The sequence below is a fragment of the Candidatus Neomarinimicrobiota bacterium genome (genome assembly GCA_018647265.1).
GTDB lineage: Bacteria > Fidelibacterota > Marinisomatia > Marinisomatales > TCS55 > TCS55.
Window position 1 is genome coordinate 1 of sequence record JABGTK010000099.1, and the last position, 47,823, is coordinate 47,823.

Here is a 47,823-nt window from a genome sequence, read left to right on the forward strand (position 1 = left end):
GTTTCGAATAAATGGATATAAGAATCTGCTCCTTCAATTGCACCTACAGATTGAGCCAATTTCACCGTTTTTACTTTTGTTTTTGATGCAATAAATTTAGGTACACGATCGCTGAAATAAGATTCGGAAGCAATCACTTCTATTTTGTCCGATTTAATGCGTTGGATAATGCGATTCAATTTTGCTGGGGAAGGAGTAATCCCCGGTTTAGGTTCTAAGAATTCAACCGTTTCCAAACCAAATCGATTCGAAAAATATGGCCAGGAATTATGGTAAAAAATTAGTTTTTTCCCTGACAGATTTGTATAACGATTCTGCCAATCTAAAATGGCCTTGTCCAATTGATGATTAAACGCATTCAGGTTTTGTTGAAATATATCAGAATTTCTTGGTTCTGCTTTGGTCAGTTTTTCAGCGATTAATTGTGCAATGAGTATTCCATTTCTCGGATCAAGCCAATAATGGGGATTCCCAAAACGATGGATATCTCCCATACTGGCGTCCACGGTTCCTGCGGGAATTTCCATTTTTTCAATTTCAACAGAACAATCCACTACCTCGATTTTTTGATTGCGGGAACCATCAATAACTTGCTTAGCCCACAAATCCAACTCCATACCCACCATAAAATACAAGTCAGCCTTTCGAACTTTGATCATGTAGGAAGGGAGCACCTCTATATAATGGGGGTCTTGGTTCCCACGAGCAATACTGATAACAGTCACATGATCCCCGCCAATAGATTTCACAATATCAGCCAAATCCGTGGTTGAAGTGACGACCCGAACTTTTCCGAAACAAATGGACAGTATGCTCAATATTAAGAATAATTTTCTCATGACTTAATACCGATGCGGTTTGTGGGGGCCTAAAGACCAGATAAGTTGGGCCGTCGTTTTTAAATGTTTTTTGTCATAGCCTTCATGATCATTTGCCACTTGACCGATCCTGATTCTGAGGACAGCTGATTCTTCAACGGGACTAAAACCTATAAAAATTGATGGATCCATGTTGTGGATATCCGCCAGATCAAATTGCCAGAAATCGCCCATAACACCCACATTCCAGGCCTTATTAAATTGGAAGTTTACCAAAAGATATCCTGCTGTTAAGACCTCCTTGGGATGAACCGTTTTTTCTTCATGTTTATCACCCAACTCAAATTGAATCACCTCACCTTGGAGAGTCAACGAACGGTACTTATTGGGGCGCCATTTATATTTGAAATCCGCACCACCAAAACTTTTTTCATGATCTACGTAATAACTGGTACCAAATTCAAAATGATTCACTTCATTCAGGTCAATAAAGTGGGACCATCGTGCAGAAGACCCTTTAAGCTGTTTCTCTCCGTCGTCGTGTTCCTCATCAATATGTCCATCGTTACTATCACCACCTTCATGATCATAGTCAATGTGATCTGATACATTTTTTCCATGGTCGTGGTCACTGATATCAGAATTAAAATACCCAATGGATAGATTGCTATACCAAGGTAGTGGCATTAGCCAATTGACTTCCAATCCGGTGGCGGTATAGAATTCTTCACCCAGTACCATGGATATTCCTTTGGGTGCTTCAATAAATGGAAATAAATGGGCATGATCTTTATTGATCTTGCCAAGGTCCGGCCTGAACTTCCCGGCACGGAGGCCTAATCCAAATGGAAGTCCTCGTTCAACTGTAATCACCGCTTCTTCTAATTCTATGGGAGAATCATCATTATGTTTGTGTAAATATACATCGGCACGAGCAAAGGGGTTAACATAACCTTGGACAGCAATTTCAATCCCAGAACTAGATAAGTTTGGATCTTTTTGGAGCTGATCCATTACCAAATCTCCAACTATACTGAATTGGGGGTTGGCTGTCGTCTGGCTAAATAAAATTCCTGAAAATATGAGTACCCCAATTAATTTTTGTAACATTGGATACTTCCTCTATGTTGTGTTTTATGGGAATCCCCGACGAACCGAGGATATGTCATTAAGTGCTAAAACTAAACGACAGGGGGACCGCGATCCCAATGGACAAAATTCTGGGATGCAGTTGAGAGGAAATATTGAGGTGTCCAATGAATTGTTTCGAATTCAATTGGGATTTGGTCTACGGTAGAAATAATACCATCATTGTTGGTGAGGCGTTTGCCAATAAACCATTCACAGGCTTCCCCGACAGAATGGTGAGATTTTTCTTCACAGTCAATAGCACAAAGACTGGCCTCTGAAGGAAGCAGATCATGGCCATGTCCCATATGCGAAGTTGATATTTGGGTGAATAGGCCCATCCACACCAAAAGGATTAATGTAATGAATTGGTTTATTGATTTCATCAGTGGCGGAAAATAGGCCAAATATTTTGAAAAGAAAAGCCCCTCCCAGAAAACTGGAAGGGGCTGGAGGAGGTATTATATTCTATTGAATACTACGCTTGGTAGGCTGGCGTTTTATCCATTACTATTGGAGATTCGGCAGAGTGAAATTGTTGTTCTTCAGTTGAACCTTCCATAGCTACTGTCGATGCATTCCCTGCTGTAACTGTATTTTGAACGGCATCAAAATACCCCGTTCCCACAAAAGCCTGGTGCTTGGCAGCCCGGAATCCGTTTTCTTCATTTTCGAATTCACGATTCTGCATGTTTGAATAAGCGTACATACCATCGGCGGCATAAGCACGGCTCAATTCGAACATACTCAGGTTTAGTGCATGCCACCCGGCCAAGGTGATGAACTGGTATTTGTAACCCATTTTGAATAGTTCTTCCCGAAAGGATTTAAGTTCTGCATCACCCAAATTTGCTTTCCAATTGAAAGAAGGGGAACAGTTGTAGCACAAAAGTTTCCCGGGATATTTCTCATGGATGGCTTCGGCGAACCGACGTGCTTCATCCAAATTCGGTTTGGCCGTTTCGCACCACAGGAGATCTGCATAAGGTGCGTAAGACAGACCCCGATCGATTGCTTGATCTAACCCATTATTTACGTAGTAAAATCCTTCGTTGGATCGATCTCCAGTAACAAATTGTTGATCGCGAATATCAACATCCGTAGTGATAAGGTTGGCTGCGTTGGCGTCAGTCCGGGCTATAATGACTGAAGGAACATCCATTACATCCGCCGCTAATCTAGCCGCCACCAGTTTATTGATTGCTTCCTGAGTAGAGACCAATACCTTACCACCCATGTGGCCACATTTTTTGGCTGATGATAATTGATCTTCCCAATGAACCGCTGCAGCGCCTGCTTTGATCATGGATTTCATGAGTTCATAAGCATTGAGGTTTCCGCCAAATCCAGCTTCTGCATCTGCAATCAAAGGAACAACCCAATCGGTACTATCATCACCTTTCATCCAATGGATTTCATCCGTACGAAGGAGTGAATTGTTAATCCGTTCCACCAACTTGGGAACAGAATCGACGGGATATAGACTTTGATCCGGGTACATGGCGCCAGCTGAATTGGCGTCTCCCGCTACTTGCCAACCAGAACAGTATACCGCTTTCAACCCGGCTTGGACTTCCTGAATAGCTTGGTTGCCTGTAAGGGCGCCCAGAGCTGAAACAACTTCATCTCCCTTGAGTGCTTCCCAAAATTTTTCGGCACCTTTTTTGCCAAGTGTATATTCTATCTGGACAGACCCACGAAGGTTTACCACTTCATCAGCGGTATAGGGACGGGCGATGCCTTCCCAGCGGTCGTTTTCTTTCCAGTCTTTTTCTAATTGATTTACTTGTTCTTGTCTATTCATTATAACCTCACTTGTATATCTTGTTCAAAAATTTCTGATGTACTCATTGAGCGATTGATGGTCGGTCTATCCTGAGCTTTCATTTGATTTAGCTTAGGAGTGGAAACCATTCTTCTGTCAGTAATATCCTGTTCGAAGATGTGTGTTCTTTGTTGATCTTTCATTGTTATTCTCCTGTTTAGATGTATTGGTAAGCTTTGAGTGTTAAGAATTCGTCAAAGTCTTCCGTTTTGATCATATTGGTGAAAAGGTCTGTGGCAATATTGAAACGGCCGGAAAAATAATTATCCAATCCAATTTCTGTTTTGATCTGTTCCAATTCTTCCATAATCAATTTTTCAATTTTTTTAACTGTAATGCATTCACCTTCTTCAGTAACAGCTTCAAGATGGACGCATTGCCAGAGTTGCGAGCGACAAATTTCTGCTGTTGCTGCATCTTCCATCAAGTTATACAGGGGTACACAACCGTTTCCCCTGAGCCATGCTTCGATGTACTGAATCCCCACACGAATATTATGCCTCACGCTGTCTTCAGTGATATGGCCAGCGGGAACTTTAAGTAAATCTTCTGCGGTGATTTTTACATCTTTACGTGGACGCGCTTCAACCTGGTTGGCCAAAGTCATTTCTGAGAATGCTTCCATGGCGATAGGGGCTAATCCGGGATGGGCAACCCAAGTACCATCATGACCGGCTTTCATTTCCCGTTCCTTATCCAAGCGCACTTTATCCATAGCTTCATTATTCTCATCTTCATTACCATTTATAGGAATTTGTGCTGCCATTCCGCCCATCGCATGAGCACCACGCTTGTGACATGTTTGAATTAACAAATTCACATAACTTTTTAAAAAATGCCGTCCCATGGTTACTTCACCCCGATCTGGTAAAATAAAATCTGCATTATTTTTGAATTTTTTAATGAAGCTGAAAATATAGTCCCAGCGTCCGCAATTCAAACCGGCGGAATGGTCTTTTAATTCAAACAGTATTTCATCCATCTCAAAAGCCGCCAAAATCGTTTCAATCAACACTGTCGCCTTGATTGTTCCATTTGGAACACCTAATGTTTCCTGGGCATAAACAAATACATCATTCCACAGGCGAGCTTCTAAATGGCTTTCCAATTTTGGTAAATAGAAATAGGGACCGGTATCGCGTTTATTCAATTCTTTTGCGTTATGAAAAAAGTATAGTCCGAAATCAAACAATGATGCGGATATGGGCTTGCCATTCAATTCCACATTCTTTTCTTCCAAATGCCATCCACGGGGACGCACCATTAATGTGGCTGTTTTATCATTTAATTTATAATACTTACCGTTTTTAGGATTAATGAACGTAATCTTTCTGCGGATGGCATCTCGCAAGTTCACCTGTCCTTCGACCATATTATCCCACGTAGGAGAAGAAGAATCTTCAAAATCGGCCATGAATACTTTCACCGGGGAATTCAGCGCATTAATAATCATTTTTCGATCGACCGGCCCAGTAATCTCTACACGGCGGTCTTGGAGATCTGCAGGTACATGCGCAACTGTCCAATCTCCATTTCGTACCGATTCAGTTTCTGGCAAGAAATCTGGCATGACACCTTTATCAATATCAGATTGCCTTTGAACGCGGGCCGTTAATAATTCTCTACGACGATTCCCAAAACATTTTTCCAGTTCAGTAATGAACAATCGTGCTTCTTTAGTCAATACTCTGGCACAAGCAGCGGTCCACTGCCCTTTAATAACCAATCCCTCACTGGGGTTGTCCTTATTCATACCAGAATCCATTTGAACTGGGGATTTTGGTTGTATTTCTGTTGTTTGTGGGTATTGCATGTTTTTCTCTTAATTTTTTTGAATTATCCCATAGTGGTTCCTAATTCGCGATGGAAAAGTACCCATGCATATTTTACTTTTATTGTAAAATTTTACAATATAATTTGACAGTGTAAATTTTACAGGAAAAACCATGAAGCCTAAATCTCCAACTGCAACCAATGCCCATTTTTTAGGGTCAAAATTGAGAATCCTTCGAAAGCAATCGGGTATGACATTAGAGGATCTTGCCGCCCGAAGTGTCCAGATTGATGCTATCAATGCGCCCTCCGTTTCCTACATCAGTTTGATCGAAAGAGGCCAACGGGCGCCAGCACCAAAAGTATTAGAAATATTGGCCTCGATTTTTCAACGAGAATCAACTTGGCTTTTGGATGATGCCCAGCAACCCTCCACACTACTGCAGGATGAAGGCCAAAGATCTGCAGACCGTTTACAATTAGAACCTCAAGTTTTATTTTCTAATAATCTTATGGAAATATCTATCCCTGAATTACTGAATCAAGCCAGTATCACAGGGCGGCAATTCGCCCATATTCTTATTCGCTCATACCAAGAGCACAACCGTAACCAGTTTCCAGACTTGGAACGGGCTGCAGATTCAGTCAGTCAAAAACGATTTCCACTCCGTTCCCGTCAAATACTGGAGATTTATAAACAACAGGGATTAAAAGTAAAATGGTTTAAGAAAGAATCATTTCAAACCATTAGTGATGAAGAGCGGGAAGTAAAAACATTTTTCAGATCCTTTTATGACTCACCAAATACAGTTTTCCTCAACGAAGATTTAAAGCATAATGAGGCTCGGTTAAAATATGACTTGGCTTATCATTTGGGCCATAAGGTACTCCATGGTGGAGATGGTCTTATTTCTTCTCAATCCACCGGTGGTGAATTGGGTGGATCTCCTCCGCCTTCAAAAGATCGACTCACTACAATGAATCAGCAGGATATCCTTACAGCTTGGCGGGATTTCGAATGTAGTTTCTTTGCTGGCGCTTTTTTATGTCCCCGTCAACCATTTCGTCAATACCTCAGCCGTAAGGCTTATGATATATTTTCAGGGAAACAGATTGAACTGACACCTGCTGTGGTTATGCGGAGAATGACTGTTGTTTCTCCCTACCGTCATTGGCATTATTTTGATATTTATCCGCCCAATAAACTACGAGCAGTGTACCGCGGGAATGGGATTCCCTTACCTTCAGGGACTATGACAGATTCACCTGATTTTTGCCGGCAATGGGCACTGTTTCAAATGGCAGATGATTTGGAATCCAAAAAAACACTCACCCAGATTTCTCTAATGCGGGAAGAAGATCGTGATCCAAGGCTTTACGCCTGTATTGCCACCCAAACCAAGGATGGGGCAGGAAATCCCCATATCATTTCTGTGGGCATTGACTTATTTCCCCTATTAGAAACATACGGTACACGACCAAATGATATTATTGAAGCAATGGAGGTTGCCCCTAGAAATAAAAAGAATGAAATACTCATGCCCCAGAAAATAAAAGAAGTCATCAGTTCCGCCGCCAGGATTATTAATATCAGTTGGGTGGAAAAGGGATTGAATTTTCCTGTGAGTATTATTTGTCCACGGCAATCCCAATGCCCCCGCCGAACTAAATGTACTGCTATGCCATCAACACCCAGGCGAATATCTTGGGTGGAGGAAATAAAAGATATAATTTTGAAAGAATCAGACTAATACTTTTTTTGAAACGGGGATTTATATTCCTTCAACTACCCGATGATTGTAATTGGGACCTAAAAAAGTTAATTAGGCTTGGTGATAATCATCCCTAGCCATTCTGCAATCATAGCGGGCTTTTCTATTCCCTCTACTTCTATCGTGCAATTAAAGGTAGCCACATAACGATTTTCACCGCGCTTTTTACAATGCATTAAAATGACGTGATTTCGGATTCGTGACCCAATTGGAACAGGTCCCATCCAACGAACTTTATTTAATCCATAATTGACGCCCGAATGTGTATTCTCAGGCCACAAATCCATTTGATTATTAAAATATGTAAGTAGAGAAAGTGTCCAAAATCCATGGGCGATGGTTGTATCATAAACGCCTTCTGCTTCAACCCGATCCGGATCGGTATGAATCCAATAGCTGTCATGGGTAACGATGCCAAACTGGTCAATATTCTTCTGAGTGACCGGAAGCCAGTCTGAGTAGCCAAGATCTTTATTTTTGGCATTTTTAAAATCAGCAATAGTATATTTTGATTTTACTAAATCCATAAAATTCTCCTAAAATAAATAAAAATAAACTAAGACTTAAGAGTCCCTCCGTTCGTCACCTGACCTCCGTTCATCTTTATTACGGCGATCCTTTAAGAGTCTACGATCATTTTGAACAGGAATATTTCCATCCCGCCTTTCTCCACCGTTACGTCGTTCGTCTAGTCTTCTTTCTGATCCGCGATTGCTCATAAAATCCTTTTAATAAAAGAGATAAATCTTATTGGGTACCTCCAAACCTACATCAATATATCCCATTATTCAAAATCCAATTGAATTCCCGATTTTCCCGTTTCCGGCTGATAATAATAATTAATTGTAAATGGAATTGGAAACTTAATATCAAAGAATCCAGCAGATTCAAATGTGATACCACCACCTACTGCCATCATTGAATTTTGTCCGTTACCGGATGTCTTATCTACAAAAACCCCAACTTGGATTCTTTTTAAATAGGAGATACCGAAAGGAAGTACCCAATCGGGATAAAACAAGGGCATTTTGTATTTGACCTTCACACGCCATATTGATTCAAATAATTGCCAGTTATATCCATATGGAAATGAAACCTTAGATGGCAGGATATTAACACCTTTATTTGTTTCATATTGAAATATGGATGAAACAAAATGGTGTTTTCCAATTCCTTTCATACCATGCTGAAACCTCAAAGAAACTTGGTTCCCCTTCCATAATCCTCCCAATGGTGTATTGCCATAATAGCCATAGATCTGCCACCCCGGATTACCTAAATCCCTGACTGATTTTTCATCGATAGAAATATAACCTGATTCAAAATAAACAGGCATTATGCCTCCATCCCTATCGTCACGTTTTTCTCGATTCTTTACTCGAATATTAGGTGGAATGTGAGTAAAGTTATAATGAAAATAAGTGTTCGATCTGCTCGTATATCTTGACCCTATTTTTGCATATGCATAATGAGTTCGAATTCCCTTTTTTTTATTTTTAAGAGGCAATGTTGCACCAAAATCAAAAACGAACTCATCCCATTTTTCATTAATACTAAATTTTAATGTATCATTTCTATTTTCTATTTTTTGGGAGAATGGTCCATAGCCAATATTTCGTTCTCCAATACTCAGTTCAAAATCGAGAATAGGATAAAATCCTTTGTAAATACCCCTAATTCTTTTCTGAATTGTATTCTCATTCTTATTGTAAGAAATTTCTCCACCAATCGCCAGCGTCCCTAAAATATTATCGGATTGAATACCCAAAGTTGGATTTAATTCATCATCAAAAATGTAACGGCTGTGAAAATTGAAAAGCGTTTGAAGACCATTGTAGCTGGAAACTTTATAAGAATAAGATGGTATACTTGTATCAAAAATTGATTCACTTTGGTATTCCGTAAAATGACCAACTCTAATTGAATTTCGATTTGAATCAAGAATATCCCATTTCACCGTATCTAAATCCATTGTAGAAATACCATCACCCATTATAGAATATTCATTAAATAGCAATTTTCCCAGCGGGGTTACCCTTGGGTTATATGCGCCAAATTTTGAAGATGTAATACGATATTCTTCCTTAGTTTTTAAATCGATGGCAACAATTTGATCGATACCATTCACTTGAGACTCATATAGTATATAATTATTATAAAAAATCGGCCGATACAAATGCTGCCAAGCACTTGAATTGACCAGATCAAACTGTCTATTTTTTAATCGATAAATGTACAAGGCTCGCCCTTCAAATTTCTGTGCCGTGAAAACGACCTTCGCCCCATCCTTGGACCATGCCGGGGTCATAATCAATCCCGAATTAGGCGCTTCAACTTGATCCATAACCGAACCCGTTTTCGCATCTAAAATGACTAAAAGAGAATGACGATCTTCCGAAAAAGAAACGACTGCAATTTTTTCACCATTCGGTGAAATATTTGGCTGATAAAACCGTTTATTGTGAGTAATCCTTTTCTCATTGTCGGTTTTAATGTCATAGACTCGAATGTTGGCCCAACTTCGTTTCGTCCATCGTACATCTGGATCATAGGCAGACCAAACCATTTGATTCCCGTTTGAATGGAAACCAAATAATTCTGAAGAACCTTGAATTTTTTTTAATGCCACTTCTTCACCCGCAATAATTTGAACGATCGTATTCACATCACCTAAACTAGATTTTAGCGAAATAATTTTTCCCTCTTTTCCTGCAGCAGGATATCGATAATGGGTGACAATTTTCCTATCGGGTGTCAAATCATTGGACTCCTCTTTCTTTAATCCCATCCATTGCATTTTCCATGCCATTTCCAAATCGTAAAATGTGTCATGATATATTTGTGGCAGAGTTGATCCAGTGCTTGTCTTCATGGCACGAGATAATGGGAAAAAGGGGTTTAAGGTAAATGGCCACATTAATGATTTTTTAAGTATGGTCGGCCAGGCCTCAGCCCCATACTCCTTTTTAACATGAGTTGTAAGGTAGTACCCCAATTCATATTGATTTGGATATTCATTTTTTAACGATCCATATAATGTTTTTCGATAAGATATCTGGTTCCCAGACAAAATATGTCCTCTCGCTATTCGAGAAAAATAAGCTGAACGCCCCCGTCCCGAATGGGTTAAGGCTGTTTCTATGCCGACCGCATCGCCCTCCCAATACCAAGATGGTATGAGCAATCCAGTATAAAGTGATTGGGTTGCTTCTCCAAAAACACCTCCAACCAATCGACTCATTCCAATATTCATATAATTTATCTGAATAATATGACGACCTTCATGGATAGCCAAATCACGATACCATTCAGTGCTTCCCATTTCCCGTAACATCAAGGGGACATGATTCCATTCAGACACCCATGGCGCTTGCCCCACAAACCCGTTGGGAATTGCGCTTCTATTATTGAGAAGGACTGGGATTTTTAGGTGCCTCCCTGGCAAGGATTTGTTGATTTGCTGATGAACATGCTCTAATGTGTTGGCAACACGATTCCCTTCAGTAGCCAATTCATTGGGGAAAATAATTTGATAATGATCGGTTTGAATTTGTTTCCATTCTATTCCCGGTGGATCTTGGGCAAGACAGAGTGACATTTGTATGGAGACAAATAAAATGATTGAAAAAGGTTTGAAATATTGCATGAAATTTGACGAGTAATTTATTACGTTATTGTAAAGGTGTATAATAAAAAACCTCGTCCCGATAAATCGAGACGAGGTCGACTAATAATCAAAGCACATCAAGGAGTCATATTAACAGTGCTTCAGTCCAAATAGAACGCCTCCTTAAAAACCTCCATAGCTCAGAATTCAGGCTCCAATAGGATATTCAAGATTACTGACTAAATTAAATGAAGTCAATATTTAATTCATGTTTTCTGTACTTAATTAATTTATTATTAAATTCATACTAGGCATTATCCAGTGCCTGATCCAAGTCAGCGATTATATCATCTACATGCTCAATGCCTACTGATATTCGGACTAATCCATCTGTAAGTCCACGTGCTTCGCGATCTGCTTTAGGCACTTCAGCATGGGTCATGGTGGCCGGATGGGTTATCATTGTTTCAACTGAACCTAAACTTTCGGCCAATTGAGCAAGTTTAACAGAATTCATCACCGTTTTTCCAGCGAGGATACCGCCCGTCAATTCAAAGGATATCATACCGCTGAATCCGGACATTTGTTTTTTAGCTATCTCATAGGATGGATGAGACGCCAAACCAGGATATGTAACACTAGCAACTTTATGATGCGCTTCCAAATATTCGGCCACAACCTGAGCATTTTCGGCATGTTTTTTCATCCGCAGATCAAGTGTTTTTACACCCATAGTTGTAAGCCAACAATCAAATGGGCCCGGGACAGCACCGATTGTTTTTTGGACAAACTTGAGTTCATCAAATAAATCTTCTCGATCGGTAATAACAATACCGCCAATCAGTTGATTATGACCACTTAAATACTTGGTTGTGCTGTGCATAACTAAATCAGCACCAAATTCCAAGGGACGTAAAAACACCGGAGTGGCAAAGGTTGAATCCACGCCAAATAAAATATCATGCTTCTTGGCGATTTTACCCACCGCTTCAAGGTCCGTTACCTTAAGTAATGGATTTGTCGGCGTTTCTATCCAAATCAGTTTTGTATTGGGTTGAATTGCATTTTCAACATTGGCCGCATCCGATGAATCCACATAAGAGAAATGGAGGTTATAATTGACCAAAATTTGATTGAAGTGACGGGAGACTCCTCCATAAACATCGTCCGAACAAACAACGTGATCACCCGATTTCAACAGCTTCAAACAACTGTCAACTGTTGCCATACCACTAGCAAAAGCAATGCCATATTTACCCCCTTCAATTACCGCCAATTGTTCTTCCATCACTTGCCGGGTTGGATTGGATGATCGGGTATAATCGAATCCTTTATCCTTGCCAACCTCTTCCAGCACATATGTAGCAGTCTGGTACAATGGGGGCAAAATCGCTCCTGTAGTTGGGTCCGGTGTCATGCCCGCTTGGACAACTTTGGTTTCGAATTTCATAATAACTCCTTTCAAAAATGGAACCCTAAGATTCCATTAAAAATTCCTTCAAATCTGAATATTGATTTCTAATTGTAATTGCTTGCTTTTCTTTATTTAATACACTTTGTAACGGATCTGGTAAATCAATTTTCTCTTTAATTATAGGTTCAACCACCTCCGCAAATTTCCCAGGATGGGCGGTGGACAAAACAATTCCTTTTTGCATTGAGCCTGTTTCTACCCGATATTTTTTTAAACCAAGAACACCTACTGCCGTATGGGGATCGGTAAGATAATTAGCCTCTTCTTTCAATTTCTCAATTGTCCTTTTCGTTTCATCGTCAGAAAAACTCCAACTTATTATATCTGATTTAATTTGATCCACTTCGTTATTGTATAATTTTTTTATACGCACGAGGTTACTGGGAACGCTCACATCCATCGCATTAGAAAGTGTTTGTTTCGCCCGCTCGGTAGTTACTTCGCAACCTCTTAAATATTTTGGAAATACATCATTGGCATTGGTTGCCGCAATGAATTTCTCAATGGGTAATCCCATTCTTTTAGCCAAAAGGCCACCGGTCAGATTTCCGAAATTTCCGCATGGTACACTAAAAACTTTTGGTTCCTCAGCCTGTTTCCAAGCCCATGCATAATAAACTGATTGAGGTAGCAACCGGCCAATATTAATAGAATTGGCAGAACTAAAAAAACGGCTTTCAGTTAATTCATTATCTAGAAATGCCTGCTTCACCATCTTTTGGCAATCGTCAAAACTTCCGTTTACTTCTAGTGCTGTGATATTTCGCCCCATGGTTGTTAATTGCTTTTCCTGGATTACACTGACCCGATTAGATGGATAAAGGATGACTACTTTAATGCCTTCCAGTCCTAAGAATCCATTGGCTACGGCGCTTCCCGTATCTCCAGAAGTTGCCACAAGGATTGTTAATTCTCTATTTTCATTTTCTAAAAGCATCGCCATTGTTCGGGCCATGAATCGGGCTGCAAAATCCTTGAAGGCCAAGGTGGGGCCATGGAACAATTCCATGATATAATCTGATTCATTTACCTGCGCAATAGGGATAGGAAAATCAAAAGCTAATTCAGCAATTTCATCTATTTGTTGATTTGACAGGTCACCTGAAACAAATGGTTTGATCATTTCTGCTGCTAATTCTGGGTAAGTTAAGTCAGTTTTAAAAAAGTCTTTTCCTAAAAGGGGAATATTTTCGGGCATGAACAAACCGCCGTCTGGTGCTAACCCTTGAAACAACGCATCTTTAAACCCAACAAATGATGAGTCACCGCCTGTACTGTAATAACGCAATTATTAGTCCAGTATTTTGGGTGGTTCGGTATGAATTGGAGAACTGAAAGCGCGGCTTTTTAATCCTACTTTCTTAAATGCTTTCACCATCGCCTTTCCAATTGATTCAGCTTTTTCTTTCGAATCAGAAAGCGCAAACAACGATGGTCCCGAGCCTGAAATACCACTGCCGATAGCACCCGCATCCATGGCAGCATTACGCACCCCATGATAGCCGGGAATGAGTTCCGCTCGAATGGGTTCTGCAAATAGATCAACCATGGATCGTCCAAGTAAATCAAAATCATTTTTATGAAGCCCTAGCGTAAACCCCGCCAGGTTACCTGCTTGTTCCACGGCAGAATTCAGAGGTACCTGTTTAGGCAACATCCGGCGTGCATCTCTTGTATTCACAACAAAATCTGGTAAAACAGCTGTACTAAATAATGATTTAGGAACGGGTAAATTTAAAATATCCAAAGGTTCATAACTGCGGATTAGAATGATGCCACCAAAAAGTGATGGTGCAATATTGTCTGCATGAAATCCGCCTGAGGCAACCGCCTCACCGGCCATGCCGTGAACCAGTAAATCATTTAACTCTAGTGGCTTCCCCAAAAGCTCATTGGCACCAACAACTGCTGCTGCTGCACTGGCGGCGCTGGACCCAATCCCGCTACCTGGCGGAATACCCTTATTTAATATTACTTTAAACCCTTGATCGCTATCGACCGTATTTAGCAGGGACAGGATTGCCTTCCCTGCCGTATTATGTTCAGCAATTGTCGGAATTAAATCCGATTTTGGGCCGAATAAACTGATTTCAATTCCAGGCCTATTTTGAAGTGAAATTGTCAAGGTATCCCCTGGATTGGCAATCGCATACCCAATACAATCAAACCCGCAAGACACATTGGCTACCGATGCGGTTGCCCGAATTTTTACAGAATCATTTAGCATTGATGTATTCCTTTTCGACCAACAATTCAGCCATTAAAATGGCGCCACCGGCAGCGCCGCGAATAGTGTTATGAGAAAGAGCCACGTAGCGGATATCAAAAAATTTGTCTTCGACTAAACGGCCAACAGAAACAGCCATCCCTTTATCAACATCCCTATCTAGTTTTGGCTGTGGCCGATCTTTTTCTTCTAAATAAATAATGGGCTTTTCCGGCGCCATTGGAAATGCGTCTTTTTGAGGCAAAGCCCTAAAGTTTTTCCAAATCGATTTTATCTTTTCTAAAGATGGCACTTCTTCTTTGAATCCCGCATGAACAACAGCCGTATGTCCATCAATAACCGAAACACGGGTACAAACAGCACTGATATCTATTTGATTAGAATTAACAATTCCATTTCCTGAAACACTTCCAAGAATTTTCAATGGTTCATTTTCCGTTTTTTCTTCTTCACCGCCAATAAATGGAATAACATTATCTTTCATTTCTTCCGATTGAATCCCTGCCTGTCCCGCACCGGAAACAGCCTGGAGTGAGGTCACCTGAACTTTATTCACTGGGAATCCGGCATTTTTTAAAGCAGCCAAAGTCACCAAATAAGATTGAATGGAACAATTGGGTTTCACGGCTACAAAACCCGATTTTGGCAATCCTCTATTTGCCTGCTGAATTGGAATCACATTTGCATGTTCAGGATTGATCTCCGGGATGATCATGGGTACATCTTCTGTACCGCGATTGGCAGAACTGGTACTTACAATTGGATATCCCGCTTTGGCATAAGAAAATTCTAATTCCCGTGTATCTTTATTGTCGGGCAAATCCATCGCAGAAAAAATACAGTTTACTTCTTCCGGAATTATATCAATATCTTGGGAATCCCGGACGATTAAATTTTTTATTCCAGCTGGAATTTCACTGGGCATAAACCAATTTTCACCCACAGCATCGGCATATGTTTTCCCGGCAGATCGAGGTGAAGCTGCCACATCCACTATCTGGAACCAACGATGTCCATGCAAAAGTCGTAGAAAATTTTGCCCCACCATTCCTGTGGCACCCAAAACACTAACTTTAATTTTTTGACTCATTTTAGTTATTCACCAAACACTGTTGAATGTTACCCAAAACGCCTGCAGCAGTTACAGCTGCGCCAGCGCCGGCACCTTTAATAACAAGGGGCTGAATCGAGTATCGCTGGGTTTTGAAAGCTATAATATTATCACTTCCCTGCAATTCATAAAAAGGATGTTCTCGCCCGATTCTTTGGAGTGAAACCGAAGCATTTCCATCTTCATATTTTCCGATGAATCTCAATCTTTTGTCTTGGGCGTCAGCTTCTTTAACCTTAGCTCTCATTTCATCATCAAATTCCCCTAAATGCTTTAAAAAGCCATCAATCGTATCAATCGATTCGCTACCATTTGGCAATAAGCTCTCCACTATAATATCTTCCAATTCCAACTCAGCGCCGGTCTCTCTCGCCAAGATCAATAATTTTCGAGCCACATCCAACCCATTCAAATCCTGTCTAGGATCCGGCTCTGTAAAGCCTTTAGACTTGGCATTGATTACCAATTCAGAAAAGTTCATTTTGGATGTTAAAGTATTGAACAAATAACTTAAGGTGCCCGAAAAAACACCTTCAATACTGATAATTTCATCACCGGTTGAAAGTAAGTTTTGCAAAGTGGAAATGACTGGCAACCCTGCCCCCACATTGGCTTCATAAAAAAATGAAACCCCATTCTTTGAAGCTTTTTCACGGAGTGATTGATAAAATTCATAATCCAATGTGTTGGCAATTTTATTAGCGGTTACGATAGAAAATCCACGATCAAGAATCGCAGTATATTTTTGGGAAACGGCATTGCTTGCGGTACAATCCACAAATACTTTATTCACCTTTTGTTCGTCGGCATTATCAAGAAATTCAACCAAATTAAATGCGTCACCCGATTCTTTAAGTTTATTTCCAATATTGATTGGATCAAAACAACTTTCACTCAATAACATTTTTTTGCTTGTGGCAACACCCTTTAAGCAAATTTGATCTTGGCTTGAACTTCGTAAAATTGAAAGTAATTCATTCCCAACCGTTCCTATCCCAACAAGATATAAATCTATGGCACTTTTATAATCGTCAAAAAATTCCCTGTGAAGTGCTTGAATTGCTCGGCCAACCTCCCTGTCTTCTACGATAAATGAAATATTTCTTTCAGATGATCCCTGAGCAATGGCGATGATATTCACTTCCTGGTTTCCCAAAGTACCAAACACCGTTCCCGAAATTCCTGGTGTATGACGCATACCTTCCCCAACCACAGCAACCATGGATAATTTTTCTTCAATCCGTATCGGATCGATATAATGGTTTTTCATTTCAACAGCAAATTCCTCCTCAAGTGCTTTGATTGCTTTGCGGACCATTATCGGATTGAGAGCAAAACAAGTGGCATGTTCACTAAAAGCCTGAGAGACCAAAAGAACACTCACTTTTTTCTTGGCCAAGGCTGAAAATATTCGACTGTTGATTCCAGGGATACTTACCATTCCGGCCCCTTGAAAACGCAACAAACTAATGTCTGAGATTGAAGAAATACCTACCGCTTTTTCGCCATTGACTCTTCGAGTATGTTTAATCAATGATCCCGGGTAATCTGGGTTAAAGGTATTCTTAATTACAATTGGAATCTGCTTGAATTTTGCCGGAATCATCGTTGGCGGGAAGATCACACGGGCACCTGCATGGGCCAATTCCATTGCTTCCTCATAGGTTAAATTTGGAATGGATTTCGCATCATTGACGATAGAAGGGTCAGCCGATAATATGCCATCTACATCAGTCCATATCTCTATAGAGGATGCATTTAAAGCAGCACCAAAGATTGAAGCTGAATAATCTGATCCACTACGGCCAAGGGTGGTGGTTTCTCCCGATTCGGTGGCACCCAAAAAACCAGTAATAAATTGCAGTTTATCCCGATCTTTAAAATAGGATCGAATCCGATTGTAAGATCTTTGATAATGTACATAGGCATGACCATAATGATCATCAGTCAAAACAACATTCCGTGCATCCAACTGCTCCGAAGGGATTCCATTTTGAGAAAAATATTCTGCCAAAATTTCTGTGGAACATAATTCACCAAAGGAAAGAAATTTATCTAAGGATTGTGATGATAATTGTTTTTCATTAGATATTAAAGAAATATCTTTTTGTAATTCATTAAAATATAATTCAACTCGATTTTGAATGGCTTTGTCATCATTAGGAAAAAGTGATTCTATAATTTGAGAATGATGATCTTTTATTTCCCGTAAAATTGTTTCAATATTTTTGCCTTTTGCAGCCAATTCAGCCAAAGCTAATAGTTTATCGGTTACCCCTCCATGAGCAGACACTACAACAACAAGGTGCTCATTTTCATCGAGTTTGTGACGGATGATTTCCTCAACATTGCGAATACGTTCAGCATTTGAAATTGAGGATCCACCAAATTTCAGGACACGCAACAACATCGCTCACAATCGTGAACGCAACATCGGTTCATTTTAATACTTATATTTGTTCTCATTGAATTATTTCTATCTATTTAGTTCAATAGAGTGGAATTGAAGAATCTATAACTTGAGACCATACTGTTATTCCACCTGTAAGATTTTTTACATTTTTAAAATTATTTTCGACTAACAATTCACATATATTGGCCGATCTAACGCCTGTTTTACACAGAACAACTATTTCACTGCTTTGATCAATTTCACCTAAACGTTCCCGTACTTGACTCATAGGGATATGAATGGTTCCGTCAATTTTTGCCACCAAGACTTCATAACTTTCTCGAATATCTAAAATACAAGGTGCATTTCCTAATTTAATCTTTTGATACAGTTCAGTTACTGTTAATTCTCCCCATTTATGTTCTGGCTCGGGCTGATTTATACCGCAAAACTGTTCATAATCAATTAACTCAGTAACGGTTGGATGATCACCACATACGGAACATTCGGGATTTCGTTTGAGAGATACCTCTTGAAAATTTAGATCCAACGCGTCATAAAGTAAAAAGCGGCCACTGAGTGTTGTCCCTATTCCAGTAATTATTTTTATCGCTTCATTGGCCTGGATACAACCAATGATTCCCGGCAATACACCCAATACGCCCCCTTCTTCGCATGAGGGTACAGTCCCCGGCGATGGTGGTTCAGGATACAAACAACGGTAACAAGGCGCCTCTTCAAAATTAAATACGGACGCTTGCCCCTCAAACCGGAAAATACTTCCGTAAACATTGGGCTTTCCTAAAATGACACAAGCATCATTGACCAAATATCGGGTTTGAAAATTGTCAGTACCGTCAATAACCAAATCATAATCACCAATAATTTTAAGGGCATTTTCAGTAGTGAGGCGCGTTTCATGAATGTCAATATTTATATGAGGATTCAGTTCCAAAAGTCTTTTTCCTGCCGATTTAGCTTTAGATTCACCCAATACTTCTACACCAAAAAGTACCTGCCGCTGGAGGTTGCTCTCATCAACCACATCAAAGTCCACAAGTCCCAGCGTGCCAACGCCAGCTGCCGCAAGGTAAAGCAAGACCGGACTGCCCAATCCGCCAGCACCAACCACCAAAGCTTTCGCTGCTTTTAGTTTCTGTTGGCCTTCAATTCCAAATTCAGGTAAAGAAAAATGACGTGCATAGCGTCTAAGTTCACTCTGCTCCAACTCAGGGAGGTTCTTTAGTCCACCAGAATTTTTCATCTTACATTTATTCTTTCAACCATTATTTTTTCTTTAATAAAAGGACTGCGATTAATGTGTAATTGCAATGAATCACTTCTAAAGTCCTATTGAAAATACCGGTCTCTAAAACCGTTTAAAAGAGTTACTGTAACAACTTCCTAAAGAGTTTCAATTCCCATATCTACCCCAGCATTGTATTTTCTCATTATTAATTTATACTCCCAAAACACCTTTACTAACCGGTGAATAAGATCCATTATAATGGTTTTTAATACGAATATTCATTTCCGGTAACTGTCTCAATGCTTGTCCAAGATCATTAATTAAATCATTCTCATCTTCTAAACCGATGGATAAACGGATTAATGCATCATTGATTCCGGCCTTCTGTCTGGCTTTATCCGTCATTGACGCATGACTATGAAAGGCAGGTAATTCAATTAAGGTTGTCACGCCCCCAAGTGATTCTGCCAATGTACATACTTCAGTGCTTTCAGCCACTGTTTTAGCTCCTTCTTTTCCACCATCGACTTCAAAAGTAATTACGGCTCCAAATCCCTTTTGCTGGCGCTTGGCCAATTCATGATCCGGATGACTGGGTAAACCCGGGTAGATCACCCGCTTCACTTTTAAATGATCTTGCAACCATTCAGCTACAGTTTGGGTTGTTTTTTGTTGGTGACTATAACGCACCTTTAACGTTTTAATCCCTCTCAGGATGAGCCATGAATCAAAGGCAGGAGAACCAATACCTAATGCATTGGTGAGAAAATGTATTCGGTCTCCAAGTTTTTTATTTTTAGTAATAACGGCACCACCCAAAACATCAGAATGGCCATTCACATATTTTGATAAAGAGTGAACCACAATATGGGCACCAAGATCTAATGGCTTTTGGAGGATTGGTGAACAAAAGGTATTATCCACAACCAATAATGCATTGGACGAATTAGCAATTTCAGCCAAAGCATTTATATCAACCAGCCTCAATAGTGGATTTGAGGGAGACTCTGCCCAAATACATTTTGTATTCGGTCGAATTGCCTTTTGAACACCATCCAAATTTTTTAGGTCAGTGAAAGATACTTCAATACCAAAGTGACGAATGACATCATTGAATAGACGGAATACACCGCCGTAACAATCCTCAGAAATAATCACATGATCGCCCTGTTTAAATAAATGGGCCACAGCTGTAGCGGCTGCCATTCCACTCCCATGAGTAGAACAAAACAGTCCATTCTCCAATTGAGCCAGTTGTTCTTCTAATACAGTTCGAGTTGGATTCGCTGTACGGCTATAATCATAGCCACCATCGTCTTCAACCGAATTCCATTTGAACGATGTACTCAAATGTAATGGCGCATTTAGACTGCCATGTAATGGGTCTGCATTTTGACTGCCGTGGACAATTCGCGTGGATTCATTCCAGAAAGATGGGGGGTGGCCCTTATGGTTATTATTAGTTTTTACCATAGGGTTCTCCTTTCTATTCCGTTAGTGGAATAGGGGTATTGGTAGCATTTTCCCGGGGAATACGATACCGTAAGTACGCAAAAACGCACTGGTTCGTATGTAATTAATAGGATGATATTCAGTGGAAAGCTTGACTTTTCAGCGTCACAGCTCTCATCTATCCCCACTTTTTATGGGGCAGGAATTAGCACCTTAATTAGCATTGCGCCAATTAGGTTGCTAAGGTTTCACAGGGCCTGATCCCTCCACCTTTCTGGATAAAATCCGGTGCTGAACTGTCAAATAGCAGTAATTACTTAAATGAATCTTAAAATAATATTTCAATCCAAGTCAACAATAGATTAATTTATTATTGAGATTAGGGTATAATTCTAAGAATTCACATAGCAATTGACTAAAAATCTTCGGTGCTTTTTCTACCATTTCTGGAGGATCAACAAAGGCAATTCGCATTTGGGTATCACCTTCCCCGGGATTATTATAAAATCCACCCATGGGTGAAACCAATATGGTATAAAATTGATTTTCTATTTTCACTTTACCTTCTTTAGCACAGAATTGTACAAACTCAGAAGCATTAAAATTATCATTCACCAAATTTCTAACGTCCACAACTGTATAGATTGCCGCATCTGGCCGGGAAACAATAATCCCCGGAATCTCTTCTTTAATTGATTCAACAAAATGGAAAATGACACCGCTATAATAATCCCGTTGTTTTTGAAACCATTTCTGAATACCGGTATGGGGTTCGTGCGCCAATGCGCCAAAAATATGTTGACCGATTACGTTGGCACATAGGTTAGCCATATTCTCAAAAACGGACTTTTCAAAAAATTGCCTATTATCTGTAATCATAGCACCAATCCTCAAACCACAAGCATTCCAGACTTTGGAGGTTGATTCCAAACTGATTCTTCGTCCTGCAATTCCCGGCACTTCTGTCTCCTTCAATGTCCAAATACTAGCGTGGGGTTTTCCGTCATAATTAAGTTCCCGGTAAGCTTCATCACTCACCAACCACAAATTATGTTCCACACATAGATTGGCAACTTTGATCAAATCTGACCGACGCATGTGCTGCCCCGTGGGATTATCAAAAGGAATAACCAAAATTCCGGATGGGTCTTCCTTTTCTACAAGAGTTTCTAATTCTTTCAGATTCGGCAATGCAAATCGGCCATCCTGATCGAGATTTCGTGTCACATTCACAATCCGTCGGCCCATACTTTTAGCAAAGGCCATATAATTTGTATAAGTAGCATCAAAGACCAGCAATGGCTTATCACCCGATCCGGGAGAACCGCAAATGCCCGCTATCATCAATTTCATCCCTTGGGATGCGCCTTCGGTTACTTGGCAGAATAATCCATTTGTATCAATTCCTGATGCACCCAATACATTCAAAAATGCTTGGCGCGTTTCGTCTGTTCCACGGGTGCGTGTATAAGGGACAATTCCCTCAACAAAGGGACTACTTAAAGCGCCCAAACTTTGCATCCGTTGAATCATAGCCGGATGCATGGGAAGAGTCACATTCCCGATGGCCATATTGATAACCGTTACTACATCATGATCAAGGCGTGCATCAAACAAATTAGCAGCTTCCCTAATGGAAGATGGTTTTAAAGATTTATAATATGTTGATAGTTCGGGATATTTTTTCAATTGTAATCCAATAATATAATTAAAATATTTCTACGATAAATAATTAATAAGCTCAAGATCTGTAACAGGATTCGGTTTAGGATTAGACTTAATTTTTGAAGTTATCCGTTCAACTACATCACTTGTACATTTAATTTTTAATTTATTTAATCGATCTGCCACTGCTACCGTCCCGGTAAATTTATCAATAATAATATTCCGGTTTTGACCAACTAATTTTGGACAATAGGATTCATATGTTTTGGGGTCTTTGATTACTGCGCGAGTATGAAGACCCGATTTATGGGTAAATGCAAAATCACCAACAATTGGTTGGTTCTTTCGGTTGGAAATCCCTGATATCAATTCCATTTCTTTTGCCAATCTTCTTAATGATGACAAATCCCAATTATTATCCACATGATATTTATTTTTTAAAATGAGTGCAACTTCAGCTAAAGAAGCGATGCCGCATCGTTCACCCAACCCGTTAATAGATACATCGGCAACGCTGGCACCTGCAATAAAAGCTGCAAGCACATTGGCAGTTGCCAATCCGAGATCATTATGACAATGAATATGAATAGGGATATTAATAGCAGCTTTTACTTCGGTAACGAGTTTAGTTGTTACCTCCGGAGTTAAAACACCGACTGTATCTGCAATGCTAAATCGGTCCGCGCCTGCCGTCTCAACTCTTTGGGCGACCTCTATTAAAAATGACAATTCTGTTCTGGAAGCATCCTCTGCCGTAAATCGAAGCATGAGACCTTTATCCTTTGCATAGGATATTACATCCACAATTTGAATAAGTGCTTCTTTTTGATCTATTCCGAATTTGTGTTTTAAACTAAGAGCTGAAGTTCCAAAAAAGATACCAACCCATGGAACACCATAGGCTAATGCACCATCAATGTCTGATCGAGTCGCCCTTCCGTGGATAATCTTTTCTGCCCGTGTATCCAATTGCGATATTTTCTTTACTGCCTTTTGAATATCTGGTGATACTGCAGGATGCCCAATTTCGATGAATTCAATTCCGAATGTATCGAGCGCTTGAACTATCTTGACTTTTTGATCTATCGTAAAAGAAACGTGGGGAGATTGTTCTCCCTCTCTTAAGGTGGAATCGAGTAAAGCTATTTCCATGGTTTTATCCTAATCAGTGGTAAAAATTTTACCGTAAAAATTACTAACCTAACATATTGGAAATATATGAATATAAAATAAAAATGGCTCAACAAAAGTTGGACCTTTTTTATTCTCCGTAGGAGGCCCTCCTACGCTAAATCTTCGGCGGGCAGGGACTCCCCGATACGATACGCTATCGGGAGAGACTTCTCGCCCCTCCACTTTATTCCATAAAAAAACCCCGCATTTCTGCAGGGTTTTTATGCTCCGGAGGAGGGACTCGAACCCCCGACCTGGTGGTTAACAGCCACTCGCTCTACCAACTGAGCTACTCCGGAATATGGCATTTATTTGTTATAAAAGCGCCGCGAATTTATACTATTTATTCTGCGGTCACCAAATATAATTACATTTCTTTTTCTGCTTCTAATATTTTCCCCTGAACAAATAAGCCATGTTTCATTTGATCTGCCGTTATATATACTTTCCCTATTTCATCATGAGGATGGCCATACACAGCGTGAATGGATTTTAATCCACCCATCCATTTTCTATTATCCGAAATGTAAACAAGGTCGCCGGGAAGCGCTTTCATGGCGTCCATATCTTTATTCGAAAAACGTATAACACTTTCATCACCGCTCACAACATTAAAATGAACGAGTACCTTTTTACCTTCCTCGTCATTGGGCTCCCCACCTTTAAATAGTTTTCGTGCGATATTGATTGAATTCGCCGTTAATCCATTCGTATTTACTTTTTCATCATATGGGACATAATAAGTCACAAGCAAGGGAACCATAATGATTACAATAATTGCGGATAAAGCTTGAACATACATTCCTGAAATATTTACCAACACAATGAAAAAGACTCCGATTGTAACAACTAAAATTGTGTTTATTATTGTTTTCCCATTTTGTTTATTTCGAATGGTTGAGATTATTTGTCTCTGCCAATGAGTCGTAATGGTCACCAAAACTGCCGCACCTGCACAAACAAGCGTATTGTATAGTGCACGGATATATGAATAAGGGTGATCTGGATTCATTTCAATTCCATGGTCAAAGGGTGCAATAAAAATGCCAGGATATCTTGCCCCCAGAATCATAAGTGCCACGCCGCCGACAAATGTAGTAATCACAGCCGCAGGTGTAAACCGTTTCCAGAAAACACCGAGGAAAATGCCAACAACAAGTGGCGGTGTTAATGTAGAATGAAAATAACCATGCGCTTCATAAACTGTTGGAAAATTTTTGAAGGCAAGTACGGCTAAAACGCCCAATGCCGTTACAGCCATCGAAGCATAGCGTGCCACCCTCAATTCTCTGCGGTCATTTTCAATAGTTGAAATTGCTTTCTTTTTTAGAAATTTTCGAACGGGACGATATACATCATTAATATAAATCGCTGCCGTCGCATTAATCAAAGTATCTACAGTACTCATTAGTGCAGCCGTAAGTGCAGCCATAATAAATCCAAACATACCGGGGCTTGCAATAATGTTGGCCACTACCACAAAAATTTGATCAGGAGAAACAGATGGACTTACAATATCAGGACTTACAACAGAAATTGCTTTCCCAATCCAACCTGCATTCCCCACAACAATTGCCGAAATGGGAAGAACAAAAAGAATATTTATTGCAGCAGCTTTACGCCCTTCATTCACATTTTTGCAGGCCATGAAACGCATAATGAGGCCTTGATTCATGAATAAAAATCCAATGGACCCAGCAATGGCATCTTGCCAAAATATGCCCACAAAATTAAAGTTTGCCGGCTGATTAAAATCAGCCATAGGTAATTTCCATTCTGCGGGTAAAAGATTCCAAAATATATCAAATCCACCAAGATATGTAATTCCAAAAAAGAATAATAGTAAGCCGGCAAATAACAGGATAAAACCTTGTAAAAGATCCGTGAAAATCACAGCTGTCTGCCCACCAAACGTAATATATATCCCTGTAATAATAGCGATAATAATGATTGCACCCATGAGTGTAATTGGGAATGTCATACTCATTATTGTAAACGCTTCTGGCAGCATGGGAATCACAGCTTTCCCCAGGGTAAGAAACCCAATACCAATATATCCTATCATATAAAGAAGTAGGAGAATTGTAGCCAAAAATCGTGCCGACGGGCTAAATCGTTTTTCGAAATATTCGGGTATAGATCTAATTTTTGAATAAACGATTATGGGCAACCAGCCAAACATAAAAAAGGGAATGAAAAACCAATCATTTAAGTAGGTCATGGTAGAAGATATGCCGTGTTCAAATCCTTTTGCCGAATATTTTACAAAACTGTGACTGCCCACTCCCGTGGCCACAATAGACATGGTAATTAACCACCAGGAAAATCTTCGTCCACCGAAAAAGAAATCAGATGTATTTTTTGTATAACGACCGAAATAACTGCCAAAAAGCATAATCACAATAAAATAAACCACCATTACAACCCAATCTGCCGTGGTACCTATACCATGAAATGTTTGCATTATACCCTTTTCGTCTTTCTAAACATCAATGTTACAACCACAAAAACCACCACCATCCCCAACAGAACAATGGGTACTGTATAGACAGAAATTATATCAAGCGCAGCCCAAATCATGAGTGCATGCATCATTAGGTACCAAACAAAACCGAAAAGAAGAATCCACATCCACTTTTTATGATCTTTCCTATTCAAATCGAAAGATCCTGCCTTAATCGTAATAAAAATACCAGCAATAAAGAGGATTCCTCCAAGTCCATAAAGATAAAAGAATGGAAGCCATGTATGGGAAAAATTCATTTTATTTAATCAGTTTATCAAATTTGATTTTAAGTTTATCATATGTATCGAGGAGACCATCAACCATCACTTTGGTATGCCCAATCACGGGCATGAAATTAGTGTCACCAACCCATCTAGGTACCACATGAAAATGGATGTGATCCGCAATTCCAGCCCCGCCGGAAACACCAATATTGGCGCCAAAGTTGAACCCTTCTGCTTTCATTGTTTCTCTAAATATTTTCATGGATTTATCGGCCAATTCCATAATCTCCATCATGCAATCTTTTGATAATGAATCTGTTGTTTTCACATGATCATAAGGACAAACCATAATATGTCCATTATTATAAGGATAGAGATTCATAAGGACAAAGGCACTATTACCTCTGTAGAGGACAAGATTATCACGATCAGTTTCTGAATCAGACTTAATACAAAACACACAGCCCTCATTTTTATCTTTTTTCGCACGGATATATTCCATGCGCCACGGACTCCAAAGCTTATCCATAAATCATCCCCCATCAATCCCCTTCTTGAGCTGCTTTTGCAGATGCGGTTACTTTGGTTTCCATCTCACGTGGAACTTCTTCATAGTGACTAAATTCTTCAGAATGAATCCCTCGCCCACCGGTTAAAGATCTCAATCTTGTAGAATAATGGTAAAGTTCAGATTGAGGTACTTGTGCTTTGATCTGCTGAAAAGTTCCATCAGTATCCATGCCGATAATTTTCCCACGGCGGCTGGAGATATCACCCATCACATCACCCATGTAATGTTCTGGAACTTTTATTTCTATATTTAGAACCGGTTCCAGTAGACAAGGCTGAGCGGCCAAGAAAGCTTCTCTGAATGCTTGCTTGCCTGCCATTTGGAAAGCTATATCCTTGGAGTCAACAGGGTGTTGTTTGCCATCATAAAATTCGGCTTTTAAATCCACCACACGATATCCCGCCAACACACCTTCTGCAACTGCTGCATTTACACCCTTTTCAACTGAAGGAACAAATACACGGTCAACATTTTGGCCAACTAAAGAATGGGAGAACTCAACGCCTTCACCACGAGATTTAGGCTCAACTTTCATCCATACTTCTGCAAATTGCCCTGCACCACCACTTTGTTTTTTATGACGGTATTTTGATGCGCCTTTACCCCGAATTGTTTCCCGGTATGGAATCCGTGGTTTGAATGTTTCTACTTCCACATTGAATCGCCGTTTCAACCTATCGATTGATACATGAAGGTGCAATTCTCCCTGTCCTGAAAGGACCGTTTGACGAAGTTCGGAATCCACATTATAAACAAAGGTTGAATCTTCTTCATGGATTGTAGCCAACCCAGTAGCTATCTTTTCTTCATCACCTTTGGATTTAGACCGTACACCAAGATGAATATTCGAATTGGGCAGTTTAACAGATGGAAGCCTTACTTTATTCTCGGGACCCGTAAGAGTATTTCCTGTATGAGTATCTTTCAATTTGACAACCGAACCAATATCGCCCGCATTCAATTTGGTTACAGCGGTACGGGTTTTCCCATTCATCAAAAACATTTGACCAAAGCGCTCTGTATTGCCACGGGATGTATTGTGCAATTCCATCCCAGGTGAAACTGTCCCAGAATAGACACGGAAAAAAGAAAGGTCACCAACGTGGGCTTCACTAATAGTTTTAAATACATGAACGACAGGGCTATTCCCATCCAAATCAACATCGACCGCTTCACCTGTATTCGCATTCGTAGCCTTAATTTTTGCTCGATCAATGGGAGATGAACCGTATTTTGCAATAAAATCCATCACCCTCGCCACCCCTATATTTTGCGTTGCGGTTGTACAAAACACTGGAATAAATACTTGATCCTGAATAGCTCTGTGCAATCCTTCGCGCATTTCTTCTTCGGATAAATTCCCTTGTTCAAAAAATTTCTCCATCAAAGAATCATCAGATTCAGCCACATATTCAATCAATTCCTGGTGTAATTCTTTGACACGGTCTTTCCAATCGTCCGGCAATGCTTCTTCTGTGTATTGTCCACTACCATCTGTTTTATAGGTAATCAATTCACTACGAAGTACATCTATAATTTGGTTAAATCCCGGGCCCGCATTTACTGGTAATTGCATAGGGAAAACATTTCCGCCAAAATGATTTTTGCACTGCTGAACAATTTGGTCGAATTTGGCATGTTCTCGGTCCAGACCATTCACTACGATCATTTTGGGGAGACCATAATTATTGGCATAATTCCAAACTTGTTCTGTCCCTACCTCTACGCCATTAACAGCATGGATAGTTATAAGGGCAAGATCCACCACTGCCAATGAAGAAATGGATTCACCGATAAAATCGAGATAACCGGGTGTATCGATTACATTAAATTTGGTATTCATCCACTCCACATGGAGGGGTGACGAATGGATCGATATCTGTCGATCATGCTCATCGCGGTGATAATCTGAAATGGTGGTACCCACTTCAATGGATCCTATGCGGTTTATTTCGCCTCCGCTGGACAGCATAGATTCAGAAAGTATAGTTTTCCCTGAAGCCCCATGGCCCACAATTGCGAAATTACGAATATCTTTAGCTGCGTAATCTTTCATTTTAAATCCTCTTAAAGATTTTCAATCAAAATTGGGTGTTTCTCTACCTCGGACAAAGGATGGAGGCCCCAAGTGTACTTACGAGAGAGGATTTATTTCAAGGATTATTAAATGGTAATTAAAAGATATCTTGCTGGACACCTTCTATATATGCGCGTAGGATTGGGGGCACAAAAACATTCCCCAAATCAAGTTTACCAAATTCTCGGGCCAATATACCCAATCGTTGGTCGATTGGTTTGATTTTGTTCAGTACAATATATGCTTCTTCATTTACCGAACACATACCACCTTGAAAATCTCCTTTTCCCTGGGCGATATTTATATTCAATTTATCCGCTAACTCTTCAAATAAGTTGAGCAGTTTTTCAGGTTTCATTTTTCTCATGGATTATAAAAGATCGTCCCGTTTCTTTTTCTCCAGATATTTTACCAATTCTTTCACATCTTCAACTTTTTCCCGGGGAACAACCAATGTTGCATCTTTGGTATTTACCACCACAATATTGTCCAATCCGATAACTGCAGTAAAATGGCCGTTAGACTGTATGAGATTATTCTTTCCTTCTATGACCACACCTTCGCCACGGATGACATTTTGATCCTTTGATTTTGGCGAAACATCAAATACAGTATCCCAGGAGCCAAGGTCATTCCAATCAAATTCTGCCTTCACCACGTAGATATCATCAGATTTTTCCATTAATCCGTAGTCAATGGATTCAGGTTTAATATTATTCCATAACCGTTTAAAATCTTGTTTTGATGCAATCAGTTTTTCGATTTTTACCAATTGATCATTTAAATCGGGCATATGTTTTTCAATCTTTTTAAAAAAGGTTGATACCCTCCAGACAAACATACCACCATTCCATAAAAAATCGCCACTTTCTATAAATCGCTTGGCCAAAGTATGATGGGGTTTTTCAGCAAATGTTTTTACCCTAAAACCATTCAAATGATCTTCCGGACTATTTTGATCATACTGAATATATCCGTACCCAGTAGCAGGGAAAGTGGGCTCAATCCCGATCGTCACTAAAGAATCATTTTTGTTGGCCAATTGAATAGCAGACCGAACTGTTTTTGCAAATTTTTGAGCACCCACAATTAAATGATCTGCCGGGAATACGCTCATGACAGCATCCTTCCCCAGTTTTTTTATATGGAGCGCCGCCAACCCAATGGCTGCCGCGGTATCTTTTCCGCTAGGTTCAACAATGATATTTTTGGGTTTAACACCCTTTATTGTCTTTTTTATTTTGGGCGCCAGATTTGGGCCCGTTACTATAAATACATCTTCGACATTTTTCATTTTCACCAAACGATTAACAGTCATTTGGAGCATGGATTCATTGCCGACAATATTTAAAAGTTGTTTTGGATTTTCTTTCCGACTGGCTGGCCAAAAACGAGTCCCCCGTCCACCAGCCATTATGACACAATACATTTAGTTTTTCTCTCCTATCTTAAGAGGGCCAACATCAATATCCCAATTGGCGCGTACATCGAAAGTATCGGGATGAATATAAAACCATTCACTGGCTTGAAAAGGATAAGCTGACCCATGGGAATATTTTTTATCCCTATCCAGGTCATCAATAATCATCAAGCGATATGGACCCTCAGGTATGTGTTTAAAGTGGAATTGTTGGTTGGAATTTACAGAAGAATAGAAAATTTCAGGTTCTTTTTTCAGCATCTTTAACTCTATCAATGGATTGACACCCTTCATTTCGAATGACCCACTAATTCCGCCGTATCCCAATTTCTTTTCTGATTTTATATTTACATAGGAGATTGAATCTTTTAAGGTTTTTCCTTCTATTGGGGTAAGTCCTTCAGAAAATATTATCAATTTGTATTTGGTTTTCTCTTTCCAACCAGTGGGCGGAATAAAAGCAATTTCCGTCGGATTTATCCAATTCAACTTCGTAACAACTGTATCTGTATCTGCTACCATAAAAAATGTACTATCAAAAATGGAAATAACCGGTTTTGAAAAAACTATAGATACAATTGGTCCCTCATTTTTTTCCAATTGGATGGTAACTGATTTCTCCGGCTTCAACCGTTTTAAATGGGTTGTGTCTCTTTTAGTTGGGATGCGAATATTAATTTTTGCATCAGATAGCATTGTATCAACACCCGAAAAAACTGAACTTAATTTCAATTCTGCTTTCCCCGCTGACAAGGTATCAGCCGAAATCATTAGGAACCTTTTTTTATCCTGGGCATCTTGATAAAACTTTGGCTGATGGTCATTTTCATCAGAATCAACAATAGCTAACCCACCGAGTTCAACATTACTTTCCAGTTCCCTATTAAAATGTATCCAGCCCCAGCGTTTGCCTTTCCATTCTCCATGGGTCATTTTCAACGGCGGTGTTTCCCGCTTCGGCTGCATTGAGATTCCATTAAGAGATTGTTTCTCGCCTAAATTATATGTCTTTTTTGATGTAACACCATAGGCCATTCGTTCGGGGACGAGCCCCGCCCCGGCAGCACTCCGTTCAATGCCCATAATTATATATTCCCCAGGAGCCAGATACTTAAAATTGAAGTTTCCCTCATCGTCCGCTTCAGACACATAAAGAGGTTCTTTGAAAAAAATAGAATCTTCAAACCCCTTTTCCAATTTCCATAAATGGGCTGCGTAGGATTCTTCGCCATGAATACGGCCGGAAATTTGGCCTTCATCTATAATCGCACCTGTACTGTAAGCCACTTGGATGGATTGACCTAAGGCTACACCTCGTTCATCCTTCAGATTGCGATTGATTGTAATGACGTAAGTTTGGTTTTTTAATAATTCCTCTGGGAAATCCAAGATTATCTCATCGTCACCATAGATAGGTTCGATCAGCGAATCCAGGCGGGGAGATATTTTTACCGCATTTTTTAAAGATTTTTCATCAATATATTCGGAAAATTTGAGCGTAACAATTCCACCTTCAAAGTGGATGCTTCCCCCTTCCGGGATAGCGGAAATAAAAGCCGGCGGCGTTTCATCCTCGGGCCCACCGCCTGGGGATGAGACAGCCGCACATGAATAAATCATGAGCGCAATGCCCATTAGAGCAATGACTTTGCTAAATCTTTTTAATATAAATGGGTAAATCAAATTTGAAATTATTCTATTCAGGAGGGGTCAAATTTACAGGAATTACTTTTTCAAATGTCATCTCAGTTTCACTCACTTGAGTTGTAACACACCATACCTTTACTCCAACTTGTTTTGCTGCTAATAATGCTTTTGCGAATTTGAGATCTCGATCCCACATGGGTTCAAATCGATTTGCATCAAACCTTTGGCAAACAAACAAAATCCCAGCACCATTGCCTTCTTTAACCAATTCCGATAAAGCCTCTGCGTGGCGGGTGCCTCTTGCTGTAATTGCATCGGGGAATTTTGCCAATCCATTTTCTACATAAGTCACGGATTTCACTTCTAAATAAAAGGGCTTTTCATTTTTATCTTTCAACAGGAAATCAAAACGATGGTTCCCATGGGATATTTCTGATCGGACATATTGAAATTCTTTAAACATGGGCAAATCGCCTCGTTGTAACGATTCCTTCACAAATCGATTTGGTAATGCTGATACCAGTGATATCAATTGACCTTGATGGCGAACCATGACTGTGGAATATTTTGTTTTTCGTTCAGATTTTTTAGGCGCCCGCCGCAACAAAAGATCAGCGCCGGAAAGGAGCAATTCCTTTAACCGTCCTGGATCGGGTAAATGGGAACGTACAATTTTACCATCCACTTCTACCATAGTTATAAAGCGATTAGGCCGTTCAACAAATTTTCCTGAAATTAGAGGGCCTTCAATTTTCATTTGTTTTTTCCGCAAATCATAAGGTAGAAATTAGAATATAAAAAACAATCTATTCATTCATATTGATAGTGCAGAATTATATTTGGAAAATATACTGTTAAACTATAGATTCTTCCGTTATTTTGCTCCATAAACGAATAATCTTATGCACTTAGACCAAACAGACAAAGGGATATTGGACGAATTACAGTCCAATGCGCGGATCACCAATGCCGCATTGGCCAAGCGAGTGAACCTTTCTCCTTCCAGCACTTTGGAACGGGTAAAGAAGCTTGAGGCCAGTGGACTTATTGAACGATATGTTACTTTATTGAATTCGCAAAAAGCCGGTTACACCTGCATGACATTTGTGGAAGTCACCTTAGCCCGCCATGGCGAAACACCGGTAGATGATTTCTTCAAAGCTATTGCTGATATGGATGAAGTTCTGGAATGCCACCACATAACTGGTGAAGGTGATTTTTTATTAAAGATAGCCACACGGGACATTCCCCATTATGATGAGTTGATTCTCCATGGATTGTCCGCCCTTACCAATGTGGAACATTTGAAAACTTCTGTCGTCCTTTCCACTTTTAAACACCAAACCAGGCTACCAATCTAATATGGCGCTCGTTCCATCCTATATCCAGAATCTCGCCAATTATGTCCCCGGGAAACCCATTGAAGAGGTCCAACGAGAATTAGGGTTGGATCATGTGGATAAATTAGCATCCAATGAAAATTCGTTGGGACCATCCCCAAAAGCAATCGAAGCAATGGAGAAATCTTTATCAGGTCTTCATCGTTATCCTGATGTTTCCGGTTTTGAACTAAGAACCAAACTGGCCAACCGATTCAATATAAAAATAGAAAATGTGATCTTAGGTGGTGGCAGTGAAGGTATTATGTCCACTATTATGCGGACATTTTTACTCAGCGATGACGAATTGGTTTCAGCCGCAAACTCATTCATCGGTTTCCGCGTTTTGGCCAATGCCTCCGGGCGAAAGGTCCACTGGGTACCCATGAAAAACCATCGTTATGACTTGGAAGCTATGGCAAAAAAAGTTACAGACTATACCAAAATCATTTATATTGCCAATCCCGATAATCCCATGGGGACTTACATAACCCGGGAAGAATTTGACGAATTTTATACACATATCCCGGCACGAGTCCTTATCATATTAGACGAAGCTTATTATGAATTCGCCCAGTCCAAAACAGACTTCCCAGACTCCATGGCCTATCGCTATGATAATGTCATTACATTGCGGACATTTTCAAAAGCATACGGGTTGGCGGGATTGCGGATTGGCTATGGCTTTGCACACAAAGAACTCATTCGCAACCTGATGAAAGTAAAAGAACCATTTTCACCTTCGCTTATCGCTCACATTGCCGGTTCAGCCGCCATGAATGATGATGAATTTTTAAGTAGAACATTGGCCATTAATGAAGCAGGATATACATTTTTGAAAGACCAACTCACATCCTTGGGAATTGAAACTGTCCCGTCTGTTGCCAATTTTATTACCACTATATGGCTGTCTCAAGAACAGGCGAAAGAAGTTACCCAATCCTTGCTAAACAAAGGCGTCATTGTGAGAAACCTAAAGGCATTCGGATGGCCCAATTGTATCCGTATATCCATCGGTACCGCCGAAGAAAACGGCCGATTTATTCAGGCTCTAAAATCAATTCTATAAATTTGAGGATATTATGAATAATTATAAAATTAACGCATTTGACCACTGTGAACTGTATGTGAGCAATGCCAAGCAGGCGGCCCATTATTACCGTAGCTGTCTCGGATTTCAGCCCATTGGTTATAAAGGGCTTGAAACGGGTAGCCGTGATAAAGTCAGTTATGTGATGAAACAGAATCAAGTTCGATTTGTGTTGAGTTCTCCCTTGAGCCCAGGAACAGAAATGGGCCTCCACATTGATAAGCATGGGGATGGAGTAAAGGATGTTTCTTTCTCTGTAGATAATGCAGAAAATGCATGGAAGGAAACCACTTCTCGAGGGGCTGAAAGTGTAAGTAAACCAAAATTGATCGAGGATGAAAAAGGTGAAGCAGTCGTTGCCACCATCAAAACTTATGGCGATACCACCCATACTTTTGTTGAGCGAAATAATTATAATGGAGTCTTTCTTCCCGGCTACGAAGTGATGGATGTGGATATGGTTGCAGACCCAGTAGGCATCGTCCATATTGATCATGTGGTGGGGAATCAACCTGATGGCGTTATGCAACCAGTTTGTGATTTTTATGAAAAGGTATTTGGCTGGCATCGGTTTTGGTCCGTGGATGACAAGGATGTCTCCACCGAATACACCTCTCTCCGTTCAGTCGTAATGGCCAATGAAAATGAAAAAATTAAAATGCCCATTAACGAGCCGGCGGATGGATTAAAAAAATCCCAGATCCAAGAATTTGTAGATTTCTATGAAGGGGCAGGCGTTCAACACATTGCCATGTCGTCCCGGGATATCATAGAGACTGTCAAAAAATTAAGAGCCAAAGGAGTTGACTTTTTACCCACACCTCAATCCTATTATGATACCCTTATAGAAAGGGTTGGCGAATTTGAAGAGGATATCAAAATCCTCGCTGAATTGGGTATTTTAGTAGATGCAGATGAAAACGGATATATGCTCCAGATATTCACCAAACCGATCCAGGATCGCCCCACCTTGTTTTACGAAATCATTCAGCGGAAAGGATCCAACAGCTTTGGTAAAGGTAATTTTAAAGCCCTTTTTGAATCCATCGAAAGAGAACAGGCCCTTCGCGGTAACCTATAAATTTTGAAACAATAATGAAATTCATTACTTACTCAGAAAATAATAATACCGAACACCGATTCGGGTTTAAGATTGAGGACAGGATTGTAGATGTCACGCGCGCAGCGAAGTGGATTAACCAAAATAATGGGAATGATATATTTCTTTCCCTTCCAAGTTCCTTGAAAGAAACCCTTTCGAATTGGGATCAGAATTTTTCTCTTTTGAAAAAATTAGATTTCGAAGTTTCTAAAGGTGACTTGGATGCATTATCCCAAGCTGAATCTGATTTGGTCATTTTACCTCCCATTCCCGACCCACCGTCATTCCGAGATTTTTATGCATTTGAGCAACACGTCCTTTCTGCACGAAAACTCCGTGGACTAGACATGAATCCCGATTGGTACAAATTAGCCATATTCTATTTTTCCAATCCTAATTGCGGTTATGGTCATGGTGCAGAAATTCCATATCCTTTACAAACGACTGAGCTGGATTTTGAATTGGAGTTCGCCGTCATCATTGGTAACGGTGGTTCTAACATTAAAGCTGAAAATGCGGGTGAGGTGATTGCCGGTTATACTATTTTAAATGATTGGTCTTCTCGCAACCTCCAGCGTGAAGAAATGCCCATGAGTCTCGGGCCAGCAAAGGGTAAGGATTTTGCCTCAAGTTTTGGTCCATATATGGTAACTACCGACGAACTTGAAGATGCTTGGGGCGAAGATGGGAAACTCCACTTACGCATGACGTGTCATGTGAATGGTAAGAAAATTTCAGACGGAAATACAAACGACCTTTATCACTCTTTTGGTGAAATGATTGAACGGGCCAGCATGAATACAAAATTAGTCCCGGGAGAATATATCGGTTCAGGAACTGTTGGCACCGGCTGCATTTTAGAACTCCGTCCCGAAAATACCGGTGGTTGGATTGAAAAAGGTGATGTAGTTACATTAGAAGTTGAACGACTGGGAATTTTAGAGAATAAAATAGTGTAGGGGCGACTCCACGCCTAACGGCGGGTAAACATGACTAGCGCCTACTGAACTAACGAAAGATATTTAATGCCATTTTACCAATCCCGTGGACAATTACCTAAAAAACGCCACATTCAATTCAAGGATGTTGACGGCAATCTCTATTGGGAAGAACTCATTAGCCGAGAAGGATTCAGCCACATTCACTCCAATGTATATCATGCTCAGCCACCGACCACTGTTAATAAAGTTGGCAATCTTTCTCCACTCAAACTTGAAGCATGGGATCAGGAACACCGCCATCACCATATTAATACGCGAGGGCTAAAACATGATGGCGATGCCATTTCATCCCGTATTCCATTATTTTTTAATTCAGATGTAATCCTTTCTAAAGCTACAGCTTCAAATTCCATGGATTATCTCTATCGAAATGGAAATTATGACGAATGTATTTTTGTTCACGGCGGTGCTGGAAAACTCAAAACAAATTTTGGTTCATTAGAATTAAAGTATGGCGATTATGCCATTATCCCCCGTGGTGTTATCTGGCAATTGGATGTGTCCGAATCCATGGAATTATTCATTATAGAAACAGCAGGTCCGATTGAAACACCCAATCGCTATCGCAATAAACTTGGGCAATTATTAGAGCATTCCCCTTACAGTGAACGGGACATAAAAACACCGTCATTCGAAGCACCTAAAACCGAAGGCCCAATTGAAGTCAAAGTGCGATTAACCCAAGGAATTCAATCTTATGAATACAAAAACCATCCATTTGATATCGTTGGCTGGGACGGTTTTTATTTTCCATGGGTATTTAATGTGAATGACTTTATGCCTATTACTGGAAAGGTCCATCAACCACCACCAGTTCATCAAGCATTTCAAGCACCGGGATTGGTGATTTGCAATTTTGTTTCACGCCTTTTTGATTATCATCCCGAGGCAGTGCCGGCGCCCTATGCCCACAGCAATGTAGATTCTGATGAAATACTCTATTATGTAGAAGGTGATTTCATGAGCCGCAAAGGTGTTGAGCAAGGATCCATTACCTATCATCCCATGGGCTTGCCCCACGGCCCCCAACCTGGAAAAATTGAGGCATCATTAGGTGCCAAAGAAGCGAACGAAATCGCCGTAATGGTTGACACCTTTAAACCGTTAATGATGACAAAAGCAGCCGCAAAAATTGATGACGCTAATTATCCATATTCATGGCAGGATGAAAAATGATTATAGATCCAAAACAACAAGCATTTAAGGACAACTATAAACTAATGATTGGATCCATATTGCCGCGACCAATTGCATTTGTAGCTACCCGATCTAAAAATGGTGTAGATAATCTTGCTCCTTTTTCATTTTTTAATGGTGTGTGCTCAAATCCACCAACCATTTCTTTTTGTCCGGTGAGGCGTGGTGCCGATGGTGACATAAAAGATACTCTTAGAAATATTCGGGATACAAATGTCTTTGCATTGAATATTGTTAGTGAATCCTTCGCATCAGAAATGGTTACAACTGCGACAGAATTCCCGCCTGAAGTGAGTGAATTTGAAGTCTCGGGTCTTACGCCTGTTCCATGCGAAAAAATTGATGCTATGCGTGTAGGTGAGGCCAAAATATCATTTGAATGTGAATTAAATCAAATAATTGAAATTGGTGATGGAAGTCCAGGAAGTGGATTCCTTGTATTGGGCACTATTATACTTTTTCACGTGGATGATAATTTGTATGACAATGGCCGAATTGACCTAGAAAAGCTTCAACCAATCGGTCGTCTGGCAGGTGCCAATGGCTATTGTCGTATATCTGATCGTTTTGAAATTGAACGACAGATTCTACCCAAATAATGTCCCAAATTAAAGAACGCATATACCAAGCACAATGTTTGGGAAATGTGGAACCTATCGAACATATGGTTCCTTACCCTAACCTCCGGGCATTGGTGGATGGCCAAAATGTAAAGTACGGCGAAAAGATGGTTTATGCTGATTTAGGCCTCACATCGGATAAGGTCTACCGCATGGCCCAACAGACCGCCAATTGGCTGGTTGCTGAAGGGGTTAATCCCAAAGATCGAATTTTGATAGACCAACTTCCTTTTCCACAATGCGAGATTTTGGCTTTCGGAATCTGGACACTGGGAGCATCTGTCGTCCTCACCGGCGATGACGATCTTGATGGTGCAAAAAAATCCATGTCCCCATCATTTATCATTTCGGAAGAAACCGGTTACTTTGAAAAGATTGAGAAATTTCCCGAAGAACACGACCCCACTTTCAAACCGTTACTGGGCCACGAGGCAATGGTATTTTGGGATAAAGGAAAAGGCATTCAACTTAGCCATTATAATTTATTGGTAAATGCCAACGGCATCCAGCACGCCATTGATTTGTTTGAGAATCAAACTTACCACATTAGCATTACGCCAAATTCAATGGCCTGGGTAATTCTCCAAGCCATGCTGCCTCTATACACTGGAGCGCCACTTACTTCTGAAAATCCTCACATGACTTTGGGGATTGATGAAGTTGATTTTCGCATTCAATTTGAATGGGATAAACTTGTAGAAACTACACCGCCCTCTCTTTATGTCTGCAATGAGAATACGGCATTTATTTCAATGAATAAGACACCCATCCATTTAACAGCTATGGATGATGATACCTTCCCCAAAGCGATTACCGGTCACTCGGTTATGATGGGTTATTTGGACGATAAATTAAATGAAAAAGTATTTAAGGATGGTCATTTAAAGATTAATTGAATTTTTCCCACCACCTCCTCCTATACTTAAATAGGGGGAAATCGACTATAATTAATAGGTGTGTTCGTCCTATTTATTTTCAGTTTTTACTCGGAACCCGTTTTCAAAACTCTTCCTTTTTCAACTGGTTTCCGTTAAAAATCCACACAGCTTCGTTGAGTTTGTTGTATGATTCAATTTGTGCAAATGCCCCAAGAACTAAAGATCCTAAATAAATTGACATAGTAGCTTCATTTGGTCCTTCCCCTCCACCGGGGCCCATTATGGCAACACTAGCTAAAGGGCCGGCAAATATTAACCCTAGACTCACGATGCGCATAAATTTATATTTACTATATAATTCCGCTGAATCAGGATAGCGATTCAATTCTCCACCTATTGAAACCACTGAATATGAATTTCCGCCCATCATATATTTTGGCCCCAGAAATCCTTGTTGGAGATAAATAGTTTCATTGTAGTATTTTGAATCGAAGTCATCTCCCTGGGCAAAAAGAATATTTGAAAAAACAGCTATCACTAAAAAATATTGTATTGATTTCGTCATGATTTAACAAACCTCATTTTATTTGCCTATAATAAATTGACCCCACTGCCAAAAATGTAGGACGGCTGCAATCGCACCTCCTGTTACAAAGGCTCCCCCTAACCATTCTGTAATTTCGGGATATGGTCGTGAAATTTGAAATGATTGTGTAAATGTCCAAGCTTCCTCCGGTTTGGCCGCCAGGATTAAGGCAATGGATACATAATGAAATGTGTTAGCGAAAAGGTGGGTGGCATACTCTCCATTCGATAAGCCACCATATCGATCCCGGCTATGACCCTCAATCCGCACATCAATCGCCAGCAAAATTATATCAATGACACCGACAAAAACTCCTGCCATCATCATCCAGCCACCGAAATCATTTTGGAATAAACAATAGACTACTATGGGAAAAGCCACAGCGCGACATGTATGAATAATATGCTCAAGGATAGATTCCTTATAATTGGCCAACTTGTATTTATAATCATGGAAGTACAAGCCATCCACAATGGCCAGCAACCCAAAAAGAACCATAAATAGGGTTGCGGCAAAAATCAATTGTCGGTTTTCAGCTTATATTCATTCTGATAATACCGCCATCCGAAATAGGCAACGGCAATAAGTAATAACCACTGGGGCGCTTTCAAAAATCCATCTTCCGGGAAGGGTGAATCACCTCTAACAAATTCTTCAAAAAACCGGAATAAGCCATAGGCCGCCAAATACAATCGGAATGAACTACCGCGGACTTTATATGTGCCCCGTTTTTGCCACAAGAATCCGAACAATGCCAGATTGAAAATAATTTCATAAATGGGGGCAGGGTGAACGGCCAATGAAGCTATAGCTGTTTCGGGAATCACGCCTGTTACCATTTGGGTAAGATGAGCCATGGATCCTTCTGGATAAGTAATACCCCATGGCAATTCACAAGGCGTTCCAAAACAACATCCACCCAAAAGACACCCCACACGGCCAATAGCATGGCCAATAGGAATGGCGATAGCAAATGCATCCCCAGTAGAATGGGGATAACCAATTTTTTTCTTCACCAGTTCTACACCCATGAAGCCGCCGGCGATACCACCCAACACGGTCTTGCCCGCAAAATCAAAGGCGCGAATCCGCGCCGGCACTTCTTCAAATCCTGCAAAGAATACATTAAAAATGTATGAACCGATGACAGCCCCAATGATGGCGCCCACCATGACGAAGAGCATTTGTTCCAACTCCCAGCCCATGCGACGGAATTCGCGGTAAAAGAAGACGCCGCCGACGATCCATGCCAAGAGGAAAAAGACAGAATAGGAATCGATTATGAGGGATTCAGATTGATAAAGAATTGGAACCATATTACTTCAGAACTAAACCAATGTTACTAAGGTGTGAATTCCCCAACCCAAGAGCAATCCGGGAACAATATCCAATAATTGGTGCTGTTTCACCAATAAAGAACTGATGGCAATTGAGGCGATAAATACATAACTCCATATACCAATTGTTGGGAGTAAAACCAACCCCACGTAGGCTGCAACAGAATTGTGCATACTGGGAAAACAGTTACGGCCATTGTCTAAACCTTGGACGAATTTCAAATAGCGGGTAGATGTATTTTTAACTTCATATTCTCGATAGGATTGAGGCACGCGACAGGGAAAGATCATAAAACAAATGCACTGCGCCAAGAGGACCATAAGTCCACCAAAAATATGATAAAGGCCTTCTGACAATGAACTGATTTGAATCACCACCATTCCGATCATGATATAATAAATGAAGCTATAGGGCCAAATCCAAATAGGCCAAAAAGGAATATATTTATCTAATCCAATGGCCAAAGTGCGTGTTTTGAAAAAATAATTATTATTCTGAACCCAGAAAAATATCTGGTAAGCACCGAGGATAATTATGGCCGTAATACAAGTAAATACCACATAGTCAAACATTGGCATTGGGTTTTCACTGAATAACAATGCCATTCGGTAATAAATAATAGAAATGGCAAATGTTGATATGAGCATTAACAACATATATCCGGGACTAATTCTTTTATAAGGTGCGGAGGTTATTTGTGATTCCATAAGTATGTTGATTTTCCTTTTTACTAAATTACTATTAATTATTCAAATTTATTGAAGAACATTAGAATGAATCCAAGATTTCTTTTTTTCTAAAGACATATGCCTCATCCTTGGATCATTAACGGGATATCCGATAAATGGTCCCAATAGATTTTTCCCAAATCCAATTACCTGTTTTCTATAGATAATTCCCCCAACAGCGCCTAATGCCATCATTGCAATTATTCCGTTAGCATGGCCTTCATCATGCCCCCATTTTGGGAACAATGGCCAAAACATCCGCATTTTGGTGAAGTTTGGTTTTCGTTTTTATATCCCATTTTTTCACTGGTAGCTGCGTGGAGAAATCCGCCGCACATTATCAGTATATATAGGAAAAGTATTTTATGTTTCATCAATCTTTGATTTTATTATAGGCTGAAAAAGTAAAATCCCTGTGGCGATAAATCCCAGTAAAAAACCCAGCCAAAACCAGTTTCTCACATCATAACCTTTAAAATCCGCAATGAGTGCTGTGAGAAATGCAAAAAACAATCCGTATAGAATGAAGAGAATTACAAAATCCATGAAATGAAAAATCCTGCTGTAGTGAACAAAATGAAAATGGTTAAGAGATAAAAAACCAAAAGATCTTTTTTGAATATGCGTGTGAGTAATAGGAGGCTTGGGAGCCCCACCCCAGAAGCTGCCATCATGAAGGCGAAAACCAATCCTGTGTCCAGTCCTTTATCCAAGAACAATTCGCCAATGGGAATGAGCATGGCAATATCCGCATAAAGAATTCCGCCAGCGATGACCGATAGTGGAATAGCAAATACGGAGCCGGAAGTGAGTCCTAAGAATCCATCGGAAGGCTGCCATCCTTTTAAGCCAGTAGCAATGGCCGCGGCAATGATTATCACCGGGGCTAGACTTTTTAAAAATCCCACATACTGGCGATTCACTTCTGACCAGCGAAAGCCCTCATCTTCATTCACCATAAATATTTCAATAAGGGATGATTTGAAGCGTTCATTTCCCAAAATCATACCGCCAATTACGGCGATTGTAAAACAGACGGCGGCATAGATTAATGTTAACTGTCCGCCAAAGAGAGCATAAAACAAAATGAGGGCCGGCGGATTAATGGTGGGCGAGGCGATGAGAAAACTGATGGCGTAACCATGTTTAATATTATTATCTACCATACCGGAAAAAATGGGGACGGTGGTACATGAACAAAAGGGCGTAATAGCGCCGGCAAAGGCGCCTAAAATATATCCGCTGAATCCCATTTTGTTATGGAACCAGCGATCCAGTTTAATATCTGTGAAATAACCTTTCAGCCATACGGCAGTGAGAAAAACAAACCAATAAAGAAAAAGAAGACCAAAGATAAAAGATAAAAAATAAATCCAATCGAAATTCATTTTAGATGGTCTTCCAAATAGTTTAACATCTTTTTCTGCTGACTAAGCCAGCCTAAACGCGTTTCAATATTCACATATCGGACCCCATACCGCATGGCCGCCCAGGAAAGTGAGCCATCATCCTTCTTCGGTAATTTTTCTTGAAGGACCACATTGAATGGTGATTGGGCTAAAATATCATAATCCCCACGGTCGGTGCATATGAAAAAGTCTCGAGGATTTTGGTCTTTCTTAATGGAAATTTCATCACTCAAGGGAATCTCAGTTTTCATATTGTACCCCTGATAATTATTATGGAGAGCAATTAACAATCCGCCGTTTTGGGGTAGAATTTTTTCTAAAAAAGAATCCCGATCTCGATTAATCATTTCAAGTGTTTCGGCTTTTTTTGCCCGGGACCATTTTCGATTATATTTCTGGATATTGGCTTTAGCCCCTTCCACTGAAAAAATCCGGTTGGGATCAATGATGCCGCCGAAAAAATCTGCTTCTCTCACATTACCTTGAACCAAAAAAGCTCTCCCTTCATTATTTTTCATGTGGTTTTCTAAAGACATCCGTGCCGTCTGTTCGTCGCCGTGGAGCCAAATGTATCTCCGATCGCCATCGCCATTTTGGATAATTTTAAATTTTATCCCTGCTATTTGGACTGAATCATATCCTTCATGTATAAGACCGAAAAGACTGAAGAAGAGAAGAAATGTGATCAATATTAATTCCGTGCTCGATTATTGTTGTACAATCGTCCATTCCCCGGGGCCAATAACATATTCTATGGCATTCCCCTGGGCGGCTTGGCCGCGCATATAGCCAATTAAGGCACCGGCCGGAATAGTGAAAATACTGTAGAAACCACCTATCATCGCCCCGCATAAAAGACCCACTCCGATTCCCATATTATCCTGTGCCCCCATCACTGCGCCGATTAATAAACCACCTCCCATTGTGCCAATACCGGCAACTTTCATTCCTTGAAATACATAATCACGGGTGCTTTTTGTTTTACCAATAAAAATACTGCCGATTTCGTTGATGGGTAATTCACGTTCAAATGATTGCCCTTTTTCCTGAATACGGAGTGCGTCATTAGTCATGCCCAACAGCGCACCGCCCACAGAAGCGGTAGGATCATAAGCACTCACCACAACAATCCATTCTTCTAGTGGAATCAATACCTGTTCGCCATCCTTTTCTAGGATGAGCCCAGTCACTTCTCCTTGGGCAATGAGTGGTTGGGATTCCAAATTGAGAAATCCTGTTTCAATTAAAGTAATGATTAGCGTCATCGTCGCCAAACCTGATACAAGAAATGAGCGTGTTTTATTCATTTTTTATCCATTCCATTTATTCATAATTATCTCAAAATCCAATAATTTGACGAGGTACTTCTTTCCATTCAACAACTTCACCCTTTTCCGATCGATCAAATGATTCATCAAAAATTGCTGTACCAAACAATTGGTCCCAAACTGAAAAAATATTTCCAAAATTATTACCGGCCACACGTTCATCGTTCACATGATGCAATCGATGAAATCTTGGCGTAATAATAATATTCGATAGTACGCTATCCATTTTTAATTTAAGATTCCCATGAATCCAGAAATTAACGAGAATTAGTAAAATACTGGCAATAATTAATTCACGATAAGGTACTTCAAACATTTGGAAACCAACTAAATATGGAATCCGAATGATAAATGAATTCAAAAAAGAAGTGCGAAGCCCCGAAAACCAGTAAATATCTTTGATTGAATGATGAAATCGATGGGTATTCCACATGGGTTTTAAGTGCATAATTCTATGAAATATATAATAACCAAAATCACCAATTATTAGCGCTAAAATAAGACGTAACCATGGTGGCATTGAACCAACACTATTTCCCAATCCCACAACCATATGGATATTAGAAACGATGGTTTCATTCAGCAGATAATCCATAATAAAAAACACAAACATTGTGGAAATTACAATTACAGTAATATCAAACTTTATATTAGATAATCGCTTGATTGCTTCTAAAGGTTTTTGGTTTTCCATGAAATGGATTACGGCGGCAATCAATAACAATACTGTCCCAGAAGTAATTAGTGTTAAATCCATCAATATTGAAAACCTAATTCTGAGAATAGAAATGTGCGTGTTTTATTCATGATAAATCCCTTTCCTTTTTGGGTGTTAATTGACCATTCGATTTGATGGCCCCATTCCCATTTTGTGGTACAAACCCGTAAGGTGTTGGCATGGGTACTTTTTTGGGCACATTCCCATTTTGCCAATGCTTCACTTCGTGAGTCTCACGGTAGAGCACATTGTAGGCATCGAAAGGGATGGTTCTACCGTCAGGCATGGCAAAGCCGATACAGCATTTTTTAACAACCTTCATATCCCAGTTATACTTGTCCTGGAATTGGATTAAAATTATGCGAAATGCATTTTCGTCGGCAATTTTCTGGCGCCCTTTTTCCGTAAAGAAATCCTTTTTTACAGGGATGCCACAGACACAGGAAAAATCGTATAACGTTTTCATTGAGTTAAAACTGGATGAAGCGGACCACAATCCTTCAATAGCTTTTTTATAGATGGGTCGCGGGTCTGTGTAGATCGTATTGATGAATTGGTCCATGTAAGGATCCAAGTCTATGAACCGTGGAATGGGTTTCACTTTCTTGCCCTTAATGTAGGCATAAGTGAGGGCAATCTCAGAAGGATGGCTGCAGGGCAGTGGCATAAAATCTGTTTTGCGAAACATACCATCGGTTTGTTTTTCCAGCCGATCCATGATTTCTGTATTGGTGACCCGATCCATGGGATTCATATCATGGTCGTAGCGCCCGGCGAAAAATGCGGGCTGAAAGTTGACACCGCGAATACCCTTGGTTTCAATGCCGAATTCTACAATTTTACCCACTTGATCTTCATTTACACCGCGCTGAATCACCGCCGCCAAATTAATCGGCAAACCATGTTTCAGCATATTTTCGATAGCTTTCATTTTAATGTCCACCAACTTGGCCCCGCGGATTTTTTGATGCACCTCATCTGTAAAGCCGTCAAACTGGAGGTAAATCTCTAATTTATTTTCACTCACATCCACTAAGCGTTTGATTAAATCTTCATCCTGGGCAAACTTGATGCCGTTGGTGTTAATCATGACCACCTCTGTGGGACGATCCACCGCTTCTTTCACCGCTTCTACAATTTGAGGATGCATGGTAGGTTCACCGCCGGAAAATTGAATGACTGCGCCCACGCCCTCCTGCTCAATGAAACCATCCAAGGCTGCTTTGATTTGATCCATGGTGAGGTATGCCGATCCTTTGCTGTCGGCGAAACAGGTGGGACATGCCAAGTTGCAATCATCCGTAAGATCGATTAAACCGAGACACATATGCTGCTCGTGATCTGGGCAAACGCCACAATCGTAGGGGCAGCCCCGCTCTACTTCGGTCGGGAATTTTAAAGGTATGTCGCCGGGGCGGTTATATTTCTGGGCGTGGAGGTACCAGTCTGCATCGGAATGAAGGAGACAAGATTCAAAGCCGTGCTCGGCGCACCATTTTCTTAATACAATTTTTTTATCATCAGTGCGGATGATTTTCGCATCCACCACTCGGAGGCATTTAGAACACAGACTTTGGGTGTGTTCAAGATATACATAGTTCCGCCGTTGTCGCGGATTTTCTTTTATGTCAGCTTGTTCTACAGAAAACATGGTTGCCTACCTTTTTTCTATTTTCAAAATTCCCCCGAGAATCGCTTCGTCAATTTAAATCATTTAATCAAATTTGTTTGAAGGAATGCCTTTTTTAAATCAATTAATAGTTTTTATCCAAGGCTACCTGTAAATAAAAGCCCCAATAAAACGAAAAAAGAAACACCACACGATGCTGTTGAAGTCAGAATCCTTCCTTTTTTGATTCGTTTTTTGTATCCCGCTTCATATTCAGATTTTCCATTTTGCGATACTTCATTATTTTCAGGCACATTTACCCTTCTAACAAAATCAGCTAAAGAACCTGCTCCCAAAAAAATCATATTCCCAACACCTAAAACACCCGATAACACTTTATCTGATGCCCAATCACCTGCTTTGATATCTTGGTCAGCTTGGTCATAACCCATTTGATAATAATCTATTGACCCAAATGAATCCTGAAATCCCACAACCTTCTTTGGGTTTATATCTACTTTTTGAATCGTCACGGATCCGAAAGATGTTGTTACGATGTATGTGGAATCAGTTTCAGTGGTTATAGTGCCAGAAACTTTATCTCCAGATTTGAGATAAAATGTTTCTTCTTGCTGGGGTAAATCACCGGCGATAATCAAACTGGAATTAAGTAGAACCAAAGTCACTGTAACCATGGAAAATATTGAACTTATAAATGGACGCTTTTTA

At 40.2% G+C, this 47,823-nt stretch carries 46 protein-coding genes, 1 tRNA gene and 1 riboswitch; of the genes, 8 read left to right on the top strand and 39 right to left on the bottom strand.

Translation table 11 applies throughout. The features are described from left to right. From HN459_05535 to aceB, 6 genes are all read right to left on the bottom strand, one after another. Nucleotides 1–839: zinc ABC transporter substrate-binding protein (locus HN459_05535; protein MBT3478909.1), on the bottom strand; the 839-nt coding region annotated here is incomplete at its 3' end. Nucleotides 840–842: 3 nt separating this feature from the next. After that, entirely contained in the window at nt 843–1,928 is a 1,086-nt protein-coding gene (locus HN459_05540) for a hypothetical protein (GenBank protein MBT3478910.1), read from the bottom strand. A gap of 71 nt (nt 1,929–1,999) precedes the next feature. After that, complete coding sequence (locus HN459_05545; protein MBT3478911.1) at nt 2,000–2,332, bottom strand: hypothetical protein; 333 nt, start codon at nt 2,330–2,332, stop codon at nt 2,000–2,002. Nucleotides 2,333–2,424: 92 nt separating this feature from the next. Then, the gene (gene aceA / locus HN459_05550) at nt 2,425–3,753 is read right to left on the bottom strand and encodes an isocitrate lyase (GenBank protein ID MBT3478912.1); all 1,329 of its coding nucleotides are present in this window, start codon (nt 3,751–3,753) and stop codon (nt 2,425–2,427) included. Then, nucleotides 3,750–3,914 carry a hypothetical protein gene (locus HN459_05555; GenBank protein MBT3478913.1) on the bottom strand — a complete coding sequence of 55 codons (165 nt, stop codon included), beginning with the start codon at nt 3,912–3,914 and terminating at the stop codon, nt 3,750–3,752. The genes aceA and HN459_05555 overlap by 4 nt, the downstream gene beginning before the upstream one ends. Before the next feature lie 14 nt (nt 3,915–3,928). Further along, a complete protein-coding gene (gene aceB, locus HN459_05560; GenBank protein ID MBT3478914.1) occupies nt 3,929–5,524 on the bottom strand; it encodes a malate synthase A in 1,596 nt (531 codons plus the stop codon). Nucleotides 5,525–5,717: 193 nt separating this feature from the next. Here aceB and HN459_05565 point away from each other — a divergent pair, with 193 nt between their 5' ends. Beyond that, nucleotides 5,718–7,295, top strand: coding sequence for a DUF3612 domain-containing protein (locus HN459_05565; GenBank protein MBT3478915.1), 1,578 nt, complete (start codon nt 5,718–5,720; stop codon nt 7,293–7,295). Between the two features lie 68 nt (nt 7,296–7,363). Here the strand turns inward: HN459_05565 and HN459_05570 are convergent, their stop codons facing one another. The 21 genes from HN459_05570 to sfsA all read right to left on the bottom strand — a co-directional run bounded on the left by HN459_05570 (nt 7,364) and on the right by sfsA (nt 32,868). Beyond that, nucleotides 7,364–7,843 (bottom strand): MaoC family dehydratase, encoded by a 480-nt coding sequence (locus tag HN459_05570; GenBank protein MBT3478916.1) that lies wholly within the window; start codon nt 7,841–7,843, stop codon nt 7,364–7,366. 36 nt (nt 7,844–7,879) lie between these two features. Further along, on the bottom strand, nt 7,880–8,035 hold the full coding sequence (locus HN459_05575; protein MBT3478917.1) for a hypothetical protein: 156 nt from the start codon (nt 8,033–8,035) through the stop codon (nt 7,880–7,882). A gap of 65 nt (nt 8,036–8,100) precedes the next feature. Further along, on the bottom strand, nt 8,101–10,962 hold the full coding sequence (locus HN459_05580) for a hypothetical protein (GenBank protein ID MBT3478918.1): 2,862 nt from the start codon (nt 10,960–10,962) through the stop codon (nt 8,101–8,103). Between the two features lie 268 nt (nt 10,963–11,230). Continuing rightward, nucleotides 11,231–12,373: a PLP-dependent transferase gene (locus HN459_05585; protein ID MBT3478919.1), complete on the bottom strand. Its 1,143-nt coding sequence runs from the start codon at nt 12,371–12,373 to the stop codon at nt 11,231–11,233. Between the two features lie 25 nt (nt 12,374–12,398). Further along, entirely contained in the window at nt 12,399–13,685 is a 1,287-nt protein-coding gene (gene thrC, locus HN459_05590; GenBank protein MBT3478920.1) for a threonine synthase, read from the bottom strand. A gap of 3 nt (nt 13,686–13,688) precedes the next feature. Further along, complete coding sequence (locus HN459_05595) at nt 13,689–14,624, bottom strand: homoserine kinase (protein MBT3478921.1); 936 nt, start codon at nt 14,622–14,624, stop codon at nt 13,689–13,691. Beyond that, the gene (gene asd / locus HN459_05600; GenBank protein MBT3478922.1) at nt 14,614–15,714 is read right to left on the bottom strand and encodes an aspartate-semialdehyde dehydrogenase; all 1,101 of its coding nucleotides are present in this window, start codon (nt 15,712–15,714) and stop codon (nt 14,614–14,616) included. Before asd ends, HN459_05595 begins: the two co-directional genes overlap by 11 nt. Nucleotide 15,715: 1 nt before the next feature. Then, complete coding sequence (gene thrA, locus HN459_05605; protein ID MBT3478923.1) at nt 15,716–18,139, bottom strand: bifunctional aspartate kinase/homoserine dehydrogenase I; 2,424 nt, start codon at nt 18,137–18,139, stop codon at nt 15,716–15,718. Between the two features lie 85 nt (nt 18,140–18,224). Beyond that, nucleotides 18,225–19,391, bottom strand: coding sequence for a molybdopterin-synthase adenylyltransferase MoeB (gene moeB, locus HN459_05610; protein MBT3478924.1), 1,167 nt, complete (start codon nt 19,389–19,391; stop codon nt 18,225–18,227). 195 nt (nt 19,392–19,586) lie between these two features. Beyond that, the gene (locus tag HN459_05615) at nt 19,587–20,849 is read right to left on the bottom strand and encodes a PLP-dependent transferase (GenBank protein MBT3478925.1); all 1,263 of its coding nucleotides are present in this window, start codon (nt 20,847–20,849) and stop codon (nt 19,587–19,589) included. 150 nt (nt 20,850–20,999) lie between these two features. Next, nucleotides 21,000–21,113, bottom strand: a riboswitch (SAM riboswitch). Between the two features lie 66 nt (nt 21,114–21,179). Next, complete coding sequence (locus HN459_05620; protein MBT3478926.1) at nt 21,180–22,517, bottom strand: aminotransferase class I/II-fold pyridoxal phosphate-dependent enzyme; 1,338 nt, start codon at nt 22,515–22,517, stop codon at nt 21,180–21,182. 30 nt (nt 22,518–22,547) lie between these two features. Beyond that, on the bottom strand, nt 22,548–23,645 hold the full coding sequence (locus HN459_05625; GenBank protein MBT3478927.1) for a 2-isopropylmalate synthase: 1,098 nt from the start codon (nt 23,643–23,645) through the stop codon (nt 22,548–22,550). Between the two features lie 247 nt (nt 23,646–23,892). Further along, a tRNA-Asn gene (locus HN459_05630) sits at nt 23,893–23,965 on the bottom strand. Between the two features lie 68 nt (nt 23,966–24,033). Continuing rightward, nucleotides 24,034–26,130, bottom strand: coding sequence for a sodium:solute symporter family protein (locus HN459_05635; protein ID MBT3478928.1), 2,097 nt, complete (start codon nt 26,128–26,130; stop codon nt 24,034–24,036). After that, complete coding sequence (locus HN459_05640; protein ID MBT3478929.1) at nt 26,130–26,429, bottom strand: hypothetical protein; 300 nt, start codon at nt 26,427–26,429, stop codon at nt 26,130–26,132. The genes HN459_05635 and HN459_05640 overlap by 1 nt, the downstream gene beginning before the upstream one ends. A gap of 1 nt (nt 26,430) precedes the next feature. Beyond that, entirely contained in the window at nt 26,431–26,925 is a 495-nt protein-coding gene (locus tag HN459_05645; protein ID MBT3478930.1) for an HIT domain-containing protein, read from the bottom strand. A 13-nt stretch (nt 26,926–26,938) separates the two neighbouring features. Then, nucleotides 26,939–29,023, bottom strand: a complete 2,085-nt coding sequence (locus tag HN459_05650; protein MBT3478931.1) for an elongation factor G — start codon at nt 29,021–29,023, stop codon at nt 26,939–26,941. A gap of 118 nt (nt 29,024–29,141) precedes the next feature. Further along, on the bottom strand, nt 29,142–29,411 hold the full coding sequence (locus tag HN459_05655) for a hypothetical protein (GenBank protein MBT3478932.1): 270 nt from the start codon (nt 29,409–29,411) through the stop codon (nt 29,142–29,144). 3 nt (nt 29,412–29,414) lie between these two features. Further along, the gene (locus HN459_05660; GenBank protein ID MBT3478933.1) at nt 29,415–30,473 is read right to left on the bottom strand and encodes an NTP transferase domain-containing protein; all 1,059 of its coding nucleotides are present in this window, start codon (nt 30,471–30,473) and stop codon (nt 29,415–29,417) included. Next, nucleotides 30,474–32,099, bottom strand: a complete 1,626-nt coding sequence (locus HN459_05665) for an Ig-like domain-containing protein (GenBank protein ID MBT3478934.1) — start codon at nt 32,097–32,099, stop codon at nt 30,474–30,476. Nucleotides 32,100–32,160: 61 nt separating this feature from the next. Next, nucleotides 32,161–32,868 (bottom strand): DNA/RNA nuclease SfsA, encoded by a 708-nt coding sequence (gene sfsA, locus HN459_05670; protein MBT3478935.1) that lies wholly within the window; start codon nt 32,866–32,868, stop codon nt 32,161–32,163. Between the two features lie 145 nt (nt 32,869–33,013). Here sfsA and HN459_05675 point away from each other — a divergent pair, with 145 nt between their 5' ends. From HN459_05675 to HN459_05705, 7 genes are all read left to right on the top strand, one after another. Beyond that, the gene (locus HN459_05675) at nt 33,014–33,472 is read left to right on the top strand and encodes an Lrp/AsnC family transcriptional regulator (protein ID MBT3478936.1); all 459 of its coding nucleotides are present in this window, start codon (nt 33,014–33,016) and stop codon (nt 33,470–33,472) included. Between the two features lies 1 nt (nt 33,473). Then, entirely contained in the window at nt 33,474–34,559 is a 1,086-nt protein-coding gene (locus HN459_05680; GenBank protein MBT3478937.1) for a histidinol-phosphate transaminase, read from the top strand. 13 nt (nt 34,560–34,572) lie between these two features. After that, entirely contained in the window at nt 34,573–35,661 is a 1,089-nt protein-coding gene (gene hppD / locus HN459_05685) for a 4-hydroxyphenylpyruvate dioxygenase (protein MBT3478938.1), read from the top strand. A gap of 14 nt (nt 35,662–35,675) precedes the next feature. After that, complete coding sequence (locus tag HN459_05690) at nt 35,676–36,641, top strand: fumarylacetoacetate hydrolase family protein (GenBank protein MBT3478939.1); 966 nt, start codon at nt 35,676–35,678, stop codon at nt 36,639–36,641. A 66-nt stretch (nt 36,642–36,707) separates the two neighbouring features. Beyond that, nucleotides 36,708–37,859: a homogentisate 1,2-dioxygenase gene (locus HN459_05695; GenBank protein MBT3478940.1), complete on the top strand. Its 1,152-nt coding sequence runs from the start codon at nt 36,708–36,710 to the stop codon at nt 37,857–37,859. Beyond that, the gene (locus HN459_05700) at nt 37,856–38,479 is read left to right on the top strand and encodes a flavin reductase family protein (protein MBT3478941.1); all 624 of its coding nucleotides are present in this window, start codon (nt 37,856–37,858) and stop codon (nt 38,477–38,479) included. The genes HN459_05695 and HN459_05700 overlap by 4 nt, the downstream gene beginning before the upstream one ends. After that, entirely contained in the window at nt 38,479–39,396 is a 918-nt protein-coding gene (locus HN459_05705) for a hypothetical protein (protein ID MBT3478942.1), read from the top strand. Before HN459_05700 ends, HN459_05705 begins: the two co-directional genes overlap by 1 nt. A gap of 103 nt (nt 39,397–39,499) precedes the next feature. Here the strand turns inward: HN459_05705 and HN459_05710 are convergent, their stop codons facing one another. The 12 genes from HN459_05710 to HN459_05765 all read right to left on the bottom strand — a co-directional run. Beyond that, nucleotides 39,500–39,943, bottom strand: coding sequence for a hypothetical protein (locus HN459_05710; GenBank protein MBT3478943.1), 444 nt, complete (start codon nt 39,941–39,943; stop codon nt 39,500–39,502). Nucleotides 39,944–39,961: 18 nt separating this feature from the next. Next, complete coding sequence (locus HN459_05715) at nt 39,962–40,486, bottom strand: hypothetical protein (GenBank protein MBT3478944.1); 525 nt, start codon at nt 40,484–40,486, stop codon at nt 39,962–39,964. Then, a complete protein-coding gene (locus HN459_05720) occupies nt 40,483–41,280 on the bottom strand; it encodes a hypothetical protein (protein ID MBT3478945.1) in 798 nt (265 codons plus the stop codon). Before HN459_05720 ends, HN459_05715 begins: the two co-directional genes overlap by 4 nt. A gap of 12 nt (nt 41,281–41,292) precedes the next feature. Next, nucleotides 41,293–42,009 carry a hypothetical protein gene (locus tag HN459_05725; protein ID MBT3478946.1) on the bottom strand — a complete coding sequence of 239 codons (717 nt, stop codon included), beginning with the start codon at nt 42,007–42,009 and terminating at the stop codon, nt 41,293–41,295. A 48-nt stretch (nt 42,010–42,057) separates the two neighbouring features. Then, on the bottom strand, nt 42,058–42,288 hold the full coding sequence (locus HN459_05730) for a hypothetical protein (GenBank protein MBT3478947.1): 231 nt from the start codon (nt 42,286–42,288) through the stop codon (nt 42,058–42,060). 105 nt (nt 42,289–42,393) lie between these two features. After that, nucleotides 42,394–42,576 carry a hypothetical protein gene (locus HN459_05735; GenBank protein ID MBT3478948.1) on the bottom strand — a complete coding sequence of 61 codons (183 nt, stop codon included), beginning with the start codon at nt 42,574–42,576 and terminating at the stop codon, nt 42,394–42,396. Continuing rightward, entirely contained in the window at nt 42,564–43,418 is an 855-nt protein-coding gene (locus HN459_05740) for a hypothetical protein (protein ID MBT3478949.1), read from the bottom strand. The genes HN459_05735 and HN459_05740 overlap by 13 nt, the downstream gene beginning before the upstream one ends. Further along, nucleotides 43,415–44,128: a hypothetical protein gene (locus HN459_05745; GenBank protein MBT3478950.1), complete on the bottom strand. Its 714-nt coding sequence runs from the start codon at nt 44,126–44,128 to the stop codon at nt 43,415–43,417. The genes HN459_05740 and HN459_05745 overlap by 4 nt, the downstream gene beginning before the upstream one ends. Nucleotides 44,129–44,146: 18 nt before the next feature. Next, nucleotides 44,147–44,746, bottom strand: coding sequence for a hypothetical protein (locus tag HN459_05750; GenBank protein MBT3478951.1), 600 nt, complete (start codon nt 44,744–44,746; stop codon nt 44,147–44,149). A gap of 31 nt (nt 44,747–44,777) precedes the next feature. Further along, nucleotides 44,778–45,524 (bottom strand): sterol desaturase family protein, encoded by a 747-nt coding sequence (locus HN459_05755; protein MBT3478952.1) that lies wholly within the window; start codon nt 45,522–45,524, stop codon nt 44,778–44,780. Between the two features lie 46 nt (nt 45,525–45,570). Then, complete coding sequence (locus HN459_05760) at nt 45,571–47,136, bottom strand: radical SAM protein (GenBank protein MBT3478953.1); 1,566 nt, start codon at nt 47,134–47,136, stop codon at nt 45,571–45,573. 113 nt (nt 47,137–47,249) lie between these two features. Further along, nucleotides 47,250–47,823, bottom strand: a 574-nt coding sequence (locus HN459_05765) for a hypothetical protein (protein MBT3478954.1), incomplete at its 5' end; no start/stop codon positions are given.

Coding starts and splice junctions, on each gene's coding strand:
- HN459_05540 (MBT3478910.1), bottom strand. CDS start 1,928: ATGTTACAAAAATTAATTGGGGTACTCATATTTTCAGGAATTTTATTT.
- HN459_05545 (MBT3478911.1), bottom strand. CDS start 2,332: ATGAAATCAATAAACCAATTCATTACATTAATCCTTTTGGTGTGGATG.
- HN459_05555 (MBT3478913.1), bottom strand. CDS start 3,914: ATGAAAGATCAACAAAGAACACACATCTTCGAACAGGATATTACTGAC.
- aceB (MBT3478914.1), bottom strand. CDS start 5,524: ATGAATAAGGACAACCCCAGTGAGGGATTGGTTATTAAAGGGCAGTGG.
- HN459_05565 (MBT3478915.1), top strand. CDS start 5,718: ATGAAGCCTAAATCTCCAACTGCAACCAATGCCCATTTTTTAGGGTCA.
- HN459_05570 (MBT3478916.1), bottom strand. CDS start 7,843: ATGGATTTAGTAAAATCAAAATATACTATTGCTGATTTTAAAAATGCC.
- HN459_05575 (MBT3478917.1), bottom strand. CDS start 8,035: ATGAGCAATCGCGGATCAGAAAGAAGACTAGACGAACGACGTAACGGT.
- HN459_05580 (MBT3478918.1), bottom strand. CDS start 10,962: ATGCAATATTTCAAACCTTTTTCAATCATTTTATTTGTCTCCATACAA.
- HN459_05585 (MBT3478919.1), bottom strand. CDS start 12,373: ATGAAATTCGAAACCAAAGTTGTCCAAGCGGGCATGACACCGGACCCA.
- HN459_05595 (MBT3478921.1), bottom strand. CDS start 14,624: ATGCTAAATGATTCTGTAAAAATTCGGGCAACCGCATCGGTAGCCAAT.
- asd (MBT3478922.1), bottom strand. CDS start 15,714: ATGAGTCAAAAAATTAAAGTTAGTGTTTTGGGTGCCACAGGAATGGTG.
- moeB (MBT3478924.1), bottom strand. CDS start 19,391: ATGAAAAATTCTGGTGGACTAAAGAACCTCCCTGAGTTGGAGCAGAGT.
- HN459_05615 (MBT3478925.1), bottom strand. CDS start 20,849: ATGGTAAAAACTAATAATAACCATAAGGGCCACCCCCCATCTTTCTGG.
- HN459_05625 (MBT3478927.1), bottom strand. CDS start 23,645: ATGGAAATAGCTTTACTCGATTCCACCTTAAGAGAGGGAGAACAATCT.
- HN459_05635 (MBT3478928.1), bottom strand. CDS start 26,130: ATGCAAACATTTCATGGTATAGGTACCACGGCAGATTGGGTTGTAATG.
- HN459_05640 (MBT3478929.1), bottom strand. CDS start 26,429: ATGAATTTTTCCCATACATGGCTTCCATTCTTTTATCTTTATGGACTT.
- HN459_05645 (MBT3478930.1), bottom strand. CDS start 26,925: ATGGATAAGCTTTGGAGTCCGTGGCGCATGGAATATATCCGTGCGAAA.
- HN459_05650 (MBT3478931.1), bottom strand. CDS start 29,023: ATGAAAGATTACGCAGCTAAAGATATTCGTAATTTCGCAATTGTGGGC.
- HN459_05655 (MBT3478932.1), bottom strand. CDS start 29,411: ATGAGAAAAATGAAACCTGAAAAACTGCTCAACTTATTTGAAGAGTTA.
- HN459_05660 (MBT3478933.1), bottom strand. CDS start 30,473: ATGTATTGTGTCATAATGGCTGGTGGACGGGGGACTCGTTTTTGGCCA.
- HN459_05665 (MBT3478934.1), bottom strand. CDS start 32,099: ATGGGCATTGCGCTCATGATTTATTCATGTGCGGCTGTCTCATCCCCA.
- sfsA (MBT3478935.1), bottom strand. CDS start 32,868: ATGAAAATTGAAGGCCCTCTAATTTCAGGAAAATTTGTTGAACGGCCT.
- HN459_05675 (MBT3478936.1), top strand. CDS start 33,014: ATGCACTTAGACCAAACAGACAAAGGGATATTGGACGAATTACAGTCC.
- HN459_05680 (MBT3478937.1), top strand. CDS start 33,474: ATGGCGCTCGTTCCATCCTATATCCAGAATCTCGCCAATTATGTCCCC.
- hppD (MBT3478938.1), top strand. CDS start 34,573: ATGAATAATTATAAAATTAACGCATTTGACCACTGTGAACTGTATGTG.
- HN459_05690 (MBT3478939.1), top strand. CDS start 35,676: ATGAAATTCATTACTTACTCAGAAAATAATAATACCGAACACCGATTC.
- HN459_05695 (MBT3478940.1), top strand. CDS start 36,708: ATGCCATTTTACCAATCCCGTGGACAATTACCTAAAAAACGCCACATT.
- HN459_05700 (MBT3478941.1), top strand. CDS start 37,856: ATGATTATAGATCCAAAACAACAAGCATTTAAGGACAACTATAAACTA.
- HN459_05705 (MBT3478942.1), top strand. CDS start 38,479: ATGTCCCAAATTAAAGAACGCATATACCAAGCACAATGTTTGGGAAAT.
- HN459_05710 (MBT3478943.1), bottom strand. CDS start 39,943: ATGACGAAATCAATACAATATTTTTTAGTGATAGCTGTTTTTTCAAAT.
- HN459_05720 (MBT3478945.1), bottom strand. CDS start 41,280: ATGGTTCCAATTCTTTATCAATCTGAATCCCTCATAATCGATTCCTAT.
- HN459_05725 (MBT3478946.1), bottom strand. CDS start 42,009: ATGGAATCACAAATAACCTCCGCACCTTATAAAAGAATTAGTCCCGGA.
- HN459_05730 (MBT3478947.1), bottom strand. CDS start 42,288: ATGTTTTGGCCATTGTTCCCAAAATGGGGGCATGATGAAGGCCATGCT.
- HN459_05735 (MBT3478948.1), bottom strand. CDS start 42,576: ATGGATTTTGTAATTCTCTTCATTCTATACGGATTGTTTTTTGCATTT.
- HN459_05740 (MBT3478949.1), bottom strand. CDS start 43,418: ATGAATTTCGATTGGATTTATTTTTTATCTTTTATCTTTGGTCTTCTT.
- HN459_05750 (MBT3478951.1), bottom strand. CDS start 44,746: ATGAATAAAACACGCTCATTTCTTGTATCAGGTTTGGCGACGATGACG.
- HN459_05755 (MBT3478952.1), bottom strand. CDS start 45,524: ATGGATTTAACACTAATTACTTCTGGGACAGTATTGTTATTGATTGCC.
- HN459_05760 (MBT3478953.1), bottom strand. CDS start 47,136: ATGTTTTCTGTAGAACAAGCTGACATAAAAGAAAATCCGCGACAACGG.